Here is a 57,671-nt window from a genome sequence, read left to right as displayed (position 1 = left end):
CCTTATGGTGCTACGGTTGAAGATCTGCGCACCTTGACGCGGGCGCACATGAATGTCTGCTTGTACCGCGAGTACGGTGTCGAGCTTTGCCGTATGCTGGAAAAGCAATATAACATGCCCTATACCACGATCACACCGATCGGTCTGCGTCAAACCGCCAAATTTTTGCAGGCAATCGGCCAGCAGGCCCAGATCGATGTAAAGCCCTATATCGCCAAACAGATTTCACCGGCAGGACCGCTTTCACGTTTTGTCAAATCAGTGGACTCCTTGTCCGCCCTGTATGGCAAGCGGGCCGTTGTTTTTGGTGATTACAGCCATGCTGTTGGGGTTACACACATGCTCTGTGAGATCGGCATTACTGTGCTCTGGGCCGGTACCTATATGAAAGGCCTGGAAGCCGAATTCAAAGAAGCCGTAGCCGGACTGACGGAAGAAGCTTTTGTCGAAGATGATTTCCAAAAGCTCAGTCATAAAATCCGTGATACCGCACCGGATGTGGTTTTTGGTACGCAAATGGAACGGCACAGTTCCAAGCGGTTTCAATTGCCTTGTGTGGTGATCAGCGCACCGGCCCATATTTTAAACTTCCCGATTTTCCCGGAACCGATTGTCGCTTATCAGGGGATGGCTCAAATCCTCGAAACGATCAACCGGACGATCCGCTTAGGACTGGAAGAGCATCTGGTCAAGATGTTTGGTGAAGAAGAGCCAATGGGTGAAGCTACAGCGCCTGCCGCCCAAGCAGCGGCCGAAGTAGCCGCCACAACGACGACGGATCAACCGGCGCCGCTTTCGCCCGGAGGCATGCCTTGGGAAGCGGAAGCCGTCGAAGTATTAAAGCAAATTCCCTTTTTCGTGCGGAGCAAAGTGCAGAAGAACACCGAAACCTTTGCCAGTGAGCGCGGTCATTCCGTCATCACGGCAGAAGTTCTTTATGCCGCCAAAACACACTTTAGTAAATCCTAGCTGCAGGCTGCACCGGCGATGTAAAAGCAAGCCGGTGCAGTACGATAACAGGAGGTAATTCCATGCCGACCTATCCGTTTACGGCCATTATCGGACAAGAAGAAATGAAGCTGGCTCTGATCCTCAACGTCATCGACCCGCGCATCGGCGGTGTGATGATCATGGGCGATCGGGGAACCGGTAAATCGACAACTGTCCGGGCACTGGCTGAGTTGTTACCTGAAGTACCTACCGTGGCCGACTGCCCTTTTGGCTGCCATCCTCAAAAAGTGGCTGATATGTGTTCCTCTTGCCGTGAGCGGACGGCGGAAGGGGAAGACCTCCCTGTCGTCTATCGCTCGACCAAAGTAGTCGATCTTCCCTTAGGTGCAACGGAAGACCGCGTTTGCGGAACCATTGATATTCAAAAGGCCCTCGCTGAAGGCGTCAAAGCCTTTGAAGTGGGCCTTTTGGCGCAAGCCAACCGTGGTTTTCTCTATGTCGATGAAGTTAACTTGCTCGATGATCACCTCGTTGATGTGCTCTTAGACAGCGCGGCATCCGGTGTGAACGTCGTAGAGCGGGAAGGGATCAGCGTGCGCCACCCAGCCCGCTTTGTGCTCGTCGGCTCCGGTAACCCCGAAGAAGGCGAACTGCGGCCCCAACTTCTCGACCGTTTTGGCTTACATGCGCAGATCCGAACCCTCCGCGATGCCAAACGGCGCGTGGCGATCATCCGTAGCCGCAGCGATTTTGACCAAGATCCCGATACCTTTACGGAGAAGTTCCTCGGTGCCCAAAAAGAACTGCAAGACAAGATTGTCAGCGCCCAAGAGCGTTTAAATGATGTGACGATCAGTGATGATATGCTCGTGAAAATTGCGCAGCTTTGCATCGATCTGGAGATCGACGGCCACCGCGGTGAACTGGTGCTGGCTCGTGCGGCCAAAGCACTGACCGCCTTTGAAGGCCGTACCGATGTGACCGATGCCGATGTGTACCGCATCGCCGTGCTGGCGCTGCGCCATCGTTTGCGCAAAGACCCCTTGGCGACGATGGATAACGGCCGTCGTGTCGCCGATAAAGCGAAGGAAATCTTCGGAAGTGAGATGGCAGGCGCATGAGAGCCCTGAACTTACCGTTCGCAGCGATTACCGGGCAAGATCCAGTCAAGCTGGCCTTGACGCTGGTCGCCGTTGACCCCCAGCTCAAGGGCGTAGCCATTGCCGGTGGCCGCGGAACAGGAAAAACAGTGCTTGCACGGGCATTGCGTGAGTTATTGCCTGCGATCGAACAACTGCAAGGGTGTTCTTGTCACTGTGATCCGAAGCGGGAAGATACCTGGTGTACATCGTGCCGGCAGCGTACGGAAAGTGAGCGTACGGCCCAAACCGTGCCGGCGCCCTTTGTCGATCTGCCGCTGGGCACAACGGAAGATCGCTTGCTCGGCGCCATCGATGTGGAAAAAGCGCTAGGCGACGGTTCACGGGCATGGCAACCGGGCCTCATCGGCGAAGCCAACCGTGGCGTGCTTTATATTGACCAGTTGAACCTGCTGGAAGACGGTCTCGTCAATACGATGTTTGATGCCATGTCAGGAACGTGCCGCTTGGAGCGTGAAGGCGTCTCGGTGGTGTACCCCTCGGATTTTCTGCTGGTTGGTACCTACGACCCGGAAGAAGGTCCGCTACGGGGACACTTGGCTGACCGCATTGCCATCCATGTGCAGGCCGTGCCGATCAATGATTTGGATGCACGGGTACAGATCATGCGCCGTCAGGAACTGTTTACGGATCAACCGGACGCGCTCCATGAACTGTTTGCCGATGAAAAAGCTGAATTGATCCGACGGGTGCAGCGAGCACGGCAGCGGTTGCCGCAGGTGGCCATTACGGAAGAACAGATCCTCTATCTGTCCGGGCAAGCGCTACGCCGGGCCGTGCCGGGCCATCGCGCTGATTTATTTGCGGTTCGCTTGGCGCTGGCTCATGCCGCGCTCAACGATCGCGCAGCCGTCGAGCCGCTCGATCTGGCCGTCGCCGTCGATCTGGTGATCAAACCTCGGCAACTGGTCGATATTCCTGATGAGGAAGAAGCGGCACCACCACCGCCGCCGCCGCCTCCACCTCCACCACCGCCGCCGGAATCGAATCAAGAGCAAAAGCCGGATCCCCCGGAGGCGCAACAGCAAGAAGAAACCTTTGAACTGCCGGAAGAATTTTTCTTTGAGGCAGAGCAAGTGGCCATAGATGATGAATTGATGGCCATGCAAGCCAAAGCGCAGGCGCAAGCCCGCGGCGGCAGCCATGGCAAACAAAAAAGCATGGAGCGCGGCCGCTATACGCGGGCCTTGTTCCCGCCCGCCGGCAAGATCGGCAAGATCGCCGTCGATGCCACGTTACGGGCCGCAGCGCCCTATCAGAAGCACCGTCGCTTGTCGGGAAAATACGGCGATCGCCAGGTCATCGTGATCCATGAGGATTTGCGTGTGAAGCAGTTTGTGCGCAAGTCCGGTGTGTTGATCATCTTTGCCGTTGATGCCAGCGGCAGTATGGCCTTTAACCGCATGAAAAGCGCCAAAGGTGCTGTGTCGGCGTTGTTAAACGAAGCCTATGTCAATCGCGATAAAGTGGCTTTGTCGGTTTTCCGTGGGCAAGCCGCGGAGAACATTGTGCCGCCGACGCGCAGTGTCGAATTGGCACAGAAACGATTTGATCAAGTGCCCGTCGGTGGTGCTTCACCGCTGGCTAGTGCCTTGGCCAGTTCCATCGAGCTTGGTGTGCGTAACCAAGCCAATGATGTATCGCAAGTCGTGATCACCTTGATCACCGACGGACGCGGCAATGTGCCCCTTACCCCCAACGAAGGCCAGCCGAAGACGCGGGAACAGTTAAACGAAGAAATTTTGTCGCTGGCGCGCCTTGTCTTATTGAACGGCTTTTCTCTGCTGGTGATTGACACATCCAATCGCTTTACTTCCACGGGCTTTGCGAAGGAGATTGCGGCAGCAGCCGGGGGCCAGTATTACTACTTACCGAAAATGTCGGCCGAGGCCTTGGCAGAGACCGTGCGTAGCGGTGTGCAAGCCCTCAGAAAGTAGGAGGGAAGAGCAAATGGCGAAGAGAACCATGCAATTCGTCCATGTCTATCTGGAACGTCAGATCTGTACTGCCTTTTCTCATGCCAGCGAAACGATCAACAAAGGCGAGTATCCGATACAGATTGAGACGACCGCTTTTTGTGTCCATGAGCTCAAAGAAAAAAATAAGATCGAAGAGTTTCGCCAGGCCGTAAGCAAGGCGGACCTTGTCTTTATTGCCCACGTCTTTTTAGACGATGTGGCCCGTACGATCGCGGAGATCATCCGCAACGAAGGAAAAATCGTCCCCCATGTGGTCATCCTCAACGCGATGCCGGAACTGATGAAGCTGAACCGCATGGGCGCCTTTAAAATGGGCGGCGACAGCGATCAGACCAGTGAATATATGAAGCTGCTCAAGCGCTTTAAGAAGTCCGACAGCGATGAAGAAACGGCAGCCACCAAAAAATCCGGACCACCTTTGAAAACGGATCAGATGATGATGCTGATCCGCACTGTGCCGAAACTGCTCAAATTCATCCCTGGCAAGATGCAGGATCTGCGTAGTTATCTGCTTTGCTATCTCTATTGGCTCAACGGATCGCCGAAAAACCTGTGCAACATGTTGCTCATGTTGATCAATCAGTATTACAGCCGAGAAGATGAAACCATTCTCTATGATGCGCCGGTGGAGTATGCCGAAGAAGGGATTTACCATCCGGAATCGGACGTATGGTTTACGTCGCGGGCTGATTATGAGAAATGGTACGCTCATCATGCACCGTCCAAACGGCGCATCGGCCTCATTGTACTGCGCACGTCTCTCCTGGCGGATAACCATGATCACTACGACGCGGTAATCCGCTCGCTGGAACGCAAAGGCCTCGGTGTTGTCCCCGGCATTGCCAAAGGATTGGATTATCGCCATGTGGTCGAACACATGTTCATGCACAAAGGCGAGGCCACCGTCGACGGCGTCATTACCTTGACGTCCTTCAGCTTGGTCGGCGGTCCTGCGTCCAACGACGCCGAAAGTGCCGTCAAGGTACTTTCCTCGCTGGGTGTACCTTATCTCTCGGCAGTGCCGCTGGAATTCCAGACGATCAAAGAGTGGAAAGAAGATATGTCCGGATTAAACCCGGTCCAGGTGGCGTTAAACGTAGCGATTCCGGAATTGGACGGTCTCGTTGCGCCCACGGTGTACAGCGGTTATGAAATCCACGGTGGTTCCAAGGCGATTCCCATTGAATCAGGCATTGAACTGTTGACGGAGCGGATGCGCCGCGTGGTGGAACTGCGCCACAAAAACAATGCCGATAAAAAACTGGGCATTGTGATTTTCTCCTTCCCGCCCGATAAAGGCAACATCGGCACCGCCGCCTATCTTGACGTGTTTCAGTCGCTCTATAACTTGCTGCACCGCTTAAAAGCGGAAGGTTATACGGTAGAGATTCCCGCATCGAAAGAAGCGCTGCTGGAATCGATCATTGAAGACAAAACATCCATGTTGCCGTCAGCAGCCCTCCATGTGGGCGGACGCTTGACGATGGAAGAGTATGAAGCGATCAACCCCTACTGGGAAGAGATCGCCCAGACCTGGGGGCAACCGCCTGGTGATTTGAACACCGATGGCCAGGATTTACATATCTATGGCAATCACTTCGGGAATATTTTCATTGGCGTACAGCCTTCCTTCGGCTATGAAAGCGATCCGATCAAACTGCTCTTTACCCGCTCAGCCTGTCCGCACCACGGTTTTGCCGCCTTTTATCGCTGGCTCGATCGCGTTTACGGCGCTGATGCACTCTTGCACTTTGGTACTCACGGCGCCTTAGAATTTATGCCGGGGCACCAAGTCGGTTTGACCGATGAATGCTGGCCTGACCGTTTGCTCGGTCCGGTGCCGAACTTCTACCTCTACAGCGTCAACAACCCTTCGGAAGCGACCATTGCCAAACGGCGCAGCGCCGCTACGACCGTCAGCTACCTGACGCCGCCGGCGGAAAATGCCGGGCTTTATAAAGAACTGCGCGATTTAAAAGATTTGATCAGCATGTGGGGCGAAAACCGTAGCAACGCGCGGGGCGAATCGATCCTGGAAACGATCGTCGAAAAAGTTCAGGCGCTGCATTTGGACAGTGATGTGCCGGTGCCCAAAGAACCCGGTCAAGATTTTATCGGTAAGCTCTATACGTACCTGACCGAACTGGAAAGCCGCTTGATCCCGACGGGCTTACACGTTCTCGGTGAAGCACCGCCGGCAGAGACCTTGGTCGATCACCTGACGGCCATTGGCGCTTTTGACCGTCCCGAGCAAGGTGTACGGGCCTTGTCGTCCCTGCTGGCCGAAGCGATGGGGCAGAAATTTGCCGACATCGAACGGCGCATGGAAATGGGCGAAGAAACGGCGATTCGCTTGATCGAACTGATTCGCGCCACGATCAAAGTGGGCGTGGAAAAGATGATCGCCGAATACATGGTTAAAGACGAACGGGGCGGTTTCCGTTTTCTCCGCTCCAAATCGGAAACCATCGCGGCCAAGGCGATGCAAGATCACTTGACCAGCGTCGGCAAGCAAGCGTCCTCCCTAGATATTACGGCAGCGGCCAAAACATTCTTCTATTTGCAGTCGGTCTTGCAAGATCTGGTGCAAGAAAAAGAAATCGACGGTCTTTGCCACGCTGTCGCCGGTAATTATGCTTACCCCGGACCGGGCGGTGACCCTGTCCGTAACCCCAAAACGTTGCCCACAGGCCGCAACATCCATGCCCTCGATCCGCAAGCCATCCCTACGTCGGTGGCCATCAAAGCCGGTCAACACGTAGCCGACATGATGTTGCGCAAACTGCATGAAGCCAACGGGGCCTATCCGGAGTCGATCGCTGTGGTCCTCTGGGGTACCGATAATATCAAGACCTATGGCGAAGGTATCGCCCAAGCGATGGCACTGATGGGCGCCATGGCTGTACCGGATGATCTGGGACGGATGACCCGCCTCAAGCTGATTCCCCTGGAAGAACTGGGCCGCCCACGGATTGACGTGGTCGTCACCGTATCGGGGATCTTCCGTGATATGTTCCAAAATCAGATGGAGTTGCTCGATGAAGCCGTCAAGCTGGCCGCCATGGCCGATGAGCCCGTCGAGATGAACTTTATCCGTAAGCACGCGCTGGCGCAAGCGAAGGAACTGAATATCTCGATTGAAAGCGCGGCCACACGGGTCTTTTCTAACGCGCCCGGTTCCTATGGCGGCAACGTCAACCAAATGGTCGAAAACAGCGCCTGGGAAGAAGCCGGTGAACTGGCCGACACCTTTATCAAGCGCAAAGGCTTTGCCTATGGGAAGCAAGTGCGCGGTGAAGTGGCCGATGAGATCTACCGTTCGGCTTTGTCCAACGTGGAGACGAGTTTCCAAAATGTCGATTCTTCCGAAGTGGGGATTGTCGACATTGACCACTATTATGAATATCTTGGCGGCGTGTCGGCCGCTGTCAAAAGCATCCGCGGTGAAAAACCAAGCGTGCTGGTGGCTGACACCACGACACCGAAGGTGCAGATCCGCAATCTCGACGAAATGGTACGCTTTGAAACACGGACGAAAACACTCAATCCCAAATGGTACGAAGGCATGCTCAAACACGGCTACGAAGGCGTCCGGGAGATTCAATCGCGTGTCGACAACACCTTTGGCTGGAGTGCCACGACGGAAGCCGTCGATAACTGGGTCTATGATGAAATTACCGAAGTGTACATCACTGACGAGGAAATGCGGCAACGTCTGCAAGAACTGAATGCCCATGCGCTGCGCGGCATCGTCAGCCGCTTGCTGGAAGCGAACAGCCGTGGTTTCTGGGATGCTGACGAACAAAAATTAGAACAACTGATGAAGATCTATCAAGACATTGAAGACAAAATCGAAGGTGTCAGTGTACCTGCCTAATTTTAGATTTGTGTTTTCACTATAAAGTTGATAATATAAGCTAAGGTGCCATGCAGTAATCAATATCAGTAAGGGGAGCATAATCCGTATATTCAGGATCGTGCTCCCCCTCGATTATTCTTGTGTTTTTCGACATTCAATGGTACAGCTCTGCCCCTGGGTTTTAACTGGGTGCGCATATTTTGCTCTGGCCTGAGGGCTGGAGTCGTCTGGAGAGAAGCAATTTGAAAAACGGAAATGCAGGAAAGAAAAAAGTCTTCATCGTAGGTTCCGGTGCGGGGGGCTTATCAACAGCCGTACATCTGGCTCATCAAGGTTGGGACGTTACGGTTTTCGAAAAAGAAGCAACCGCCGGCGGCCGTCTTAGTGCCATCGAAGAAAAAGGGTACACGATTGACATTGGACCGACCATTTTGATGATGGATGATGTTTTTCATCAATTTTTTCGGGATGTCGATCGGAAACTGGAAGACTATCTGGAATTAATTCGTGTCGATCCGCTCTATCGCCTCGTCTATCACGATGGCTCGGTGCTGGAACCCTGTAATGACTTAAAATCCAATTTGGATGAGATCCGTCGGATCAGCCCCGATGATGTCGACGGTTACCTCGCCTTTCTTGCCCAGATCAACAAACGCTATCAAGTGGCACGGGAAAAGTTTATCGAGAAGCCTCTTCACAAGCTTACCCATTTCATGAATTTCGATACGCTCTGGGGCATGTACCAACTCAAGACGCTCAATCACATGTACGACGATATTGCCCGCTTTGTCAAAGATGAGCGTTTGCGTATCGCCCTAACCTTCCAGGCGATTTATCTGGGCCTGTCTCCCTATCAAGCCCCGTCGATTTATACGCTCATCGCCTATGTGGAACATGCCTTGAGCGGTGTTTGGTATCCCAAAGGCGGCATGAATGCCATCAGCAAAGCGATGGTCAAACTCCTTGAAGAGTTTGGCGGAAAGCTGCTACGCAAGCAGGAAGTGACCCAGATCTTGATCGAAAACGGACGGGCTTGCGGCGTCCGACTCGCTTCCGGTGAAGAAATGCGGGCCGATGTTGTTGTATCCAATGTTGATTTTCCGACAACGATGAATAAAATGGTGCCGGAAGCGTACCGAGGTAAATACACACCGGCCAAACTTGCCCGTATGCACAATACCTGTAGCTGTTTTATGATGTACTTGGGTACGGACAAAAAGTTCGATTGCTTGCATACGCATACCATCTTCTTCACGAAGAGTTATCAAGAAACACTCCATCAGATTTATGAGCAAAATCGAATGCCCGATGATCCCGCCATCTACGTCTACGCACCGACGACGGTCGATGATTCGGTGGCGCCGCCGGGCAAGCACATCGTCTATGTACTGGTGCCGGTACCCAACATGACCGCCGATGTGGACTGGTCCAAGGAAGTGGGACCGTTCCGTGAACGCGTGCTGGACAAACTGGAGCGCTGTGGGTTGACTGATTTACGCCAGCATATCGAATTTGAGCGGATCTACACACCGCCGATTTTCGAGAAAAAGTTCAATACTTACCAAGGTGCCACCTTCGGTCTGGCGCCGACGTTGTTCCAATCAGCTTATTTCCGTCCGCATATTCAATCGGATCAAGTAAGCAACCTTTACTTTGTCGGCGCCAGCACCCACCCTGGTGGCGGGGTACCGGTGGTGATCGTCTCCGGTCGGATGGTGGCCCAGGAAATTATCAACGAGTGGGGTACGGCTTCCGTGAATATTGCGAAAGGTGCAACAGCACTCCACCAATCAACGGCTCATTAAGATGAACGATTTAAAGCGATGGCTTGGCCATCGCTTTTTTTTTCACAAATTTATCTAAAAAAATCGGAACAACCGGGTATTAAGTTGACAAGTTTTGCAGGATTCCTTCGCTATAATGGTAAAAGATACCATTGTGCTAAGTTGGTGGCGAAAGCGAGGGACCCATGTGTGGGATGAACCGAAAGTGTACCCCTTTCGCAGGGTGGCCAGTGAAGGTGCCGCGGAGGGAGATTGGGTTAGACCAGAAAAGATGCCCGAAGCAAAGGGCGTAACCTGGCCATGGCCGACAGGAAAATTACTATCGAAGATCAAGCGGACGAAGGAAAAAGCGGCAGGGCTACGGCTCGCACCGATCACGATGCGGGCATCGATGAATATCCCGGCGATCGTCGTCACCTTTTTGGTCGGCCGGGCCGTGATGTTGGATGGCTTTTTTGTGGGTGGACCGGCGATTGTCATGGCTACGGCTTGGAAGCGGCCACAGATGTTGATGCCGACGCTGCTGCTTGTTTTATTGGCGTGGGCTTCCCGCTTGATCATTCCGGATATGGCTAGTGTAACGATCCAAGATCCGCTGGGGCCGACGATGTTGTCGCGGGTGCTGGCGATTGGCCTTTTGGCGTGGGTGGGCCGCTATGGGCACCGCGCCGATTGGAAGGCCTGGCAAGTCGGTGCCGTGACGGCCGCTGTGATTGCTTTGGTCGAGGGGAGCGCAGCGCTGGGCACGGCGGAACAGTTGTACCGCTTCATTTTTATCGGTTTTGAAAGCCTCCTGGCTGGATGGTTTGCCGTTGCTTTTGCCTGGGGGGAACAAGCGTGGCGTCGGGAACCGGGTCGGTGGCAGGGTAACGAAACGCTGGGTATCGCCGCGATTTGCTTACTGGTATTGCTCGGTATCCCGAACATCAGCATGGGTGAGATTACGCTGCTAGGTATCGCACTGCGCACCGTGATTTTGCTGGCGGCGTGGACAGGCGGTATCTACGGCGGTGTGATCAGCGGCGTGCTTGCCGGTTTTGTGCCGGTACTCGCTTCCTTACAGCCGCCAATCACGGTGGCTTTGATGGCACTGTCAGGATTGCTGGGCGGTTTGTTGCGGGGATGGGCCAAGATCGGTGTATTAATTGGGTTTATCCTCGGTCATGTGATCTTATCAGCCTATATGTTCAATGAGATCGCTGTCAAACAAGCTTTGATGGAGACGGTCATCGCCGGAACGATGTTTTTCTTCTGGCCTGTGGCGATGCTGCGCAAGGTACGTGCCGGCGTAAGCAGCGATGTTCGTAGCGAAACGGCCTCAGCGGCAGCGCAAATCAAACAAGCCATCTTGCCGCGATTGAACGAAATGAGTTCCCTTTTCGGTCAACTGGCGCAGACCTTTGAAGAAGTGACGGAAGCCGGTGAAGGACCGGGCAAAGAGCAAGTAGAAGCGCTTTTACTGCGGGCCTTGCAAGAACGGGTTTGTGCACCCTGTAGCAGTTGCGGTCTTTGCTGGGACCGTGATCAGGCACGAACAGAAGCCTATCTGCGTACCATCCTCGATCAAGTGCACGAAGAAGGCGCCGGCGCCATTAAAAAGCTCACACCGGAATTAACCCGACGGTGTACACGCTTAGGCGAAATGGCGGCTACCATCCAGTGCTTGTTGGAGACGTTCGCCGTGGACCGATACTGGCGTATGCGTATGCAGGAAAGCCGCGGACTGGTCAGTGCGCAATTTCGTGGATTATCGGCATGGATGGGCTCGCTGGTCAAAGAGGGTGAACGGTGGTTTGCTCCCGGTAAGATCGAGGACCAATTGCAAAACGCCTTGGCCGAGCACGGTGTGACGATACAGTCCATGCGTAAGGCCGATCCCTGGCGTGTGGTCGTCACGGGAACCGGCTGTGGCGGGGCGCAGCACTGTGCCAGTCAGATTGCGCCGGTGGCGGCGGATGTACTTGGTTCTCCTTTGATGGTTGGCAAAAGAAGCTGTCAGTTAGGTAAGCCTTGCTCGTTTACGTTAGTTGCACAGAAACCTTGGAAACTGGAAGTGGGCATGGCGCAAGCGGGCCGCCATGGCAATATGGTTTGCGGTGATACGGTACGGCAATGGCAAATATCGAGTCATCAGCAAGTTGTCGCCTTGTCCGACGGTGCCGGCGTGGGCGTACGGGCAGCTCGTGAAAGTGCCGCGACCTTATCGTTGCTGGAACACTTTTCGCGATCGGGCATTCCGGTCGACGAAGCCGTCCGTGCCGTCAATGCCATGATCGCCATGGCTACCGATGATGAATCTTTTGCCACTGTGGATATGGCGGTGATCGATCAAGCGACGTTGGAAACAGAAGTATTCAAACTCGGAGCAACGCAAAGTTACCTACGGCGGGGGCGCCGGGTGCAGGCATTACGAATTTCTTCGTTGCCCTTGGGAATTATGAAATCGATTGAAGTCGAATCGATCGTGGTGTCGTTGATGCAAGGTGATCGGTTGGTGTTGATCAGTGACGGTATTCTCGATGGCAAAAAGGCCGACGATGATTGGGTGGCTTCCTTCTTGGCCCGTGTGCCGGCAGAAGAGCCGCAGGCACTGGCCGATTTAATCTTAGCAGAGAGCCGTGCCACATCGCGCAGTCAAGGCGGCGATGATGCCACCGTCGTCGTGATCGCCGTGATGGAAACGCCGTTGCTGGAAGATGATGATCAAGACGATTGAGTTGGCCGGGGATTGGGGAAAATATCAGGCGAAGCAGCAGGGGAAAGATGGTCATTTGTAGAACAAAAAGATTTTGACGAGAAACCGATGGCGATTAGCCGGAGGAATAAGGTGAAAGAATTGCTCCAACGTTTTCATGACGCGATTGTGAACCATCAACTGCTGCTACCGGGAGAGCGGGTACTGCTTGCCGTATCGGGCGGCGTCGATTCGGTATGTTTGTTTTTATTGTTTCATCAACTGGCGCAGCAAAGGATGCCTGTCGCCTTCGGGATCGCCCATTTTCATCATGGGCTGCGCGGTGCCAGCGCCGATGAAGATGCGGCTTTTGTAGCGAAACTGGCAGCCGATGCCGGTGTGCCCTGCTGGGTCGAACAAGCCGACGAGGGATGGTGGCACCGCGAACAAGGGACCAAAATGGAAGCGGCGCGCCGTTTGCGCTATGCCTTTCTGGAACGGGTGGCCGATGAGGGAGCCTTTGATCGCATTGCCCTGGGGCATCATGCCGATGATCAAGCGGAAACGGTGGTGTTTCATCTGCTGCGCGGCACAGGATTGCGCGGTTTGACGGGGATGCCGGTCCGGCGAGGACGGCTGATCCGCCCCCTGCTCGGCTTTCGGCGCCAGGAAATCGAAACCTTTGTGCGTGAGAACGGTGGTACCTGGCGGGAAGATGAAAGCAATGTCAGCGATGACTATACGCGCAACCATCTGCGGCATCACTTGCTTCCGATGATGAGTCAGTATAACCCCAATCTGGTAGCGACGCTCCAGCGTATGGCTGACGTGTTGCGTGAAGAAGACCGGTGCATGCAGGAACTAGCGGAAGAGACGCAGCGATCGCTCCTGCAGGGCGACAGCTTAGACTGTGCCGGCTTGCTCGCTTTACCGGTAGCGCTACAGCGGCGCGTGCTGCGCAGCTTCTTGGAACGTCAAGCGGCGCAAGTTGACCTTCCTTATGTGGACTATGTATTGACGACGGACTTACTGCAAAGGCTACAACGGCAGTGTGGACAAGCAGGAGCTGTGGGTTCGGTGGGGAGGGGCGCGCTGGTGCTCTCTCGTGGGAAATTAACGGTTGCATCGATATGGCCGCCGCGAGCCAATGATTTTGCCTATCCGGTGCCACTTCCTTTGGGCGATGAACCGATGCGCTTGGAAGTTCCGGAAGCCGGAGGCGCGCTGATTGTCGAACGCTTGCCGGCAGCCCATTGGCAGCTCCAAGCGCAACCGCAGGAGCGCTTTGTTTTTTTTCTCGCGCCGGAGGCAGTCCGCGATGGAACGTTACTGTTACGCAGTCGCCGTTCCGGTGATCGTATCGCCTTAGGCAGCGGTAGCGGTCGAAAAAAAATCAAGGATCTCCTGATTGATGCGAAAGTACCTCGGCAAGCCCGCGACCAAATCCCCGTGCTGCTCTTCGATGATGAAGTGATCTGGGTGATTGGGCAGCGCAAAGACGGGCGCTATCGTCCAACGGCGAACAGCACCAGCGTTCTTTGCCTGCGTTGGCAAGGTGGGGAATCGATGGCAAAAATATTTGATAGCGAGTAATTCTTATGCTACAATGGAAATCACGGATTTATCGTTCCCCAGTCATCGCTAACTTGTTCACAGCGAGACGGGTAAGTTCAGCGGGAGGAGGTTACACGTGAGCCGCATCGTCAAAAACCTTGCCATATACATCCTCATTGTCCTGTTGGCCCTTTCCGTATTACGGGTCACACAGCGGCCCGAGGTAGTACAGGAGAAAGTATCGTACACACAATTCTATCAAATGCTGGTCAGCGATCAGGTTAAAGAATTAACCATGGTCACTGAGCGGGATCGCACCGATATTACCGGTGTGAAAAAAGATGGCACAAAGTTTGTCACTATTGGCCCCGTTGATAACAAGCGCGTGACCGATCTGGTGCTTGACAAACAAATTCCCTTTACTCAAGAACCGGCACCGGAGCCGCCATGGTGGACTTCGTTGCTTTCATCGTTATTGCCGATCGTGGTCTTGGTGGCGTTGTTCTTCTTTATGATGCAACAAACCCAGGGCGGTGGTTCGCGGGTTATGCAATTTGGCAAAAGCCGTGCTAAGTTGCATACCGATGACAAGAAAAAAGTCACCTTTGCTGATGTAGCCGGTGCGGATGAAGTCAAGGAAGAATTAGAAGAAGTCGTTGATTTTCTGAAGCATCCCAAACGTTTTGTTGAGCTCGGTGCCAAGATCCCCAAAGGCGTATTGCTTTTCGGACCGCCGGGCACAGGGAAAACCCTCGTAGCGCGTGCCGTCGCCGGAGAGGCTGGCGTGCCCTTTTTCAGCATTTCCGGCTCCGACTTTGTGGAGATGTTTGTCGGTGTTGGCGCGTCCCGGGTGCGCGATCTCTTTGAGCAAGCCAAAAAGAACTCCCCCTGTATCGTGTTTATTGATGAAATAGATGCCGTCGGACGCCAGCGTGGTGCCGGTCTCGGCGGCGGTCATGATGAGCGCGAACAGACATTGAACCAACTGCTGGTGGAAATGGACGGCTTCTCCGCCAATGAAGGGATCATCATTATCGCGGCCACAAACCGCCCGGACATTCTCGATCCGGCGTTGCTTCGCCCCGGTCGCTTTGACCGTCAAATCGTCGTCGATCGTCCCGATATCCGCGGACGTAAAGAAATTCTCGGTGTGCATGTCAAAGGAAAACCGCTTGACGATTCGGTCAACCTGGATGTGCTTTCACGGCGGACACCGGGTTTTACCGGCGCCGATCTGGCGAACCTGGTGAACGAAGCGGCCCTGTTGGCCGCACGGCGCAGCCAAAAACGCGTGACCATGCGTGAAATGGAAGAATCCATTGAGCGGGTCATCGCTGGTCCGGAGAAAAAATCCCGTGTGATCAGTGAATTTGAGAAAAAACTGGTCAGTTATCATGAAGCCGGCCATGCGCTGGTGGGCGGGCTTTTGGAGAACACCGATCCGGTCCATAAAATCTCCATCATTCCCCGTGGTCGTGCCGGCGGTTACACCTTGCTGCTGCCGGAAGAAGATCGCCATTACATGACCAAGTCGCAGATCCTTGATCAAGTGACGATGCTTTTGGCCGGACGTGTCGCCGAAGCGCTGGTTCTCAAGGAAGTATCGACAGGTGCATCGAACGACTTAGAGCGGGCCACCGATCTGGTACGCAAGATGATTACCGAGTTCGGTATGTCCGATGAAGTCGGTCCATTGACCTTCGGTCACAAGCAAGAAGCGGTCTTCTTGGGCCGCGATCTGGCGCGCGATCGTAATTACTCCGAAGCCGTAGCCTTCTCGATTGACAAAGAAGCACGGCGGATCATCGATGAGTGCTACGCTAAAGCCAAGCATAAACTGGAAAGCAACATGGATAAACTGCATCAATTAGCCGAAATGTTGATGGAGAAAGAAACCATTGAAGCGTCGGAATTTGCTGCACTGATGCAAAAAGAAGCGTAAATTACTGGGGTCACTCCCCGGTTAGAATCAATAAGTAAGGGGCGCAAATGATAACCATGGAAAGAACGTTTTTGATGCTCAAACCGGACGCAATACAACGGGGACTCATCGGCGAAGTCATCGCTCGACTGGAGAAAAAAGGTTTTCAACTGGTCGCCATGAAATTTCTCCGTTTGACTCGTGAAATGGCCGAAAAGCATTATGAAGAGCATGTTGGCAAACCCTTCTTCCCGGGCCTTGTCGACTACATTACTTCGGCACCGGTTGTGGCCATGTGCTGGCAAGGTAAAGATATCGTCACCGTCTCGCGGGATCTGATGGGCGCCACCAATCCGGCCAAAGCCGCGCCGGGAACAATCCGCGGTACCTTTGCTGTGGACATCGGACGGAACATTATCCACGGTTCGGACTCGCCGGCATCGGCTGAGCGGGAACTGGCGATTTATTTTGCTCCCGAGGATTTTGTTTCCTGGGAACGCAACAACCAACCTTGGATTACCGAATAAGCATTGGGTAAAGAGGCGTCTCAATAGAGGCGCCTCTTTTTCGTGAATGAAGTCGAAGGCGATTGATTTAAAGATCAATGAATAAAAAATCTATGATGTGGCGTCAGCTTGTGGTAGACTTATATTGATTACGGTCTATTAGCTAAAGATAAGCAAACAATTATGCGGAGGGATTTCCGATGATCGACGCGATTCAAGCGCATCAAGGCCAGGTGAATGTTGTCCTCAGTGGCAGTTTAACGATTAATGATGCTGGTGATCTGCGTGAAAAATTATTGGCTCAGATTGAAAAAGGCAACGCCCGTTTTGTTATCGATGTAAGTTTGCTTAATTTTATTGACAGCGCCGGTTTAGGTGTCCTGGTAACGATTCATAAGCGAGCCCGTCAGATGCAAGGCGGCGTAACCATGAAGGGCTTGCAAGGTGTACCCAAAGAAGTTATGGAATTAACCCGCTTGATTAAAGTTTTTGACATGGCCTAAAACAAGTATCGGCTACTTGTTTTTAATCTGTCGATCTTCGTCAACGATTTTCGTCAAGATCATCATTACCGAGTATCGACAATCAGGTCTACATAGGCAAGGAGCGAAGGGATGAACCGCTACTACCGTATATGGCGAATAACCAGCATGTTTTTCAGTTTCATGGTACGGGTATGGTGGTATAAGAAACGCGAAGCCCGCCTGGGCCAGAAGGCAATGGAAGAACAATGGTCGGCGCTTTTTCACCGTATGGCCTTGCGCTTTTGCCAGACGTCTACGGAAATGGGCGGTCTGCTGATCAAAACAGGTCAGTTTTTTGCCACCCGTGTAGATATCTTGCCGAAAGCGATCACAGAGGAGTTAAATACCTTACAAGACGCTGTACCGGCGGCACCGTTCGAACATATTAAACAGACGATCGAAGCAGAATTTGGCAGGCCATTGCTCCAGGTATTTCCCCAGATCGAGGAACAGGCACTGGCGGCGGCATCGCTAGGACAGGTTCACCGAGCTTGGTTACCGTCGGGGGAAAAGGTCGCTGTCAAAGTTCTTCGGCCAAACATCAATGAGATCATCCAAGCGGATTTTGATGCGATTCATCTGACCATGTGGTTTGCCAAAAAACTGACCGACATTGAAAAGCAAATGGATCTCGATGCGATCTACCGGGAAATGCGGCAGACCTTTGGCGATGAATTGGATTATCGCTTAGAAGCCGGCTATGCGGATCGTTTTCGTGCGTTGATCGCCGGCAAACCAGGGCTGGCTGTACCGCTGATTTATCACGATTATTCCACAAGTCGGGTACTGACGATGGAATTTATCGAAGGACGACGCATCGATGATCTGGATTTTTTGGAAGAAAACCAGATCGACCGGCGCGAATTGGCCAAACGCTTGATGCAGGCGTACTTGGATCAGGTGATCGTTTTTGGTTTTTATCACGCCGATCCGCACCAGGGCAATCTTTATGTTCAGGCAGATGGCACACTGGTCTTTCTTGACTTTGGTATGGTCGGTGAATTAACATCCGGTACTAAGGAAAACATAAAAGACATGCTTTTTGCGCTGTTACAGCGCGACAGTGAACAATTGGTCAATACGTTGAACGCCTTGGGCTTTTTGCGGCCCAATGCCAACCGCAACTTGATTCGCCGGGCGATGGAGTTTTTCTTTCAGTTTCATTCACCGGAACAGCTGAAAGAACTGGAACAGACCAAAAACCTCGGTCCCTTAGCTGCTGATTTGCGTGAACTGGTCTATGATCAACCGATCCAGATTCCCGCTTATTTGATCTTTGTTGGGCGCGCCGTAGCGACAGTGACCGGTGTGGCGATTGCACTGGATCCACAGATCGATGCCAATGTAGCCGCACCGTATTTACAAAAGTTGCTCAGCAATGAAGATGGTACCATCGGCCAAGAAGTTTGGCGCCGGGCCAAGGATTACGGCAACACACTCATTGGTCTACCGGGCTTGATGTCGCGTACATTAAAAAAAGCCGATCTTGGGGAAATTTATGTTCGCGTCGACAACCTGGGCGATATTCAACGAGCACTGCAGTTTCAGCCGCAATTGGTTAATCGGGTTACCTTAGCGATCATGGTCGCGGCGATGGCGATTTGCACAACGATATTTTATACGCAGCATTTTTATTTTGAGGCCAACTGGACGGGCGGGCTGGGGATTTTCTTTACTTTGATGTTGATGTGGCAATCATCCCGGCGTCCCCATAATACTAACCAGCCCATTCATCGCAATGGACCCTTTTAGGACGGAAAGGAGGGAAAACAATGAGTGAATCCCGTACAGCAGACGCGGAAAATGCAGAGGGAAAAGAAAAAACGGGGTCGTGGGGTCCTTGGGAATTTTCTATCAAGGAAACTGAAGAAGGCTTCATGATCAACGTTAAAGGCGATGTCGAGCGCATGCGCGCACGGCGGGAAGCCATCGAGGCGTTCAAAGAATTTGAGCGCAAAGCCCGCAAAGCCGGTTTTGTGCATCCGCTCGTTCATTTTTTTGCAGCCAAACGTGATGAAAAGTAATTCATTATTTTCATTTGCACTTATTTTAAAGCACCGCAGTTGATGCGATGCTTTTTTTTTACAAAAGGGGGGCTATCGCGATGATTTTTGCTGTAACCGGTGGCACCGGTTTTATCGGACGCTCCTTGGTGAAACGGTTAGAGGCGTTGGGTCATGAGGTGCGCTTGGTGGTGCGCCGTGACCGGAGCGGCAGCAAGACGATCGTCTTACCCCAGAACGGCGGTGAACTTGATCCGGCAAGCTTTGCCGATATCGATGGTGTGATCAACTTAGCCGGTGAAAGTATCGGTCAAGGACGATGGACGCCGGAGCGCAAGGCGCAGTTGGTGGCCAGTCGTGTTGGTGTGACGGGGCAATTGGCTCGTGCACTAGCCAAAGCCCAAGAGCAGGGCGCTCGGATTCCGAAGGTTTGGATCAATGCCTCCGGGACGGGGTACTATGGCGTCCATCGGGACAAAGTGTTTACCGAAGCCGATGGTGTGGGCCAAGGCTTTTTGGCCGATCTGTGTTTGCGCTGGGAAGCGGGAGCCCGGCAAAACGAAAATTTGGGCCTACGGGTTGTGATTTTGCGCTTTGGTGTGGTCCTTGCCCCGGGTGGCGGCGCACTGGCGCAAATGGCAATTCCCTTTAAGATCGGTGTCGGTGGTTCGATCGGCAGCGGACGACAATGGATGTCTTGGATCCATCGCGACGATCTGATTACGATGATTGAACGGGCGATCAGCGATGAACAAATGGTTGGTGCTTATAATGCCTGCAGCCCCCAGCCGGTGACGATGGAGCAAATGATGAATGCCTTGGGCAAAGCGATCGGTACTCCTTCGTGGACGCGCTTGCCTGCTTTTGTCGCACGCATTGCCTTGGGTGAGATGGCCGATGAGATGCTGCTTGAGGGACAGCGCTGTGTGCCGGAACGCTACTTGGCTTTAGGCGGTCAATTTCGCTATCCTGACGTCGCGGAGGCGCTGCGCCAGATCTATCGCTGAGTTAACGTCGAAGGGTGCTACGCCAGATCGATCGTGGACGTCAAAGACCGCGTTGCACCAGATCGATCGTTAAGCGCTGCGCCTGATGACTGACCGCCCCCTGGCCGACCGTGCAGCAGGGAATTTCCCGTGATCGGCGAATACTGATTCCAGAAAACAAGTGGGAAAGTGAAAGGAGCTAAAAACGTTGAAAACGGATATTCAGATTGCCCAGGAAGCAACCTTATGGCCCGTTACGAAGATCGCGGAACAGTTGGCGATTCCCACGGAAGAGATCGAACTTTACGGTCAAAATAAGGCCAAGATCTCTCTGTCTGCCTTCAAGCGGTTACAGGATCGTCCCAACGGCAAGCTGATCTTGGTGACGGCCATTAACCCCACACCGGCCGGCGAAGGAAAAACGACCACAACGGTGGGCTTGGGCGATGCGATGAAGCAATTAGGGAAAAAGGTGGTCATTGCGCTGCGTGAGCCGTCCTTAGGTCCCAGCTTCGGTGTCAAAGGCGGCGCAGCCGGCGGCGGTTATGCCCAGGTTGTACCGATGGAAGACATCAATTTACATTTTACCGGTGATTTTCATGCGATCACATCGGCCCATAATTTGCTGGCGGCCATGCTGGACAACTCGCTGCAGCAAGGGAACCCGTTGAATATCGATCCCCGGCAAGTGGTGTTCCGGCGCGTCGTCGATTTAAATGACCGGGCACTGCGCAAGATCATCATGGGTCTCGGCGGCCGAACGGAAGGTGTCCCGCGGGAATCCGGTTTTGACATTACGGTCGCATCGGAACTGATGGCGATTCTATGCTTGGCGCAGAACCTGACCGATCTGAAGGAACGCTTTGCCAAGATCGTTGTTGCCTACACCTACGAAGGCAAACCGGTGACGGCGGCCGATCTGGAAGCCCACGGCGCCATGACCGTGTTGATGAAAGATGCGATCAAGCCGAACTTGGTGCAAACGTTGGAACATACGCCGGCCATCTTGCATGGCGGTCCCTTTGCCAACATCGCCCACGGCTGTAATTCGGTCATCGCGACGCGCATGGCCATGAAGTTAGGCGATTATTGCATCACCGAGGCCGGCTTCGGCGCCGATCTGGGTGCTGAAAAATTCTATAATCTGAAGTGCCGCTTGGCTGGATTGCAGCCCGATTGCACGGTGATTGTGGCCACCGTACGGGCACTGAAATCACACGGCGGAGTGGCTAAAGGCGAACTGAACCAAGAAAATCTGGCAGCACTGGAAAAGGGCTTTGGTAATCTGGAAAAACACATCGAGAACATGGCCAAGTTCGGTGTACCGGCTGTTGTTGCCATCAACGCTTTTCCGACGGACACGGAAGCGGAACTGGCTTGGGTCGAGGAGCGCTGCCGGGTCTTAGGTGTGCCGGTTGCCTTATCGGAAGTCTGGGCTAAAGGTGGCGCCGGCGGTCTTGATCTGGCCAAGAAAGTTGTGGAAACGATCGAAACAAAACCGGCGGCTTTTCAAGTGCTTTATCCGGATGAAGTGTCATTGCAGGAAAAAATCGCCACGGTGGTCCGGGAAGTGTATGGTGGCGTCGGAGTGAGCTACACGCCGGAAGCGCGCAAACAAATGGACCGCTTTGGCGAACTGGGGTATGGGCATTTACCGGTTTGTATGGCCAAGACGCAATATTCCCTGTCCGATAACCCAGCCCTGATCGGCCGTCCCGAAGGGTTTACGGTGCAAGTGCGCGAAGTGCGCTTGTCGGCCGGCGCCGGCTTCTTTGTGGCCATTACCGGGGCGATTATGACGATGCCGGGCTTGCCGAAACGTCCGGCTGCTTGTTCAATTGATATTGATGAGGACGGTAAAATCGTCGGTTTATTTTAAGGCAAAGTGCTGAGAATAGCACGTCCGGGTCTGGTGACGGGTCTGGGAACGGGGCTGGTAGACGGGGGATGGATGGCCTGGAGCGGGTGAACCGAATTCTTGAACATGCTTTTTTTCAACAATGTATGGAGCAAAACCAGCGCTGGGAGCAGGAGCGCCTCTATTGCCGGCATGATCTGGCCCATGTGCTGGATGTGGCACGCATCGCTTATGGAATGGTCTTGGAGTATGTTTGTGGACTACCGGCCAAAAAGCCGCCGCTGGAAAGCTATGAGGCATGGGTGGACGCACTGCAGGTGGGAACGGCCAAGGAGCCGAAGCCGGCGGCGGAGTTAAAGTATGTCAAAGAAATCGTCTATGCGGCAGCGCTGCTTCATGACATGGGGAAATGGCGCCAGTACGCTACCGGTGAGGATCATGCCCTTGTCGGTGGCCAACTGTGCCAAGGCGTTCTGGCGGATTGCGGTTTTACGAGCGCAGAAATCGCCGTGATTGCGGCGGCGATCGAAGAGCACCGGCATAAGGGAAAACGGTTGAGCACGCGGTTTTTGGGCCGCATTTTGGCGCTGGCTGATTTTTACTCGCGCCGTTGCTTTGATTGTCCGTCGATGGAAGGCTGTAAATGGGCCGATCGTAAAGCCGGGCAGTTAATTTATTGAGCGATAAGAAGGTGGAATCATGAGCCCGGTGCAAGTGATTGAAATATATGATCGAGATGGTGTGCGTAACGCCTTAGAGGCGATCGGTTGTGATCCGGCAGGGACGGCGGTGATGAACAACAAAGGGGTTCACCGGTTGCTCCGGTTAGGACCGTTGACGCCGCAAGCGGCCAATCTGCTTAAACAGGAGATGCTGGCCAAAGGTGGCGATTGTGCGCTCCATAAAAATACTTGTGCTTTTTCGGTGGAGTCTACCGATGCGTTGCTGATGGGCACACTGCGGCAGTTCGAGCGGGTCTGTCAAACGCTGCGCCGCCAGCCGTTTGGATTGGCGGAAGTGGGCCAGCGCATCGAGCAGGTGCTGCGCCAGTATGACCGGGCTTGTTCGCGAAGCAAGGCCGCCCAGGTGCTGGACTGTCGGGGCAAGTCGCTGGTGCTGGGCCGGCAAACGCGGATCATGGGGATCTTGAATTTGACGCCGGATAGTTTTTCCGATGGCGGATCCTATCCGACGGTGCGCGATGCACTTTTGCGCATGGAGGCCATGGTGGCCGAGGGCGCTGATGTGATCGATATCGGTGCGGAGTCCACGCGGCCCCATCATCGCCCCCTGTCGGCGGAAGAGGAAATGGAACGGCTGTTACCTTTTTTACGGGAACTGGTGGTCAATTGTCCTGTGCCGGTTTCCGTCGATACCTATAAAGCCAAAACGGCCAAGTGGGCCTTGGAAGCGGGCGCCCATATCATCAATGATATCTGGGGCTTGCAGTATGACGACGAAATGGCGGCCGTAGCGGCCCATTACGGCGCGCCGGTCGTGGTGATGCACAATCGCCGGGAACGGGAAGCGGGCGATGTGATGCGCGCGATCCTGGCCTTTTTTGATCATAGTGTGCAGCGTGCCATCGATGCCGGCTTGCCGGAAGAAGCGATCATCTTGGATCCCGGCGTCGGTTTTGGCAAGACCCATGAGGAAAACTTGGCGGTGCTCGATCGCTTGGGTGAACTGCGCGTCATGGGCAAGCCGGTGCTGCTGGGCGCTTCCCGGAAGTCCGTCATTGGCAATACGCTTGATTTGCCTGTCGAGCAGCGCTTAGAAGGAACGCTGGCCACAACGGCCCTGGCTGCGGCCCGGGGTGTCGATCTGGTCCGGGTCCATGATGTGCAAGCGAACCGGCGGGTGGCGACGATGATCGATGCGATCGTGCGCACCGGGGCGAAGGACGAGCCCATGGGCGTCGGCACGCAGGATGAGGCCATGAACGCCGGAGGGGGCGACCGATGAGCCGGCGCGTACCGGAGGGTGATCGGATCGGGCTTTATGGCCTGCGTTTTTACGGCTATCACGGTGCCTTGCCGGAAGAAGCCGTCTTAGGACAACCCTTTGATGTTGATGCCGAGTTATTTTTGGATCTGGCACCGGCGGGGCGGCAAGATGCAGTGACGGCTACCGTCCATTACGGTGAAGTTTATGCACGGATGCACGCGATGGTGGAAACAAAGCGCTATCAAACGATTGAAGCGCTGGCGGAAGCGCTGGCCGCAGCCGTGCTTGAAGATTTTCCGCTGGTCGAAGCGATTCGTTTGCGCGTGGAAAAACCGAAGGCGCCGGTCCCGGGAATTTTCCGGGCGATGGCGGTGGAGATTGTGCGCTATCGCCAACCGCAACCGGAGCCGACGGAGCAAACGGTGGCCATTGCCCTGGGCAGCAACCTCGGTGACCGGGTGGCGACGCTGGCCGAGGCGCTCACGTGCTTAGCGACCATGCCGGGGCTGACGCTTTTGGCCCATTCGTCGTGGTATGAAACGGCGCCGGTCGGCGCGGTCCCCCAAGGCGCTTTTCTCAATGGTGTGGCGTTGTTCCGGACAAGCTGGTCGCCCTGGCGGTTGTTGGTGACGTTGCAAGCGGTGGAGCAGCAGTTTGGGCGCCAGCGGGAAGTCAAGTGGGGGCCGCGTACGCTCGATCTGGATATTCTCTTCGTCGGTGATCAAGTGATCGACGCGCCGGGATTGCAGGTACCCCACCCGGAGATCGGTCGGCGCGCCTTTGTGCTGGTACCGTTGGCCGAAGTGGCTCCCGATTGGGTCTTTCCCGATGGGCGCACGACCAGGGAACTCCTGCAGGCGCTGGACGAGCACCGAGATCATTTCGACGTAGTCTTGCATATTGAGCGTAAGTCGATTAGAATAGATGCGTTGACCCATGGCGATGGGTCCGGTGAGTGCTGCTCGGTCAGCGCCATCGAGACCGCTGATCGCGAAGGTCATCATTGATCAATTGATACCCGGTATGGCTAAGCCAAACCGCTTGGATCCTGCGGGACCGAGACGGCGTCGGGGAAAGAATGGATGGATTTAACCTCCTTCTGCTTCGTCGCGTCCATCAAGGATGAAGAACAGAGGGAGGTTTTGTTATGCTTTTATTGACGTCGATCGAAGACATGGTGGCCTGGACCAGGGCAACGCGCCGGGAAGGGCTGTCGATCGGTTTGGTGCCCACGATGGGCTATTTGCACGAAGGACACTTGACGTTGATGCGCACGGCCAAAGCGGCTTGCGATCGGGTGGTCGTCAGTATTTTTGTTAATCCGATGCAGTTTGGTGTGGGTGAGGACTTTGAAGAATACCCACGGGATTTGTCGCGCGATCAAGCGCTGGCGGCTTCCGTCGGTGTCGATGTGATTTTTGCGCCAACGGTGCGCGGCATGTACCCTAACGGTTTTGCCAGTGCGGTCGAAGTACAGGGCCTGACCGACGGGCTTTGCGGCGCGGCCCGGCCCGGCCATTTTCGCGGGGTCACAACGGTGGTCTGTAAGCTTTTGAATATCGTCGCACCGGATAACGCTTATTTTGGGCAAAAGGACGCCCAGCAAGTGGCCGTGATTCGGCGGATGGTGCTGGATCTAAATATGCTCTTAACCGTCGTTACGGTGCCGATTGTGCGTGAAGCCGACGGGCTGGCTTTGTCGTCACGCAATGTCTACTTGTCGCCGGAGGACCGCCAAGCGGCATTGGTGCTGTTCCGGGCGCTGACGGCAGCGCAAGCGGCGGTGGAAGCCGGAGAGCGCGATGCGACGGTGCTACGCAGGCTGATGATCGAGCTCATCGCCCAGGAGCCGCGGGCAGAAGTGGATTATGTAGCGATCGTGGATAACTTGAACTTGCAGCCGCTGGAGAAGCTCGAAGGCGCCTGTTTGCTGGCGCTGGCGGTGCGTTTTGGCAAAACACGGTTGATTGATAACTTGGTCGTGGAGGTGTAGGTATGCTGCGTTTCATGCATAAGTCGAAAATTCACCGGGCAACGGTGACCGAAGCCAATTTGCAGTACGTTGGTTCGATTACCATTGATGCGGATTTGATGGCGGCGGCTGATATCTGGGAGAATGAGAAGGTACAAGTCGTCAACAATAACAATGGGGCGCGGCTGGAAACCTATGTAATTCCCGGTAAACCGGGTTCCGGCGTGATCTGTCTCAACGGAGCGGCGGCTCGCTTAGTTCAGCCCGGTGACAGTGTAATCATCATCTCCTATGCCATGATGGAAGAAGAAAAAGCGCGCACTTATCGCCCGCAGGTCGTTTTTGTTGATGATCAAAATCGCATCATTCAGCAGGTACAACAAGAAAAAGCCGGCACTTGCGGTCCGTCGACACATTAAAACGCCTTTTCTTGACAATGGGGAACGCACTGGATAGAATGACTGCAGATTGATCATAAGTAGAGAAAGTCCCGGCGAAAATCGTCGATGGGACGACGTAATAGAGAATCCGCCAAAGGATATATGGGGGCGGCATAAGGGGAAGGGGAGGCTTACGTGGGCGCACAAGGGACAGATGTCGAGACAATAGCGCGACTGACAGCAGAAATTAACCAGTTGAAGAAGGAACGTCGGGCGGTCCTGCTTGCGCACGTGTATCAGCGTCCGGAGGTTCAAGAAGTAGCCGATTTTACCGGTGATTCCTTACAACTGGCGCAGCAGGCTGCGAAGACCGATGCCGATGTGATCGTCTTTTGCGGTGTTCATTTTATGGCCGAATCGGCAGCGATTCTAGCACCGGAAAAAACAGTGCTGCTGCCGGATCAACATGCCGGGTGCCCCATGGCCGACATGGTGACGGCGGAAGCACTGGTACAAAAGAAAAAAGCAATGCCCGACGCGGTCGTGGTGGCCTATGTCAATACGTCTGCGGCCGTCAAAGCCGAATGCGACATTTGCTGCACCTCGTCCAATGCGCTCAAGGTGGTGGCTTCCTTGCCGGAGGATCGGCCGATTCTTTTCTTGCCGGATCGCAATCTCGGTGATTGGGTGATGAAGCGTACGGGACGAGCGATGACACTTTGGCCGGGCTACTGCAATACCCACGATCGTTTAACCGTAGCGGAAGTGCAAGCCGCGCGGGAAGCCCATCCGGAAGCCGAACTGCTTGTTCATCCGGAATGCCAACCGGAAGTGGTCGCCATGGCTGATTTTGTTGCATCGACAACCGGTTTGATCAATTATGCGGTACAATCGCCTAAGGATTCCTTTATCGTGGCCACCGAAGCCGGTGTGCTGCACCCGTTGACCACGCAAGCGCCGCATAAGCATTTTTATATGGCCAGTTCCAAATTGATCTGCCCGAATATGAAAATGACGACGCTGGAGAAGATCCTTTGGTCACTACAGGATATGGAGCCACGCATCACCGTGGATGCACCGATCCGGGAAAAAGCGTTGGCTTCGCTGGAGCGTATGCTGGCGCTGGCTTAAGGCTCTGCCGGGAAAAAGAAGTTGAAGTGGACAGGGCAACAGCAGCTGTCGGTGCTCTACCGGTAGCTGTTCTTGCATTTAAGGAGGCTTTTCCGTGCGTACGCGTTATTTGTTTCCCTTTACCCCGGCGGAACTGCCGGAATACCGGGCCGAGTTTCTGATCATCGGCAGCGGGATTGCCGGCTTGTATACGGCGCTGAAAGCGGCCAAGTTTGGCCATGTAACCCTTTTGACGAAGCGCCGTGTGGGTGATTCCAATACGGAGTATGCCCAAGGCGGGATTGCCGCGGCCATCGACAGCGCCGACTCGCCAAGTTTGCATCTGAAAGACACGCTGGAGGCCGGTGCCGGTCTCAATGAAGTGGACGCCGTGCAGGTGCTGGTCAATGAAGGGCCGAGCCGGGTGGAAGAATTAATCGAGTTGGGTACACAGTTTGATACGATTGAAGGGGAACTGGCGCTGACGCGGGAGGGAGCTCATTCGCGCCGGCGTATTTTGCATGCCAGCGGTGATGCGACAGGAGAAGAAATTCGGCGTGCTGTCTGGGAAGCCTGCGTGACTCATGACCGGATCCGTGTGTATGAAAATACGCAATTGGTCGATCTTTTGCGTAATCGCGACGGTGAGTGCTGCGGTGTGCTGGCTTGCCATGAGGAGCGGGGCCTCCACGTGTTCAAAGCGGCGGTGACGATTGTCTCGACCGGCGGTGCCGCGCAGCTTTATAAATACTCGACCAATCCCGATGTCACCACCGGTGACGGGATTGCAGCGGCATTCCGGGCGGGTGCGGAGGTCATGGATCTGGAGTTTGTCCAGTTTCATCCGACGGCCCTCACGAAAGAGGGAGCGCCGCCTTTTTTGATCTCCGAAGCGGTTCGTGGCGAAGGGGGGCTACTCCTCAACGGGCGAGGACAGCGCTTTATGCCTAAGTATCACAAGCTGGCCGAATTGGCGCCGCGCGATGTGGTGGCGCTGGCCATCTGGCAGGAGATGGACGATGCCGGCGCCGCTTCGGTCTTTCTGGATGTAAGCCATCTTAAGGGAGAATCCTTTGCAAAGCGGTTCCCGAATATCTATCGCAACTGTCAGGCTTATGGCATTGATGTGCCGAACGAACCGATTCCGGTGGCGCCGGCGGCCCACTATTTGATGGGCGGTGTGCGAACCGATATCTGGGGACGGACGAATATTCCCCGCTTGTTTGTTTGCGGGGAAGCGGCATGCAACGGTGTGCATGGCGCTAATCGCCTGGCGTCCAATTCGCTGCTGGAGGGGTTGGTCTTTGGTGCGCGGATTGTGGAATCGGGGCGGCCCTGGCTGGATGTGGCGATGGATGAAACGATCGATCATGGTCCGCTGGGGATGACATCGGTCTTTGCGGGGTTACCTTCCGGGGCGAATCCGGCCAGTGCCCAGAAGATTGCCGAAGCGATTCAACATATCATGTGGGAACGGGTCGGCTTGTGGCGTTCGGAAGAAGAGTTAGCGTCGGCTGCTTTTGATCTGGAACGTGTCGCGATCAAAGAGGCCGAGCAAGGCAGTTTGATCCGGGCGCTGGAAGCGGCAAACATGCTTTTATTGGGTAAGTTGACGGCCTGCTCGGCGCTTTTACGTACGGAAAGCCGAGGCGGCCATTACCGTGTGGATGTTCCCGCATCTCGGGATATCTGGCTGCGGCATATTATTCATGCGGTCTAAGGAACGGAGGAAAGCACCATGGAGATGAGCAAAGTCGAATGGTTTTATCCGCAGGTGCGGAAAATCGTTGCCCAGGCGCTGGCCGAAGACGTCGGTTCCGGCGACATTACGGCCATGAGCACGGTGCCGGCGGAAGCGACGACGCGCGGGATTATCCATGCCAAGGAAACGGGCATACTGGCGGGGATTGATGTGGCGGCGCTGGTTTTTGAACTGATGGATCGGCAACTGCGCTTTACGGCCCATAAAAAAGACGGTGAGCCCCTACGGCGCGGTGACGTCATCGCCGAGGTCACCGGCAGTGCCCGATCCGTATTGACGGCCGAGCGGGTGGCGCTGAACTTTTTACAGCACCTGTCGGGCATTGCGACCAAGACGGCCCGTTGTGCCGAAAAGCTGACCTACTATCCGGCGCATATCGTCGATACGCGCAAGACCATTCCGGGACTGCGGGTGCTGGAAAAGTACGCCGTTCGTGTGGGCGGCGGCCGCAATCACCGCTTTGGCCTTTATGATGCGGTGTTGATCAAAGATAACCATATCCGCTTGGCCGGCGGCATCGCCCAGGCCGTTTCCCAGGCACGGCATTATGCACCGCATACGGCCAAAATTGAAGTGGAAGTGGAAGATCTTCAGCAGGTGGCGCAAGCGTTGGAAGCCAATGCCGATATTATCATGCTCGATAATATGCCCCTGGAAATGATGCGGGAAGCGGTCCAGATCATTAACGGTGCTGCCCTGGTGGAAGCGTCGGGCGGTGTGACGGAAGAAAATCTCGTCGATATCGCCAAGACCGGCGTTGATTTTATCTCGATGGGTGCCCTGACGCACAGTGCCCGGGCACTCGATATCAGTTTGGACGTGGAAGTTATGAAGCGAGGAAGCAGTGATGGCGCGAACACAGATCCTGGCGGCCATTAAAAATGCCCCGAGTTATATATCCGGTGAGGAACTGAGCCGCCAACTGCAGATCAGCCGGTCGGCGGTATGGAAGCATGTGGTGGCACTGCGTCAAGAGGGTTATGAAATCGAAGCCCATACGCGCTTAGGCTACCGCTTGCGCAGTGCGTCGCCGCGCCTATTGGCGAGCGAAGTGCTGCCCCGATTGACGACGAAGCGCCTGGGGCAAAACTATCATTTTTTTGCCTCGCTGCCGTCAACGAACCGCACGGCCAAGGAACTGGCGCGCCAAGGCGCACCGGAAGGTACGCTGGTGGTGGCCGAGGAACAAACGGCAGGGCGCGGCCGGCTGGGCCGGGCCTGGGTATCACCGCGTAATTGCGGGATTTACCTGTCCCTGGTGCTACGGCCGGCAGTCCCCCTGGGGATGGCGGCGCAGGTGACGCTGTTGACATCGGTCAGTTACTGCCGGGCGATTGAGCAGGTTACGGGGCTGAAACCGATGATCAAATGGCCCAATGATGTACTCCTGTCCGGGAAAAAGATTTGCGGGATCTTGACGGAAGTTCATGCGGAGATGGAAGCCGTCAATTATCTGATTGTCGGCATCGGGATGAACGTCAATCATCAAGGGGCCGATTTTCCGGAAGAAGTTCGGCCAGTGGCGACGTCACTGGCGCTGGAAGCGGGCAAAACCGTGGACAGCACCCAATTGTTGCTGGCCTTTCTGGCCTGTCTGGAAGCCGACTATGACCGCTGGCTCAGCGATGGCTTTGGGAGCATCCGGGAGCAATGGCTGGCGCGAGCCGCCGGGTTAGGACGACCCGTGCAGATCGTCGCCGGTCAACGGCAATGGCAAGGGCGCCTGGCGTCGATCGACGAAGAAGGCGCGCTTTTAGTTACTGATACCGATGGTGCTACCCACCGGGTGTACAGCGGGGAAGTGAGCATTCGTCCGGAAGGGGGGACCGGTTATGATTTTGGCGATTGATGTAGGCAATACCACCACCCACCTGGGGATCTATCGCATGGATGGAGCGGCACCGGTACTGCTGCATCACTGGAGCATCTCAACTGACCGGGCGCGGACGTCCGATGAATATGCGATTTTACTGCGGAGTTTGTTTTTGGTCGACGGTATTGAGCCGAAGATGCTGCGTGGGGTGATCGCCGCTTGTGTGGTGCCGCCGATGATTCCGACGCTGGAGCGGATGTGCCGCTCCTTGCTGGCGATGGAGCCGCTTTTGGTACGGCCGGGGGTGCGTACGGGGATGCCGGTGCAGATCGAAAATCCCCATGAAGTCGGTGCCGATCGGATTGTCAATGCGGTGGCGGCCTATGCCCGCTATGGCGGCCCGCTGATCATCGTCGATTTTGGTACGGCCACCAGCTACTGTGTGATTTCTGCGCAGGGAGTCTATCTGGGCGGAGCGATTGCACCGGGCGTAACGGTCGCTACGGAAGCGCTTTTTGCCAAAGCGGCTAAACTGCCCCGCATTGAGATCGTCAAACCGGCCCGGGTGATCGGGAAAAATACGGTAGCGGCGATGCAGTCGGGCATTGTCTACGGTTTTGCCGGTCAGGTGGAAGGGATCGTGGAACGGCTCAAAGCGGAGATCGGTGAACCGACGCGGGTGATCGCTACGGGTGAAATGGCGCCTTTAATCGCGCCGCTGGCGCCGGTGATTGATCAGGTCGAACTGCTTTTGGCGCTGGAAGGATTAGCGATCATCTACCAGCGTGCGACAGCGATAAAGTGAGGGTATGACGGTGAATTTTGAGCAGGAAACTGTGGTGTCGCCGAGCCGGAACGAAGCCTGTTCATGGCCGGAGCCGGCGCCGCTGAAGATTGGGCCTTATCGGTGGGATGTGCCGCTGATCAGTGCGCCCATGGCCGGTGTGACCGATCGGGCGTTTCGGTCCGTTTTAAAAGATCACCGCTGTCCGCTCGTCGTGACGGAGATGCTTTCCGATAAGGCACTTACCTATGCCAACCAGCATACGTTGGATTTAATGGATATCGGCGGCGAGCCGCGGCCGATTGTGGTGCAGATCTTTGGCTCAGAACCGCCGGTGATGGCAGAAGCGGCGCGGATCGTGGAAGCGGCCGGCGCTTCGATCATCGACATCAATATGGGCTGTCCGGCGCCGAAGATTATCCGCAATGGGGAAGGTTCGGCCCTGCTCAAAGAGCCGGAGCGGGCCGTGGCGATTGCCGAAGCGGTCGTGAAAGCAGTGCAGGTGCCAGTGACCGTCAAGATGCGTACGGGCTGGTCGAGCCATCAGATCGTGGCACCGACGCTGGCACCGATGCTGGAAGCGGTCGGCGTACAAGCGCTGACGGTGCACGGCCGGACGCGGGAAATGTTCTATACCGGTACGGCCGATTGGGAACGGATTGCGCAGGTGGTTCAGGCTGTCCATATCCCGGTCATCGGCAACGGTGATGTGTGGGAACCGGTCGATGCGGCCCATCTCCTGGCGGCCACCGGCTGTGCTGGTGTGATGATCGGCCGCGGGGCACTAGGGAATCCCTGGATCTTCTCGCGGTTGATGCGTTGGGCTAACGAAGGGACACTGCCGCCGCCGCCAACGGCCGCAGAACGGATCGACCAGGCGCTGGAACACTTGCGGCGTAAGGTGGCCGATAAAGGCGAAGATCGCGCTGTGCGGGAAATGCGTGCCCACCTGGCTTGGTACTTAAAAGGCTTGCGTGGGGCGTCGCGCTTGCGGCTGGAAGTGAACCGGGTAACGCAAGTGGCCCAGGTGGAGCGGTTATTTCAGGAATATCTAGAACAGTAAAGGCCGGTCAAGGACCGGTTTTTTTTATTGATCAAAGGGATGGACGGTGAAGGGTGTGCAGTATATACGTCAAGGAACGACACAGTTTCAAAAAGCCAACTTGGCTTTATTTGCCGGGGGATTCGTCAACTTTGCCATCCTTTACTGTGTGCAACCGCTGCTGCCGGAATTTACGGAAGAGTTTCTGGTTTCGCCGACGACGGCATCGCTGGCGGTGTCACTGACGACAGCGGTCATGGCCGTTTTTATGCTGATCGTCGGTTCGCTTTCCGAAGCATGGGGCCGTAAGCCGGTGATGACAGCAACCTTGGTCACGTCTTCGCTGCTGATCATTGCGACCGCACTGGCGCCGACTTTTGAGGCGCTGCTGGTCTGGCGCATGCTTCTGGGCATGGTCTTGGCCGGGCTGCCGGCGATCGCCATGGCCTACTTGGGCGAAGAGATGGAACCAACCAGTTTGGGCCTGGCCATGGGGATGTACATCAGCGGCAACTCGATCGGCGGGATGGCCGGGCGGTTTATCGTTGGGTTGCTTACCGATCTGGGCTCTTGGCGCTGGGCACTGGCGTTAATCGGGGTACTTAGTTTGCTGGCGAGTTTGTACTTTTGGCGGACCTTGCCGGCGTCGCGCAATTTCCGGCCCCGACCGCTGGCGCTCGCGGCGCTGGGTCGTTCCATGGCGGAGCACCTGAAAGATCGCCAGATGGTGCGTCTGTTTGCGACAGGCTTTTTGCTGATGGGCAGCTTTGTTACGCTGTTTAATTATATTGGCTTTGTCTTGATCGCACCGCCCTATGAACTGCGACCGGCCTGGGTCGGCGGCATTTTTATCGTCTATACCGTGGGCACCGTGAGCTCGACCTGGATGGGACAACTCGCCGGGCGCTTCCGGCGGCGGGCCGTGTTGTGGTGGGGGTTGCTGATTGTCGGTGTCGGCGCCTTCGGGACGCTGGCGGCGCCACTGCTTTTCAAGATCATCGGGCTGGCTGTGTTTACCTTTGGCTTTTTTGGTGCCCATTCGATTGCCAGCAGTTGGGTGGGACTGCTGGCTCGTCATGACCGGGCACAAGCATCGGGGCTGTACTTGTTCTTCTATTATACCGGCGCCGGTGTGGCCGGAACGCTGGGCGGTTTGCTTTGGTCGTGGTACGGTTGGCCGGGCATTGTCTGGATGATTGTTGGTTTTATGGTGGTCGCGATGGTCTTGACACGGACACTGGCCAAGGAGAAGAAAACGGCGCTATCGTGATGGTTATATCCAAAAAAATCTAAAAGGATTGATTTCTGGAGAAGGCGTTACTCTTCATAATTAAATATTTTGCGTTAAAATGAAGAAGGAAAAGAGCGAAAAATGCCGAAAAGATTACGAGTAAAAGTAGGTCGATTTCTGTAAAAAATTATAAAATGCGAAAATAATGACGGGAAACCTGTTTTGTTGATGTCCAACATGGATGTGGTCTCAATTCGTTGCTGTTAGGAGGTGCTGGTAGATGGGCAAACTACGGGTAAGTCTCATCGCGTTGGCGATTGCGATCGTGGCCGCTTTGGCTATGCTTGTTAATGTGATCCCTGTACCGGCAGTGGCAGTGACGGATGGATTCCATATTACCTTCGGCGGTAGTAAAAAGCCGGTAACGACTGAAGGCGCTGATGTAACCATGCTCAGCTTTAAGGATTGGCCCCGTGGATTTGTGAAACGTACACGGGATTTTTCCGGTGGCGTCTATGATGGGCAAGCGATCTGGATGATTCCCAATGATGCCGATCAGGTCGTTAAAATGGATCGCATCAGCGGGGAGATGACGGGATATCGCCAGTGGCCGGCCGGGTTTACCAAGGGGTTGACGGCCTTTATCGGCGGGGTTTTTGACGGACAGCATATCTGGATGATTCCGGCCAATGCCGATCAGGTGATCAACATTGACAAAGACAGCGGCGTGATGACTGGATTCAACAATTGGCCCGCCGGATTCACCAAAGATGTCGGTGCCTTTGCCGGGGGCGTTTTTGACGGGCAATCGATCTGGATGATCCCTTATGGTACCGATCAGGTGGTGAAAATCGATAAAGATACCGGTATCATGACCGGATACAGTGCGTGGCCCGCCGGGTTTGAAAAAGGCGAGTATGGCTTTATTGGTGGGGCTTTTGACGGACAACATATTTGGATGATTCCGGCCAATGCCAATATGGTCGTCAAGATTGATAAAGACAGTGGGACGATGACCGGGTATAACCGTTGGCCGAGCGGATTAACGCCAGGGACGATTGCCTTTTCCGGTGGTGTTTTTGACGGTCAGTATATCTGGATGATTCCCTGTCGGGCCAATCAAGTCGTTAAAATTGATATCAACAGCGGTGCCATGATTGGTTACAAGGGCTGGCCCGACGGATTTGACAAGGAAATCAGTTCGTTTATGGGCGGCGTTTATGACGGGGAAAGCATCTGGATGATTCCGCTTAATGCCGACAGTGTGATCCAGATTGACAAAGACACCGGGATTATGAAGCGTCACGAACAATGGCCCAGCGGTTATAAACAAACCAGCATGGCCTTTTATGGCGGCGTCTTTGATGGACGGAATGTCTGGATGATCCCTGGTGATGCCAATGCCGTGATCAAGTTTGCATCGGACTATCGAAGTTATAAAGTGATCTATCATGGCAACGGCCATACCGGCGGCAGTGTGCCCTGGGACGATCGACGGTACGAGCCCGGTACTGATGTGGTTGTCCGTGGCAACAGCGGCGATCTGGAAAAAGAGGGCTACCGATTTGCCGGGTGGAACACAAACATGGATGGCACCGGAACGTCCTATCGGGCCGATGAAGAGATGCGGGTGGGTGTCGGCGATACGATGCTTTATGCCCAGTGGACAGAGGCACCGGGCGCTACCAGTCGTTCGTCCGTCGCTGCCGTGACAACGGCCCGTAGCGAAAATAAAGCGGCTTCCGTCGAGTCGGTGCGCAGCCCTGCTGGGAAAACCCGTAGCGTAAGTAGTCAAAAGAAAACAGCAACGGCTGTCGGCAATCCAACCAATCACGGTGGCAAACCGCAGAAACCGGTGGCCGCAACGGGCATGAAAACCGGCGTAACTAACCGTGCGATAAGCAACGGCACCCCTTTGCCCTTGGCTAGTTCAGCACCAAGCGCTTCTGCGGGGACCGCTACTGTTCGCGACGCTGCGCAAACCAAGACGTCTGATCGGGCCGAACTGCGTCTTCGCCATTCCTATACGGATACGGCTGCCGTGGAAGCGGCAGCGCCACCACCACCGCCACCGGCTCGTGAAAATCTTCCTGCCAGTGATCCGACGGCATGGAACAAGTTAAGTGCGGGCTCAAGCCATGAGCAAGTACTTCCCGGCGGTGGACGTTCTGCGGAACAACCAAAACAAAGCGCTTCGGATCAAAGAGCTTTGATGAATAGATCGGTACCTGTTGGTGCTGCGCTTCCGGGGACAACGGCAGCGAGAGCGCCGGAGATCGCTCCATAGACCGATAAGCCGCTTCAGCGCAGAAAAAATCACCGAAGCGAATGATGGGCCAATCGAACGGTATAGTCGATCAAACGATCGACGATGTTTATTAAGTGCACCCTTTTTTCGAAGGCCGGCTCAAGGTCCATGGATCGGCTGATCGGTGGTTGGTTTTTGCGGCTTTTTGAATAGCCTGTGATATGACCGCTCTTGATTTCCTACAGTATGGGAAGTCAAGGGCTATTCGTGTTTGTAGGATTGTTGGTCTAAGAAAATACAATAACTTACCAAAATATTGTCGATTACCATGACCGGTGTAGGGGAATTTTAACACTAGGCGTAACGTGGTTACCGATAAAGAAGCGCCTCCCGCAATTTTAGAAAGCACAAAAAAGGAGCGCTGTGATAATGACGGGCAATAACCAAGGTCCTAACCAAGAACAGGGAAAAGCAACCCCTACCGGCAGTTACTCGGCCCAGGATCTACGGCATGCTACCGATCCGATGATGCCAAGCGGCAAAACACCGGTTACCCACACATCGTCGTCGACGAATGATCCGGCCCACCATCATGACCAGCACGATCAAGTACCACGTTTTATGATTGACGAAACAGTAGCTCCGCCGGCCCACGCTGTCCATGAATGGCAGCGCGAGCATGTCGCCGGAAAGCACGATCAAGATAAAGCCGGGTACCCGCTGAATGTCATTCTTGATCCGGCCATGCGCGTCATGTACAAATCGGTCCACGACCAAGGTCTCAGCAACGTCTTTGATCGTTTCACCGAACAGGAGAAAATTCGCTGTAAGTTCTGTGTGGAAGGGCTCTCCTGTCAGCTTTGTGCCAACGGCCCTTGCCGGATATCTGATAAAGTGCAACGGGGTGTCTGCGGTGTGGACGCCGATGTGATGGTGGCCCGTAACTTTATGTACCGTCATGTCACCATCGGTACGGCTGCCAATGTGTATCATTGTCACCAAGTGGCCCGTACCTTAAAAGCCGCAGCCGAGCATCCGGAATCGGGCCTCAAAATCCGCGAACCGGAAAAGCTCCGCCACTGGGCATCCTTAGCGGGCCTCGATACCCATAAAGATACGAACGCCCTCGCCATCGACTTCGCCAACTGGGTTATCGCTGACATCTGCCGTCCCCACTACGAGCCATCGCAAACCACCGAAGCTTTTGCCCCGACAAAGCGCAAAGAATTATGGAAAAAGCTCGATCTTTTCCCCGGTGGCGCCAACGCCGAAGTGGCCATGGCGCAAACCATGTGCATGACTAATTTAAACGCCGATCCGGTGTACTTCCTTTTAAAGGCTGTTCGCCTCGGCATCGCCAACGAATATCAGGGCTTGTTGCTGCTCAATATCATCCAGGAGATCCTCATGGGCACCCAACAGCCGGTGATGAAAAAGCAAAACATGGGCCTCCTAGCGAAAGACAAAGTCAACATCATCACCAACGGTCATATGCCGCACCTGGCACACGTGTTGATTGAAGTCGCTTCGGAAGAAAAATGGCAAAACAAAGCCCGTGAAGCCGGTGCCGCAGGTTTGCAAGTGCTCGGTCACGTCTGTGAAGGCCAGCAGTTGATCAACTACAGCGGTGTGCACAATCAAACTGCCTATGCCGGTCAAGAGGGTGAATGGCTTTCAGAAGAATACCTCTTCGCGACTGGCGCTGTCGATCTTTGGACCTTTGATTACAACTGCACGGTGCCGACCTTACCGCTCTATGCCCGGCGCTACGGCACCACGATGGTTTCCGTCGATCCGGTAATCCGCATGCCCGGGACGGAAGTGTTGGAATTCCGTCCGGAAGCGATGCGCGAACAAGCGGAAAAAGCGCTGGACATGGCGATTGCATCGTTTCAAAAACGCAAAGCGGAAAACCGTGAGGTATTCATTCCGCCGTATGTTAGCGAAAAGTGTATGGTCGGCTTTTCTACCGAATCGGTGCGGGCTGCCCTCGGCGGTTCCTTCCGTCCGCTTATCGATCAAATCGCTCAGGGGAATATTCGCGGCATCGCCACTATCGTCGGTTGCACCACTGCCCGCTACGGTCAGGGTGGCAGCAACATTTATAAAATCACTGAAGGTTTGATCAAAAACAATGTGCTTGTGCTCTCCGGCGGCTGTACGTCGTCGGTCATGCAGTACACGGGCCTGACCGATCCGGCCGCCGCCGCGTATGCCGGTTCGGGGCTACGCAAGGTCTGCGAATCCTTGGGCATCCCACCGGTGCTGAACTTCGGCGCTTGTGTGGACATCGGTAAGATGACGCTGACGGCCAAGGAAATCGCTGATGAGATGAACGTCGATACGAACCAGCTGCCGCTGGTCATCGGTGCGCCTGAATATCTGGAGCAAAAAGCTGTTGCCGACGCCTGCACGGCGGTGGCGTTAGGATGGATGGTTCATGTGGCACCGGTACCATCGATCACCGGTAGTGAAGTGGTGGTTAAAACCTTAACGGAAACGACGGCCACGCTGGGCCTCGGTAAAGTGGTCGTCGAACTGGATGCGGAAAAAACTGTGCAGATTTATCTCGATGAAATTGAAGCGAAACGGCAAGCCTTGGGCTTACCGTCGGGGAATGTGCATTAATTCTGCAGGCACAACGGTAAAAAAGCGAAAGACCTTGGATCATCTGGTGATCCAAGGTCTTTTTGTTCTACAATATACTCCTTGCCCCGGCATACCTCACGGCCTATATGACCGAAGAAATCGTCAAACAAGCCGCTTTGAATCGATCTACACCGACTGCCTGCCCGGCGAGCACTTCGATCACATCATCGCTTTACCTGCCTTTGGTGCCAAAGCCGATGATATCAGCACCCCCATGCTGACCCGTGACAGTGACGGCATCGCCATGGAATACCTGCTCGGCCTGCACCCGCCGCTGAACTGGGTACTCTGGAACTTGCCGGCGGCGCCCTCCAGGTCAACGGTCAAAAAACGATCGCCACCGCCGAATTCCGCACCCGCGAAGACTGGCGCTTTGAACTGCTGCTCGCCGGTGACGATGAACACCTGCAAAAATTTCAGCAGTCCCAGCGCACCAAAGTTAAACTCAAAGAAGTGGCCGAAGTCTTTCGCGGAACTGGTGCGGCGCTACTCAGAGGAATGGTGCCAGTATCAAAAAACGATCAGTGAAGCAGAAACCCGCTGGACCGCTGTCAAAAACGATCTCTATGCCAAATTAACGTAGGAGGGAGGAGGAGATAAGAAAAGGAGGTGCGTTGCCTAAAGTCTGAACTTGTTAGGATTCCTTACAAGTTCAACGGGAAGGGAATCGGGATGTCAAAGTTACAATCTTGATAGGGTAAAATCACCTAGAAGTACTCAGTTGGAGACATGGCTTTCAGGGTAGTTTAAGTTGTCTTTGAAGCTCGACAATTCTTTCATAAGGAAGACCCGTAAGTTTCGCAATAGTTTCTAGAGGAAAACCTTCCTTTAATGCCGTGATGGCGGTTTTTTCAATACCTTGCATGATGCCTTGCTTAATCCCTTTTTCGATACCGATTTCTTCGTGTCTACGGTACAACTCTTGAAAAGCTTGCGACATATTCAGCACCTCCAGAATCTTGGATTTTTCCGGTTCAACAATATTTGAAAAGTTAGCAGCGTACATTGTACCGATCAGATAAGCACTATTATCAGTTTTTTCCCCGTCCAGCGCTTCCGTAACCGCCCAAGCCGCACGAGAACGATCACGCGGTTGCTCAAACATCATCGGTAAGAGCATGATCCGCAGCTTGTCTTGGGCATCCAACGGCCGGCGTTGCTGAATTTTTGTGAGGATTCCTTCCAACTCACGATGACCGTCAAAATGCCGGCTCAAGTGAATTACCTGCTGCTGTGTCAAGAGACTGCCTATATCCAGCGGTTCCGGCGTTTTTTGAACTCCTGCCGCATAAATGACCATGCGGCGAATCGCCTGCTTGCGTTCGGAAAATAGCTTTAAATCATAATAAGCATAGCGAATCTGGTCATCCACTGTTGGTTCACTTGACTCGAATTCCATGTGAAGCAACGTATTGTCTTCCAACGCCAATACAACATCCATATCCCGATCTTTGACTTCGATCAATGGTGCTTGTGTGCTGACAGCATCGATCACTTTCGGCAGGGTCACCCCGAAAAACGGGAGAATCTCCCCGCGAAATGTCATCGACAAAGAGCGAAGCGAAATGTCTTTATGCTGCTGGGGAATGCGAACATCACTGTCGATAAACCATCCCTCCTTAACAGTATCGCTTGCTTTGATTGTAGCATACGGAGCACTTAATTTCCATAAGATGTTATTTCGACCTTGGCTACCCCATCCCTGGACAACCATCACCACCACCCCGAATCATAACACCTATGGGAGGGTTTACCAATGGCAGTCAATTTAGAATTTGCAAACAAGGTGGAAGTGGTTATGGAGCAAACTAAATTAATGTGCCAGAACGAAAGTAAATAATCAAAAAAACTACCCATGTCCGCTGAACATGGGTAGTTTTTTTGCATTTTCAGGTCAAACGTCAGGCCAACAGTCAGTTCAACCGTTACGTCAACCACCTGGTCAATCGCCGGAAAGTAATCGGATAGGGGGCGATGCAGATCAAGATCAGGTCAACTCCTGCGAGATCCGGAAATCGGTGCGCAGTTGGTCCACGGGGCTCAAGTAGGGCTGATACCATTTTTTATTGGTCGCAATATCGGACAGTTGAAAATGCTCTTGCAGGCCCATTTCCAGGTGCCGGCTCAAGAGCATGCGCAGTTCCGGATTGGACACTTCCGTCAGCGTTTTGGCCAACATCGTAATGCCCATCTTGGAATCGGTCAGCAATTGATTGGCAATATCAAAATCCGTAACTTTCGGAGTATTTCCCATCAATTCATCGATGATGCCCATGTGGTTTCACCTCCCTGTTGGTTATTGCAGCATGCCGGTGGACTGGCAGAATTGTTGAATGTCGTTGATTTTACGCATCCGCGCATTCAAGCAGTTCGTGGTGGCCGTTTTCAGATCCGGATCTTGGATCATGGGAATGGTCGCCTTGAGTTTTTTGGCCGTCAGCACTTCACTGCGCAACAGTTCATGCAGTTCCAGCGTTTCATGAGGAGCTAAGGTTAGCATCATTTTTCACCTCCTTCCTTCATGAACGAATTCGGCTGTTGGCGAACCGTCGCCGGTCGCATCATTGAATCGGCAGATCGAGGAATCAGCAGATCGAGCAATGCTTTTGTTGGCCTTGATCGATCTGCTGAAAATTCGGTGCTTGCGGTTGGGATAAGCCAAAATATTTTTCCGGGCACTAACGCATCAGTAATAGTTTTCAATGATCGCGATCGGGTTATGCGCATGGGTGTTGCCAATGTTTTCAGCTTCATGCGGTGAAGAGCAACGGATGCCGGCGTGCTTGATCATCAGGGAGAAACCCATGGGGCATGCTAGCGTCAGGAGGTGATCACGATGAAAGACAAAAGGCAGCGGCCCGTGATTGCAGCAGGAAGCGAGGGGGAAGCGCTGGAGTCAACCATTGACGGAGCGCTGAGCGACACAGTGATTCCTTGGGAGCTTCAAAAAGGCTGGTATGATCTGGCGGCGCAGATTCGTAAAGGCGATGACGATTACGATGATAATGATGCATGGAATATGCCGACATCGGCGATGGAAGAGCGGAAGGGGCAATTTACCGAGACCATGAAGGCGTCCCTCGATAAAGAAGATGGCGTCATTGGCAACAACCGTTAATGAGGCCGTTAGGCCATAATGAAATCGAAAACCTGCGATTTCTCCTAAAAAGTGAGAATTCGCAGGTTTTTTTGTGGACAAACAGGCATGGGCAAGCACCAAGAGCGAAGGACGTACATACATTGCGAGCGGATAGAAAACCGAAGGGGAGATCAGTTTTGTTTGAACAAGTAAAGACATACTTGCATCAAAACGTATCGCTGGATCTCATCGATGGGCAGAAGCTGGCTGGCCAAATTGTTGAGGTTGACGATAACGTGTTTAGCCTGGAAACGGGGGAAGGCAAGCGCGTTGTTGCTTACAGTGATGTGGCCACCATTTGTGGTCATGCCAACTGTGTGATGAGCAAAGAGCACATGGAGTACATGGCGGCTCAGATGCAGGGCAATAGCGGTGACGATCAGGATTATGAGAGTTTGCAACGCCCCGGCTTGCCGCCGTATTTATGCCCGCAGTTTGTGTATAGCCCCTACGGGTGTCCGCAGTATCAATATGGTCCGCCCTATGGCTGCCCGCAATACCAGTACGGCCCGCCCTATGGCTGCCCACAGTACCAGTACGGCCCACCTTATGGTTGCCCGCAGTACCAATTCGGACCGCCACCCTGTCGTGAGCGTTTTGGTCCACCGCCGCCACCGTGCCGTGAACGATTTGGCCCGCCGCCACCCTGTCGTGAGCGTTTTGGCCCGCCGCCACCGTGCCGCGAACGATTTGGCCCGCCGCCGCCGCCGTGCCGTGAGCGTTTTGCCCCGCCGCCACCGTGCCGCGAACGCTTTAGCCCACCGCCACCGTGCCGTGAACGATTTGGCCCACCACCCTGTCGCCCACGATTTGTGCCTTAACTAATCATGGACGATCAAACGCTTCTCCGCCTCACACCGGAAGAATCTGAGGCATTGGCTGAAACTTTCGTAATGACGGAACCGTGCCCATCGGCAGAAGTTGCTGCTAAGGCGCACCGAGCCGACGAAGTTTCCGGCGTAGCCGAACCGGCCGGCGTTTCAGTGCGCCTCCCCATGGCCGCGATGGAATTAAATTTGACCTTCAACTGCAACCTTGCCTGTGACTACTGTTTTGTTCACAACAAAGACCCCCAAGAACGGATGAGCCTTGCGACGGCTACCCAAGCGATCGTTCTCTTAATGGACCATGCCGCCTATCCCCAGGTCACGATCACCTTGATCGGTGGGGAACCGCTGCTCGCATTTCCTTTGATTAAGCAAATCATTCCCTATGCGGAAGAAGCGGCACGAGCGCGCCATATTCAGATCAACTGGGGGATAACGACGAACGGAACGTTGCTGACGGAAGAAATCCTCCAATATTTTGCTGACCACCGCATGAATATGATGTTGAGCATCGACGGGGGACCGGAAACGCATGACCGCTACCGCCGGACGAAAAGCGGTGCCGGTACTTGGCATCGGCTTGCCGCGTTGATCCCGCTGATTCAACAGTATCGCTCATGGGTGGTGGCGCGCATGACCGTCAGCCCTGCTGCCATCGAGCAAATGGTTGATGATTTTCGGCAGATCGTTGATTTAGGGATCAATCAGGTGATCATTGCGCCGGCCCAGGGTGCAGCGCTCTGGTCATTGAAGGAAATTGAAGTGTATGGGCGCAATCTGTTGGCCATCATGGAAGAATATCATCGCCTTAAGCAGCTAGGCTATCCGATTTACATCGATGATTTTGAAAAAGAGTCCGGGCCTGATGAACGCTGGGGCTGTCACGCCGGCATCGCATCGCTGGCGGTTGCCCCGAACGGGGACCTATATCCCTGTTCGAAATTGCTGGGCCTGGCGGACGAAACCAAGCGGTGGAAGGTCGGCAATGTTCATACTTCGATTGATTATGGACGGTTGGAACCGTTGCAAGATACGGCCCAGTCGATGCCTGCGCACTGCCGACGGTGCACCCGAAAATGCTACGGCGGCTGCTACGCCGTCAATGCGGAGCAGACGGGGAATCATTTTTTGCCTTCTGAAGAAACGTGCCTCTTTTGGGTGGTGACCCGGGAAGTGCAGCGGCAGTCATCTACGATGCGCTATTCCTGTAGTTCTTGCGGGAACTGCCCGGCTATGTAGAATTTTTCTCGAACGGCACTGAAATCTTAAAAGGCACCGAATTCCAATCAACAGTCGAATCCACCGGATCACTCCGGTGGTTTTTTGGTTTTCTTTATCGTAGTAACGGTGGGATAAGCAAAGTTTTCATGCATTAATTTACCAGGTAAACGATTTTGGAGAGGAGTTTGCAGTGCTGTTGTCGAAAAAATCATTCTTCAACGTGACTGTTGAGCGAAAGGGAGAAGGACGATGGGGAAAATACTGGAGGATAAAATGGGGCAATCCCAGGACAGTGAGCTTCTTCCGGATTTTCATCTTGATGATTTCAATAGGGCATCGATCCAGAGTTACCGTGAGCGATTGGCCCTGCGCAATCCCGGTAACCCTTGGATTGAGCTGGAGACAAAAGAATTTTTATACCGCTTAGGTGCCTGGGGCAAGGTGCGTGGCAAAAGTGTTGAGGGCCCAACGTTAGCGGGCTTACTTATGTTTGGGAAATATCCATCAATTGTTGAGGCCGTTCCCGCTTATTTTTTGGATTATCGTGAAGCTGTAGCACCCCAACCGGGTGAACGATGGTCACAGCGCTTGGTATCCAATGATACCCGGACAACCAATCTGTACGAGTTTTTCTTCGCAGTCGTTCAAAAGTTGACGACCGGCATTAAGGAATCGTTGACCATCGACGGGATGGGACAGCAAGATGATGGGCTGATTCATCGGGCATTGCGGGAGGCGTTGGTCAATACGCTGGTTCACGCCGATTATTACGGGGAACAAGGCATTGTGATCCAGAAAGAGCAGATGACCTTTCGTTTTGCCAATCCCGGCAGGTTAGGCATTCCCCTGGCGCAAGCTGTGCGTGGTGGTACAAGCGAGCGCCGGAATCCCCGGCTCTATGATTTATTTCGCTGTATTGGTATCGGTGAGCGGCCCGGTTCCGGTGTCAAAAATATTTATTGGGTTTGGCAAGAGCAGCAATGGCGGGAGCCGGAACTGGTGGAGCAAGTGCACCCGGATCGGACGGTGTTGACGTTACATCAGGTTTCGCTGTTTCCGGAGCTACGTATGAATAGTAATCTGCATGTTTTACCGGTAGAGGGAACAACGTCCGCGGTCCTGTCGCTGGATCAAGAGCCGGAATTATGGCGGATTGCCAGTGGCATTCAAGAAGAAGAATGGGCGAATCAGCAGAAGCTGGAAGCAACCATCGTGGAGCTTTGTCAGCAGCGAGCGCTTTCCCTGCCCGAACTGGCGGTGCTCCTGGGACAAAGCCCGAAGGAGATGCGCCATGTGGCGCTGGCTAAGCTGCTGGAAGAAAAAAAGCTGCGGTTTTCTTTTGGTGGATCGGCAAGTCAGCCGCGGTTGGTTTACCGGGCGTTAGAAAAGGAGTAATTTGGGCAAGAAAGCCACTGGAATCATGTCCAGTGGCTTTCTTGTTGGGTGTAAAAGTATGGAAAATGGGGGAATGGCCAGCTTGCCGATACTAACTCTAGAACAACGAACATTCTTGATTGGCCGCAACGATATATTTATGGGTCTTATCGAGTCGTACAACATCCTTGTTCTGAAGAGCTTTTTCCAGCCAAAGCGATGCTTGACGTTCGATGACGTTGAGAGCAGTTGCCACCTCTTTTTTGGTGCGTGGTGTTTGCAAGACGGACTGCAGGGTGGGCCAGATTAGGTCAAAGGCATCAACATGACTTTGGCCGGAGACATTACATTGGCCGGAACCGGGGGGTGAATCGGCGCTGAGAGTCCTTGCGGTACTTGGGGTGCTTGGACTGTTTGGCTTGTTTGAATTGCCTAGGCTTTCAGCATCAGCCAAACCGTGGCTGCTTTTGTGTAACCATTTCGCCAGTCGTTCCTGACGCATACATACGACCGGGTCGGTGATAGGAATACCACCGAGGGACAGCAGTTGCAGATTGCCTTCCGGTGTTTCCTCGCCATCGCGGACAAACAGTGGCACCCATTGATGGGTTAGATTTTCGGTGGCCCCGCTCCAGGTTCCGCATTTTGATGTAGTGGAAACAACGACGGCATAATCGCTCAGCCCATAAATGTGCTTATTTCTGGCCGTAGCATTGAAGGTTTTATTGGCCGTCGTGGGCAGTACGGAAGAGAGGAGCAGCAACTTTCCCGTAAGCAACTGCTCTTGGATCGCTTTTTTGCTCACCGTTACCGCCAAGCCTTCAGGGACGATCGAGATGACAAAGCCGCCGTTTTGCAGGGACGCATTTTGGGCAATTGTTTCGAGCCCGCTTGCCCCGCCGGTAACGACAATGAGATCTTCTTTGCTGCAACGCCGTCCCAGCAGTTCGGCAAAATGGGCGCTTTTTTCATCGACTTTTCCAGAGCCGACAACGGCCACCGATGTGGCGGAAGAAAAAAGCAGATTGCGGTTGCCGGAACCAAAAAGAACGAGAGGACTTTTCGGGCCAAGGCGTTTTTTGAGTTTGGCCGGATAGTCTTTTTCGGCGAGGGTCGTTATCCATATCCCTGAACTCGAGAGCATTTCCAACTCGACCAATAGCTTGCTTTGGCGAGACAGCAGAAATTCGATACGAGCGCTTTCGGCAGCGTCCATGCCGAGCGTTGTCATCCAATCGGCCGGTGTAAGTTTCAAGAACGCCTGGGGGTGAAGTTGACTGTTGCGTAGGCGTTGCGACAGTTTGTCCCATTCGGGCGGGGTAAGGGGTTTTTGATTTTTGGCTTGGCGATTCGGTAATGCCAGACTCGTACAAAGAAGCAGGAGCGCTACACTGTCAACCGACAATCGCTCTTTCATGAATGAACATCTCCTCAATATGCCAAGGCGAAGTGTTAAGGACGTCATCGTAGCAAGAACGGTGAGCGAGTAGCAGAAAAAACATCAGCAAGAATCATCAACCGCAGCCATGACCGGCTGTAGCAAATTGACCGTTCAAGTGTGTGAAAAAGCCACTGGCATTGCAGTGGCTTTTTTTATATCTGGGAAACTTTTTCTTACCCCCGGTACGCGTTTGCTTATCCCCGGGAAACTGGCTTAATAAAGTTCCGCTTCCGTAACCCGTTCCAACGTGACTTTGGGTACCTCACGGTAAATCCGCGAAAAGGCTTCAAAATCCATCGGTTTCGGCAGCACACCGTCTTCTTGGGGCAGCCGGGCAACGATATCTTGGAAGAGTTTATCGTAGGGGGCTTGATCGCTGATCAATTCAAAAGCAGCGTTCAATTTGGCTACTTCGGGATTGTTGGGGATTCGGGCCAAGACATTGATACCGACGCGCTCGCAGAACTGCTCGGCATAGCCGGTGCCATCGTCTTTGTTGATGATCATGCCCATGATTCGCGATTTGCCGCCCAGCTTGGCAAAAGAGGAAACGGCCGTACAGATATTGTTGGCTACGTAGAGCGACTGGTGATCGTTGCCGGCCACCAAGATGATCGACTTGGCGATCGATTTGCTGATCGGCACACCAAAGCCGCCGCAAACGACGTCGCCGAGGAAGTCGAGAAAAACATAATCAAAGCGCCATTTGTAGAGCCCCATGCGTTCCAGAATCTCAAAGCCCAGGGAAATCCCTCGGCCGCCGCAACCGATGGCCACTTCGGGACCGCCGATTTCCAGCGCGTGGACGCCGCGGCTTTTGAAGATGATATCTTCCACACGCGGTGCCGGATCGACATCATCCGATTCTGCTTGCAGTTGCGCCCAGTAATCAAGCATGGTAGGCAGGTTGACGCCGTTAAACAGAATGACTGTCGAGTCGTGTTTCGGGTCACAGCCGATTTGCAGGACTCGTTTGTTCATCCGGGCAGCACTGTTTGAGAGGTTCGAGATCACAAAGCTTTTGCCGCTGCCGCCTTTGCCATAGACGGCATAGAAGTTCTTTTCAGACATTCCAACAACTCCTGTACGTTAATCATCGGCGACCCGATGGGATTGGTTATTTTAGGAACGAGGAACCAGGCCTTGGCTCGGCGATAAAGTTACTTGCCTAATTCGCTTAACTGCCGCTTTAAGCCGAGCAAGACAAGGCCGTTGGTGATCGTCAGTCCTGCTTCGGAGATGCCGTGAAGCCAGTCCACTTTGCCCAAGGTCGGTGCGCCGAGCACTTGAGTGGCGTAGAATCCGGTGCCGGCCGTAAAAAAGATAAAGCCAATCAAGGCATGAAAGCCACGGTAGGTGGTGAAGTTGATCACTTCCGGGTGGGTCTTTCGTACTTTATGCATGACATAAAGAAAGTAGATATACGGAAAAATCGAAAGGGTCATCAAGGCTTCTGAAAGACTAGACATGGGTTTGGGTGCCCCCTTTCGCTTCGTTGACACCGGTAGCAGGCAGGGAGCGAATCAAGAAGAAGGCCCAGATGCCAAAGGCGCAGCTGCCCATCAGCGTCAGGTAGCTTTGGGCATCACTCAACCATTGCAGCGTGTCTAAGGTGAGGTGATACCAGATGGCAAAAAAGCCGCTAATCAAGTAGGGCACCATGGCCCAGGGCATAAGCATGAGCATGCGGTTGTTCAGCTTTTGGCCCACACGGTAGAACAAAACCATGGCCAAGCCCCATTCCACGATACTGCCGATATGGACGATCCAGGTGGGAAGGGAAAGTAGTCCTAGCACAGGCTTCACTCCTGCCGTTAGCGCTTAAAGCGCGCAAAGATCACGTCGATGTCGTCGGGGGTAACGGTGTCGCGGTACTGTTCTTTAACCAGTTTTTCGCTTTCCACTTTGAGCATTTTGGAGGCGCTGACGCGGACGAAGAAGGGGATCTTTTTCAGCACCACGTCCATGTGCTTAAGCGCTTCATCGCTCCAACGCACTTCGCGGGCGACGGCTTGGCCCAACAACTGTTGTTCCCATTCGACGCGGGCTTTGTCGCGCTCGCTGCGGCGTTTCGCTTTGTCACTGCTGTACTCAATGTGGATGTGGCTGTAGAGGATGTCAAACAGTTCATTGCTGACGATTTGGATAAGGTACACGGCGCCGGCAAAGCCCATGTACGGTGTGCCGGTGGAACGGCAGACGATCGGCATGGGATGGGCGCAGGGGATAAAGCGGGTGGAAAGACTGTTTTCAGTGATGTAGATCTTTTCGTTGATACAGCCGAAAAAGAGCGTCGGCGGTGTTTCCAAGAGGGAGGCTTTGATATCCATGGCGTTTTTGGTGCGCCAGCGGTCGGTTTTGACGCCGCTCATGTCGCACGTAAAGCCGAGTTCATCTTTGAAAAATGCGGTCAGGCCTTCGGCGTAGGTTTTATGGGCATAGACGCCAAAGGAACTGGTGCGGAAAATGTCTTGGTGGGGCGAGCGCCAGACATCCCAGAAGCCTTGCAAGGTTGTGGCTTTTTCCTGCGCGATAAAAGCGCGGGCGGACTCTTCCAGGCCGAGGGCTTGGCTCAGTTCGAGCAGGAATTTTTCAGTGGCGCGGAGACCGATGGGCGCTTGAAAAGCCGGTTTGCCCATGGCGTTGGCCAGTTTTTGGCCGTATTCCTGGTACATGAGGACGTTGGCGTCGGCGTCGTCGAGACGGACCATGTCGCCGATGTGGCAGTCAAAAGGAAAAGCCACGTTGACTTCGGCGCCGATGCCGGTGATCAGCCGTTTGATTTCGGCAAAGTCGGCATAGGAATTGAAGTTGCCAAAGGTGGGGCCGATGATGTTGACCAGCGGCTTGTCGGTTGCTTTTTTGGGCTGCGCCGGGAAGGTGGGGCGCACTTTTTGATAGAGGTAGTGCAGCACTTCGTCACGGGCCGTATAGTCGTCGGTGTCCAGGGAGCGGGTAGCCATGTACCAGATCCGCTTGCCGTTGATTTCGGCTTCGAGCATGGACGCTTCGCTGGAGATGATCTCGCTTTCCTGGCAGGACAGGATAAACAGTTGATCGTAACGGTCGATCAGTTCGCCGCAGAGCTTTTGCAGCTTATGGAGCGTGCCGTCGAGGGCCACGTCGCTTTCGATGATGTGGGTAGCATGGACATTTTGTAAGTACGGGATGGAGTCGGTATAGTTAAGGGCCGAGTCTACCGGCACGTAGTGACAGCCGATGGGGCCGTCGATGATGATACAGTGGTTGCCTTTCATGGGGGCGAGGACGGCCAACGCGCCCCAGTAGCCATTGGCCATATCGACATCGCGCATCATTTGCATGGTCGGACTAATCTCCTTTATCGGTGTTCGCTTATGGTTAGCCTTTGGCGCCCGGGCAACAGGCGCAAAGGTGCTCGTCCACTTCAGCGACGGGCAGGGAACGAGGCATATCAAAATCTTGGAAGAAGGAACGGATGTTATGGACGGCCGGACGGGTTGCGATCAAACGGTGCATCAGTTCCAGCACGTTTTCCGCGCCATGGGCGAGGTACATGGGGCGGGAGGCGATCAGGTTGGTGAAATACACCGAAACCATGCCCAACTCTTTGCCCATACCGGCGACGTCGGTAGCAGCCAGCGATACGTCCGGTTGATGCTTTTTAATCGCCACAAAATCGTCAGCGGCCGATTTGCGGAATTTGATCTCTTGGACACCGTGCTCTTTCAGCCAGGTGATATCAGGCTCGCAAAGGGGCGATTTGCCGATGGACGTGGACACATAGGTCACCTTAGCTCCGGCTTCGATCAGGAGGCGGGCGATAGAGAATTCAAAGCCTTCATACCCGGCCACGACGATTTTGACGCCTTTGAGATTGAGAGGACCGTCGAGGATCTTTTGCACGGCATCCCGTTCTTCCCGGGCGACTTTTTCGGCCAGCTGGGCATCGACGTCGGTTTTTTCGGCGAGCGCTTTGATCCAGTTGTAGGTGCCTTCGGCGCCGACGGGGGCGCTGGTGACGTGGTTGATGCCCACTTCTTCGAATTGACGCATGGAGCGGGTGTAGAAGGGATGGAGGCAAGCCATGGTTGAGACGTTGAGGGCTTTGCGGAAATCGTTGATGTCTTTGCTGGGTACGTGGGCGCGATATTTGAGGCCGAGTTTTTCGGCGAGATGTTCAATGGCGATGGAGTCGGAAGGGAACACTTCGCCGATGGAGGCGATGCTTTTCGGCTCCCGCAGCTTGTGATCACCGTTTTGCTTGAGTTTTTTGAAGATGCCTTCCAGGGTGACGTCTTTGGCTTCGGCGTGACTGCGGGTGCCGAAACCGGTGATACGCAGCGGAATGATCTCGGGCATCTGGCGAGCCATTTCGTCGACGTCGATACCGACGGTGGTGGCGACGCAAAGGTTGATGACGGGAACGAATTCCGGTTTTTCTTCTTCGATGAGCTGTTTCAAGGCCGCCATCAAGTTATGTTGGAGGTTTTTGTCGGTAAAATCGATGGAATTCAGCAGGGGAGCGTAGATCGATTTGCGGGCGGCATAAAAGTGGGCCAGAAAGTTCAGGCCGTAATAGCAACCGTGGTTGCCAAGCAGTACCGGTAAAAAGCCTTCGAGGCGGGTTAGCACGCGCAGGCCGCCGAAGGCGGGACAGGGGCTTTGGGTGGCAACTTTGATCGACTTGATCGGTTCCATGGTCTATCTCCTTTGCTGAGCAAGATGTGAAATCAACAGAGGCGACGTGTCCCAAGAAGGGCGCGACGCGTGAACGCACAAGTGTCTATGATAACTATAAACGAACAGTCTGAAAATGCAAGAATAATGTCCCGATTACCGCCTTTTGACTCTGTGCGGGGTGGGACGAGGAGTGATCATTTTTTTCTTGTTTTGGTTTACACTAGTAAGCAGGAAGGATTGAGAGTTGGAATGCTGTAAAGTAAATGGGGTTAGATGATGCCGTATATTATTCATCGAAACCGGCGAATCTTTTTTGAGGAACGCGGTGACGGTGCACCGCTGCTGTTGATCCACGGGGTGGCGGTCAGTCACAAGATGTGGGCGCCGCAACTGGCGGTGTTGGCGCGATCATACCGGGTGATTGCGCCGGATTTGCGTGGAGCCGGGAAGTCCTCAGGGTTGTCCTGGCAAAGCCGGGTGGCCGATCTGGTGGCCGATTTGATTGCGCTGCTCGATAGGCTGGCGATTGAGCAAGTGGCCGTCTGCGGGTTGTCTTTTGGCGGCGTTGTGGCGCAGGAATTGGTCCTGCGTTACCCGGAGCGGTGTGCCATGCTGGTCTTAGTCGATACGTTTAGTGAACTCCGGCCGGGTATAAGCCAGGAGGGGGCCTTGTGGCTGGCCACATGGCTGGGGGTACCGCTGTTTCTGATGCCCAAGCGCTGGATGTTGGCGCGGATGAAGGAGAGCTACGGGAAATGGCCTGTGGCTTGCCGTTGTTTGACTGCCGAGATTCCGAAAATTCGCGGCATGGAAGCGGTCAAGATGCGCTGGATGATGCGTGGATTGCGATTAACGCCCCGGTTGGCCGCGATTCACTGTCCTTGTTTAGGCATCGTCGGCGGCAATACGGCGCTGGGGATCGCGTTGATGCGACGGGTGATCGAAGCGATTCCCGGCGCTAAGCTGCGCGTTGTTCCCCATGCCTTTGATCCGACGTCGCTGTGCCAGCCGGCGATCTTTAATCGGTTAGTCGATGAATTTTTAGCGCCCTGGCAGGAACGCTGGGCTGCTCGTTCAAGTGAAAGGTTTCTCAGGAAAATATCGGCGCGCGCAAGGAATCGGCAGAGTATATGTCGAAGTAGGTGGGAACCATCTTTTATTACGTTAGGAGTGGGGCAGCGAAACGCGAAGGATGGTGCGGAGAGGTGAGGATATGCGCAGATCGGTGGATGTGGAAGAAATCGCGCAAGACATCCTGAATGAGATCGGGGAACGTTATCTGGAAGAGATTGAAGCTGCGATTGCACTCATGGATGATGGTAATAATGGGGAAATGAACGCGGTGTTGCTCTACGGTATTGTGTCGAGTTTGAAATGTCATACGGAGCGCTTTGCGATTCGATTGGTGCAAAAAGTGGTTGATGAACTGGAGCGAACCAAGGGAATATAAGAAGGCCTGTCGGGCTGGGTGATGACCGAAACTGATTTTTCGGTCATCGCCGGGAGCCGGCAGGCCTTTGGCTTTTTTCTGGATTCTTCGTGTTCTGGGTCTTCGTGAAAGGGTCAGTATGGCGATGTCGTCATGTTCGAAGATCAATAGTCGGTGCGGTTCATCTGGTCAGCAAAGGCTTGGATGCGCTCTAAGGAGATGGTGGAATGGTCAGTGGTGACGTTCGTTACGGAGCTTAATTTCAAGCGCTCCCACAATCCGAGTTGGCTGCGAATGATGCGGCCGCCGAAGTTGTCGACAGCGACGCTTTTTTTCAGCAGCGGTTCGGGAAAGGCTTTATAGAGCTGTTCGAGCGAACGCGGACCTTCCTGGAGTCCGCAAACATAAAGGCCGACCCGTTTGCGCATCATGTCTTGAAAGTTAGAAAGCATAAAATCTTTGATTTCACGGGATTGGATGACGTCACCGCCGTAGATCGGAAAGCCCAGGATGACCCGTTGGAAGGGCACGGTGATGGCTTTGGCGCGATCGGCTGCGATATCGATCAACTCGGCAGGACCGTTGAGTTTCTCGGCCAGCAAGCGAGCACATTCGGCGGTGGCGCCATGCCGGGTCATGTAGGCGATGATGGTATTCATGAAAGCAAACCCCCGTGTGAATAGTTACCGTAACAATAGCATTGATGGGGGGCGGTTGGCAAGTGTTCGACGGCTGCAGTGCCGTTGTAGCGAGTGGTACGCTGGGTATTTTTTGTGAGTTGATGCGTATGTATCGTAGTAATATCAAGCAGGAGAAGGTGTGAACGCTTGGCTGCTGTGGTACTGGTTACGCATCCATGGAATGAGCATGAATTGCAAAGTGCTTTTCCCTGGTCGCGCTTTGTCCATCCGGGCCTGCTGACCCGTGTGCTCCCCTTTTTTGCTCCCTTTGAGATGGCCCATGTGCATGTGGGCATGAACGGTGATCACTGGCTCCAGGGGCGGGTGATCACTTGTCCAAGTACGTTGCTTCCCTGGCAATCGCCGTCGATCCAAACGATGGCGGCGCAGATCCATCAAGCGTGCTTGTGGGCGGTGCAACAGGGTGTCCGGGTGATTGGCCTGGGCGGAATGCTCCGGCATCTCTGCCAGCACTGGTCGGGGCTGCCTGGCGCGGAGTGGAGCATGGCGCAACGCTATTCGGTGCCGGTGGTGACGGGAAGTGCCTATACGGTCAGTACGACGCTGGCAACACTGCGCAAGTGGCTGCGGTTTTATGGAAAGCGTCCGTCGTCCTGTTCGGTGGTGCTGGTGGCCGGAGCGGCCGGTTCCTTTGCCGTAGGGGCCTTGGATGCGATTTTGATTCGTATGCTGGCGCGGGAGATGCGGGAATTGACGCTGGTCATGCCGGGTCAACAGCGTCATCGGGGATTGGAGCGATTAGGGTATCGCATTTTGCTGGAAAGTGGTGTCGCCGTCAGTTGTTCCGGGCAAGTGGAGGCGGCAGTGCGTAAGGCCGATGTGATTGTGCTGGCCGGGGCGTCCGATGGCTGGGAACAACCAGGCATGAACGGGTGGGCCGGCGGGGAAGGGCGGTTCGGCCATGATGATTGGCTGGGCGGGGTAGCGCCGGACGCGATCATATGCCATTTTGCCGATCATGCGCCGATTTCCCGGTACATTCACGCACGGCGTCCGGAATTGCTGTTGATTCATGGCCAGCGCGTCAGTATGCCGGCGAGTATGACCTATCAAGGGCGCAGTTTTGCCCAGCCGGGCTGGGTGGACGCAGCTTTGATCGAAGCGATTTTGCTGGCGAAAGAACATCGCCATGAATGTTTTTCGTTGGGTGGGGAATTATCTATGGAGCAAGTGAGCGCGATGCAAGTCCTTGCACAAAAACACGATTTTCAGGCGGAAGCTGGAAAGTTGGGCGGACGAATGGATGTGGCGTAGCAGTAGACAGGAGTAGAAATTAATGTTGACAATTATTTGTAGCATCGATATAATACGAGGAAGATTTTTTGCATGAAAGCACTGCCTGGACACGTTCCGATGTGTCTGGACGCAGTGCTTATTGCGTATGGATGTCTCACTTTACTGATGGGGTAAAAGTGAGGTTGAAGTTAGGGTTGTATTTGTCATTGCATAAGTAATCGTAGCATCTCATATCTTCCTAACATTAAAAAATAAAGTGGGGGAGCACACATGGGAGAAAAAGCTGTTATACTGACGGCAGATGGCTTGCAAAAGCTCGAGGATGAACTGGATGAGTTGAAGTCACATCGCCGTGGACAGGTTGCTGAGCGTATCAAACAAGCGATTGATTATGGTGATATCAGTGAAAACTCGGAGTATGAAGATGCCAAAAATGAGCAGGCTTTTGTGGAAGGCCGGATCATTCAGCTAGAAAAGATGATTCGTAATGCTCAGGTGATCGAAGCCAGCAATGTTCAGACGGATGTTGTGGCCATTGGATCCCGGGTATTGCTCAAGGACATGGATGATGACGAGGAAATTGAATACATGATCGTTGGTTCAGCCGAAGCAGACCCGGGTAAGCATCGCATCTCAAACGCTTTGCCGGTCGGCAAAGCGTTGCTGGGGCAGCGCAAAGGGGCCGTAGTGGAGATTCAAGTGCCGGCGGGCAAGATCCAGTACAAAGTTCTCGACATCAATAAGTAGTAAGTAGTGCACAAATGACCCCCATGGCCAGGCGTCCCCTGGCCTTTTTGACGATTTCGAGGAGGACAAGCGTACAATGGATACGGAAAAAAACGAAGTAAAAGCAGAATCGAAAAATGATTTGATGCGTGTTCGCTTGGAAAAACTGGCGGAACTGCGCAGCGCCGGTGTCGACCCCTTTGGGTCGCGCTTTGAGACAAGTCATCATGCTGCGGACATTCGTGATCAATTCGAGGCCATGGAAAATCAAACGGTGCGCATTGCCGGACGGATGATGGCCAAGCGCCATCAAGGCAAAGCGGGCTTTGCTAATGTGCAGGACTTGTCAGGGTCGATACAAATTTACGTGCGCCGCGATGCCGTCGGCGATGCTGCTTTTGATTTGTTTGTCAAAGCCGACATTGGCGATATCTATGGTGTCGAAGGTCATGTATTTCGCACCCAAAAAGGCGAAATCTCGGTGTGGGTAAAGTCCTTTGTGCTTTTGACAAAGTCGCTCCATCCGCTGCCGGAAAAATGGCATGGCCTGAAGGATGTGGAGTTGCGCTATCGCCAGCGCTATGTCGATCTGATCGTCAATCCCGACGTCAAGCGGACCTTTGTCTTGCGGAGCAAGATCATTCGTGCCGTTCGCCGTTATCTCGATGAGCAGCGGTTTTTGGAAGTGGAAACACCGGTGCTGCATTCGATTGCCGGAGGTGCTACGGCCCGTCCTTTCATTACGCATCACAACGCGCTGGACATGGAGCTTTATATGCGGATCGCCTTGGAACTGCATCTGAAGCGTTTGATCGTGGGCGGGTTGGAACGGGTCTATGAGATTGGGCGGATCTTCCGTAATGAAGGCATTTCGACGCGCCATAATCCCGAATTCACCATGGTTGAGATCTATCAAGCCTTTGGTGACTTTAATGATATGATGGAGCTCACGGAAAATATGGTGGCCTACGTGGCGCAAGAAGTGCTGGGCACGACGAAGGTTCCTTATCAAGGGGAAATCATCGATTTGACGCCACCCTGGAAACGCCTCAACATGCTCGATGCGATCAAGCAATTTGCCGGTGTTGACTTTACGGTGCTGGAGACGGCGGAAGCGGCGCTGGCAGCGGCACGGGCGGCCGGTGTTTTTGTTGCCGATGGTGCTTCCCGAGGGGATATCATCAATGAGGTCTTTGAAGAAAAAGTAGAACCGCATTTGATACAACCGCACTTCATTACGGGCCATCCTGTGGAGATTTCGCCATTGGCCAAACGCAACAGTGACGATCCGCGGTACACCGATCGCTTCGAAGTGTTTATCACCAGTCGTGAATTAGGCAATGCCTTCTCGGAGTTGAATGATCCCATCGATCAACGGGAGCGCTTTGAAAAGCAACTGGCCCTGCGTGCGGCCGGTGATGACGAAGCGCATATGATGGATGAAGATTTCTTGACTGCCCTCGAATATGGCATGCCGCCTACCGGTGGCTTAGGTATCGGGATCGATCGATTGGTTATGCTGCTGACTGATTCCCCGTCGATTCGTGATGTGATTTTGTTTCCCACGATGCGTCACCGCGAAGATTAGAGGCTTGGCGGGATTAGCGCCTTGCGGGAAGAGTAGCGCTTCGGTGGTTATTAGCGTCCTGCGAGATGGTGCGCATCTTGCGGGACGTTATTTATTTTTTGCGATTTATAAAAAAAGGTGTTGACGTCTCCTGGACGTTATGATACTATACTTCTTGCCGGTGCGCGGTGATTCGAGAGAAAGCAACAAGCATCGACAAACTTGGTCCTTGAAAATCAAACAGTTGAAAAAGCGTGATAACCTTTTTAATGAAATTCCAGTTAGTAAGTAAACGAGCTTGACTCGAACACTTCATAATTTTATGGAGAGTTTGATCCTGGCTCAGGACGAACGCTGGCGGCATGCCTAACACATGCAAGTCGAACGGAACATCAAAGCTTCGGTGGCGATGTTTAGTGGCGGACGGGTGAGTAACGCGTGGATCATCTACCTCGGTGTGGGGAATAACAGCCCGAAAGGGCTGCTAATACCGCATAATATCCTTCGGGATCAAAGGCTTTGGCCGCATCGAGATGAGTCTGCGTCCGATTAGCTAGTTGGTGGGGTAAGAGCCTACCAAGGCGACGATCGGTAGCCGGCCTGAGAGGGCGAACGGCCACACTGGGACTGAGACACGGCCCAGACTCCTAC

At 54.1% G+C, this 57,671-nt stretch carries 48 protein-coding genes and 1 rRNA gene (1 of these 49 running past the window's edge); 39 read left to right on the top strand and 10 right to left on the bottom strand.

Annotation, left to right across the window (positions count from 1 at the left end; all coding sequences use genetic code 11):
* From bchB to EDD73_RS01820, 29 genes are all read left to right on the top strand, one after another.
* A protein-coding gene (bchB, locus tag EDD73_RS01960; RefSeq protein ID WP_131918017.1) for a ferredoxin:protochlorophyllide reductase (ATP-dependent) subunit B crosses the window boundary here: on the top strand, positions 1-969 show its 3' portion. Its footprint begins 576 nt before the window's first position; only the last 969 of its 1,545 coding nucleotides appear in the window; its start codon lies beyond the left edge, outside the window; it ends in the stop codon at positions 967-969.
* Between the two features lie 62 nt (positions 970-1,031).
* Complete coding sequence (gene bchI, locus EDD73_RS01955; protein ID WP_131918016.1) at positions 1,032-2,072, top strand: magnesium chelatase ATPase subunit I; 1,041 nt, start codon at positions 1,032-1,034, stop codon at positions 2,070-2,072.
* Positions 2,069-4,048, top strand: coding sequence for a magnesium chelatase ATPase subunit D (gene bchD, locus EDD73_RS01950; RefSeq protein WP_131918015.1), 1,980 nt, complete (start codon positions 2,069-2,071; stop codon positions 4,046-4,048). The genes bchI and bchD overlap by 4 nt, the downstream gene beginning before the upstream one ends.
* A gap of 13 nt (positions 4,049-4,061) precedes the next feature.
* Positions 4,062-7,967 carry a magnesium chelatase subunit H gene (gene bchH / locus EDD73_RS01945; protein WP_131918014.1) on the top strand — a complete coding sequence of 1,302 codons (3,906 nt, stop codon included), beginning with the start codon at positions 4,062-4,064 and terminating at the stop codon, positions 7,965-7,967.
* Positions 7,968-8,191: 224 nt separating this feature from the next.
* On the top strand, positions 8,192-9,754 hold the full coding sequence (locus EDD73_RS01940; protein ID WP_165876264.1) for a phytoene desaturase family protein: 1,563 nt from the start codon (positions 8,192-8,194) through the stop codon (positions 9,752-9,754).
* Positions 9,755-9,869: 115 nt separating this feature from the next.
* The gene (locus tag EDD73_RS01935; protein ID WP_131918012.1) at positions 9,870-12,449 is read left to right on the top strand and encodes a SpoIIE family protein phosphatase; all 2,580 of its coding nucleotides are present in this window, start codon (positions 9,870-9,872) and stop codon (positions 12,447-12,449) included.
* Positions 12,450-12,560: 111 nt separating this feature from the next.
* Complete coding sequence (gene tilS, locus EDD73_RS01930; RefSeq protein WP_165876262.1) at positions 12,561-14,000, top strand: tRNA lysidine(34) synthetase TilS; 1,440 nt, start codon at positions 12,561-12,563, stop codon at positions 13,998-14,000.
* Positions 14,001-14,097: 97 nt separating this feature from the next.
* The gene (gene ftsH, locus EDD73_RS01925) at positions 14,098-15,903 is read left to right on the top strand and encodes an ATP-dependent zinc metalloprotease FtsH (protein ID WP_131918010.1); all 1,806 of its coding nucleotides are present in this window, start codon (positions 14,098-14,100) and stop codon (positions 15,901-15,903) included.
* Between the two features lie 56 nt (positions 15,904-15,959).
* A complete protein-coding gene (gene ndk / locus EDD73_RS01920; RefSeq protein WP_131918009.1) occupies positions 15,960-16,409 on the top strand; it encodes a nucleoside-diphosphate kinase in 450 nt (149 codons plus the stop codon).
* 179 nt (positions 16,410-16,588) lie between these two features.
* A complete protein-coding gene (locus tag EDD73_RS01915) occupies positions 16,589-16,891 on the top strand; it encodes an STAS domain-containing protein (protein ID WP_131918008.1) in 303 nt (100 codons plus the stop codon).
* 111 nt (positions 16,892-17,002) lie between these two features.
* Complete coding sequence (locus tag EDD73_RS01910; RefSeq protein ID WP_131918007.1) at positions 17,003-18,664, top strand: ABC1 kinase family protein; 1,662 nt, start codon at positions 17,003-17,005, stop codon at positions 18,662-18,664.
* Between the two features lie 20 nt (positions 18,665-18,684).
* Positions 18,685-18,936 carry a hypothetical protein gene (locus EDD73_RS01905; protein ID WP_131918006.1) on the top strand — a complete coding sequence of 84 codons (252 nt, stop codon included), beginning with the start codon at positions 18,685-18,687 and terminating at the stop codon, positions 18,934-18,936.
* Positions 18,937-19,016: 80 nt separating this feature from the next.
* The gene (locus tag EDD73_RS01900; RefSeq protein WP_165876261.1) at positions 19,017-19,922 is read left to right on the top strand and encodes a TIGR01777 family oxidoreductase; all 906 of its coding nucleotides are present in this window, start codon (positions 19,017-19,019) and stop codon (positions 19,920-19,922) included.
* Positions 19,923-20,109: 187 nt separating this feature from the next.
* Entirely contained in the window at positions 20,110-21,780 is a 1,671-nt protein-coding gene (locus EDD73_RS01895) for a formate--tetrahydrofolate ligase (RefSeq protein WP_131918004.1), read from the top strand.
* A gap of 86 nt (positions 21,781-21,866) precedes the next feature.
* The gene (locus EDD73_RS01890) at positions 21,867-22,439 is read left to right on the top strand and encodes an HD domain-containing protein (protein ID WP_165876260.1); all 573 of its coding nucleotides are present in this window, start codon (positions 21,867-21,869) and stop codon (positions 22,437-22,439) included.
* 19 nt (positions 22,440-22,458) lie between these two features.
* Positions 22,459-23,724, top strand: coding sequence for a dihydropteroate synthase (gene folP / locus EDD73_RS01885; protein WP_131918002.1), 1,266 nt, complete (start codon positions 22,459-22,461; stop codon positions 23,722-23,724).
* On the top strand, positions 23,721-24,713 hold the full coding sequence (gene folK, locus EDD73_RS01880; RefSeq protein ID WP_131918001.1) for a 2-amino-4-hydroxy-6-hydroxymethyldihydropteridine diphosphokinase: 993 nt from the start codon (positions 23,721-23,723) through the stop codon (positions 24,711-24,713). Before folP ends, folK begins: the two co-directional genes overlap by 4 nt.
* Before the next feature lie 140 nt (positions 24,714-24,853).
* Positions 24,854-25,699, top strand: coding sequence for a pantoate--beta-alanine ligase (gene panC, locus EDD73_RS01875; RefSeq protein ID WP_131918000.1), 846 nt, complete (start codon positions 24,854-24,856; stop codon positions 25,697-25,699).
* Positions 25,700-25,701: 2 nt separating this feature from the next.
* Positions 25,702-26,097, top strand: a complete 396-nt coding sequence (gene panD / locus EDD73_RS01870) for an aspartate 1-decarboxylase (RefSeq protein WP_131917999.1) — start codon at positions 25,702-25,704, stop codon at positions 26,095-26,097.
* A gap of 156 nt (positions 26,098-26,253) precedes the next feature.
* The gene (gene nadA / locus EDD73_RS01865; protein WP_131917998.1) at positions 26,254-27,189 is read left to right on the top strand and encodes a quinolinate synthase NadA; all 936 of its coding nucleotides are present in this window, start codon (positions 26,254-26,256) and stop codon (positions 27,187-27,189) included.
* A 94-nt stretch (positions 27,190-27,283) separates the two neighbouring features.
* On the top strand, positions 27,284-28,888 hold the full coding sequence (nadB, locus tag EDD73_RS01860; protein WP_131917997.1) for an L-aspartate oxidase: 1,605 nt from the start codon (positions 27,284-27,286) through the stop codon (positions 28,886-28,888).
* 18 nt (positions 28,889-28,906) lie between these two features.
* Positions 28,907-29,809, top strand: a complete 903-nt coding sequence (gene nadC, locus EDD73_RS01855) for a carboxylating nicotinate-nucleotide diphosphorylase (protein ID WP_131917996.1) — start codon at positions 28,907-28,909, stop codon at positions 29,807-29,809.
* Entirely contained in the window at positions 29,778-30,779 is a 1,002-nt protein-coding gene (locus tag EDD73_RS01850) for a biotin--[acetyl-CoA-carboxylase] ligase (RefSeq protein WP_131917995.1), read from the top strand. Before nadC ends, EDD73_RS01850 begins: the two co-directional genes overlap by 32 nt.
* Positions 30,763-31,548 (top strand): type III pantothenate kinase, encoded by a 786-nt coding sequence (locus EDD73_RS01845; RefSeq protein WP_131917994.1) that lies wholly within the window; start codon positions 30,763-30,765, stop codon positions 31,546-31,548. The genes EDD73_RS01850 and EDD73_RS01845 overlap by 17 nt, the downstream gene beginning before the upstream one ends.
* A 10-nt stretch (positions 31,549-31,558) precedes the next feature.
* The gene (gene dusB / locus EDD73_RS01840) at positions 31,559-32,590 is read left to right on the top strand and encodes a tRNA dihydrouridine synthase DusB (protein ID WP_243116760.1); all 1,032 of its coding nucleotides are present in this window, start codon (positions 31,559-31,561) and stop codon (positions 32,588-32,590) included.
* 55 nt (positions 32,591-32,645) lie between these two features.
* Complete coding sequence (locus EDD73_RS01835) at positions 32,646-33,839, top strand: MFS transporter (RefSeq protein WP_131917992.1); 1,194 nt, start codon at positions 32,646-32,648, stop codon at positions 33,837-33,839.
* 241 nt (positions 33,840-34,080) lie between these two features.
* Complete coding sequence (locus EDD73_RS01830) at positions 34,081-36,087, top strand: InlB B-repeat-containing protein (protein ID WP_131917991.1); 2,007 nt, start codon at positions 34,081-34,083, stop codon at positions 36,085-36,087.
* Between the two features lie 486 nt (positions 36,088-36,573).
* Entirely contained in the window at positions 36,574-38,676 is a 2,103-nt protein-coding gene (gene cooS / locus EDD73_RS01825; protein ID WP_131918127.1) for an anaerobic carbon-monoxide dehydrogenase catalytic subunit, read from the top strand.
* Entirely contained in the window at positions 38,621-39,280 is a 660-nt protein-coding gene (locus EDD73_RS01820; protein WP_131917990.1) for a hypothetical protein, read from the top strand. The genes cooS and EDD73_RS01820 overlap by 56 nt, the downstream gene beginning before the upstream one ends.
* 153 nt (positions 39,281-39,433) lie before the next feature.
* On the opposite strand, the gene EDD73_RS01815 is transcribed toward EDD73_RS01820, so the two are convergent.
* From EDD73_RS01815 to EDD73_RS01805, 3 genes are all read right to left on the bottom strand, one after another.
* Complete coding sequence (locus EDD73_RS01815) at positions 39,434-40,411, bottom strand: hypothetical protein (RefSeq protein WP_131917989.1); 978 nt, start codon at positions 40,409-40,411, stop codon at positions 39,434-39,436.
* A 273-nt stretch (positions 40,412-40,684) separates the two neighbouring features.
* On the bottom strand, positions 40,685-40,972 hold the full coding sequence (locus tag EDD73_RS01810; RefSeq protein ID WP_131917988.1) for a spore coat protein: 288 nt from the start codon (positions 40,970-40,972) through the stop codon (positions 40,685-40,687).
* Between the two features lie 21 nt (positions 40,973-40,993).
* Complete coding sequence (locus tag EDD73_RS01805; RefSeq protein ID WP_165876259.1) at positions 40,994-41,197, bottom strand: hypothetical protein; 204 nt, start codon at positions 41,195-41,197, stop codon at positions 40,994-40,996.
* A 336-nt stretch (positions 41,198-41,533) separates the two neighbouring features.
* Between EDD73_RS01805 and EDD73_RS01800 the strand changes: the two genes are divergently transcribed.
* The 4 genes from EDD73_RS01800 to EDD73_RS01785 all read left to right on the top strand — a co-directional run bounded on the left by EDD73_RS01800 (position 41,534) and on the right by EDD73_RS01785 (position 45,279).
* Positions 41,534-41,815, top strand: coding sequence for a hypothetical protein (locus tag EDD73_RS01800; RefSeq protein WP_131917986.1), 282 nt, complete (start codon positions 41,534-41,536; stop codon positions 41,813-41,815).
* A gap of 158 nt (positions 41,816-41,973) precedes the next feature.
* A complete protein-coding gene (locus tag EDD73_RS01795) occupies positions 41,974-42,657 on the top strand; it encodes an LSm family protein (protein ID WP_131917985.1) in 684 nt (227 codons plus the stop codon).
* Positions 42,658-42,711: 54 nt separating this feature from the next.
* The gene (locus EDD73_RS01790; RefSeq protein WP_165876258.1) at positions 42,712-43,902 is read left to right on the top strand and encodes a radical SAM/SPASM domain-containing protein; all 1,191 of its coding nucleotides are present in this window, start codon (positions 42,712-42,714) and stop codon (positions 43,900-43,902) included.
* A gap of 231 nt (positions 43,903-44,133) precedes the next feature.
* Positions 44,134-45,279 (top strand): ATP-binding protein, encoded by a 1,146-nt coding sequence (locus EDD73_RS01785; protein WP_131917983.1) that lies wholly within the window; start codon positions 44,134-44,136, stop codon positions 45,277-45,279.
* A gap of 97 nt (positions 45,280-45,376) precedes the next feature.
* On the opposite strand, the gene EDD73_RS01780 is transcribed toward EDD73_RS01785, so the two are convergent.
* From EDD73_RS01780 to EDD73_RS01755, 6 genes are all read right to left on the bottom strand, one after another.
* Positions 45,377-46,675 carry a DNA-processing protein DprA gene (locus EDD73_RS01780; protein WP_165876257.1) on the bottom strand — a complete coding sequence of 433 codons (1,299 nt, stop codon included), beginning with the start codon at positions 46,673-46,675 and terminating at the stop codon, positions 45,377-45,379.
* 237 nt (positions 46,676-46,912) lie between these two features.
* Entirely contained in the window at positions 46,913-47,770 is an 858-nt protein-coding gene (locus EDD73_RS01775) for a chlorophyllide a reductase iron protein subunit X (protein ID WP_131917981.1), read from the bottom strand.
* 89 nt (positions 47,771-47,859) lie between these two features.
* Entirely contained in the window at positions 47,860-48,168 is a 309-nt protein-coding gene (locus EDD73_RS01770) for a DUF3593 domain-containing protein (protein ID WP_131917980.1), read from the bottom strand.
* Positions 48,161-48,496, bottom strand: coding sequence for a DUF2499 domain-containing protein (locus tag EDD73_RS01765; RefSeq protein WP_165876256.1), 336 nt, complete (start codon positions 48,494-48,496; stop codon positions 48,161-48,163). Before EDD73_RS01765 ends, EDD73_RS01770 begins: the two co-directional genes overlap by 8 nt.
* A gap of 17 nt (positions 48,497-48,513) precedes the next feature.
* Positions 48,514-50,022, bottom strand: a complete 1,509-nt coding sequence (locus EDD73_RS01760) for a nitrogenase component 1 (RefSeq protein WP_131917978.1) — start codon at positions 50,020-50,022, stop codon at positions 48,514-48,516.
* Positions 50,023-50,059: 37 nt separating this feature from the next.
* A complete protein-coding gene (locus tag EDD73_RS01755; RefSeq protein ID WP_131917977.1) occupies positions 50,060-51,379 on the bottom strand; it encodes a nitrogenase component 1 in 1,320 nt (439 codons plus the stop codon).
* Between the two features lie 258 nt (positions 51,380-51,637).
* On the opposite strand from EDD73_RS01755, the gene EDD73_RS01750 reads away from it, so the two are divergent.
* Together EDD73_RS01750 and EDD73_RS01745 are read left to right on the top strand one after the other, a co-directional pair.
* On the top strand, positions 51,638-52,570 hold the full coding sequence (locus tag EDD73_RS01750) for an alpha/beta fold hydrolase (RefSeq protein ID WP_165876255.1): 933 nt from the start codon (positions 51,638-51,640) through the stop codon (positions 52,568-52,570).
* A 4-nt stretch (positions 52,571-52,574) separates the two neighbouring features.
* A complete protein-coding gene (locus EDD73_RS01745; protein ID WP_131917975.1) occupies positions 52,575-52,811 on the top strand; it encodes a hypothetical protein in 237 nt (78 codons plus the stop codon).
* A gap of 143 nt (positions 52,812-52,954) precedes the next feature.
* Here EDD73_RS01745 and EDD73_RS01740 read toward each other — a convergent pair whose 3' ends face one another.
* A complete protein-coding gene (locus EDD73_RS01740; protein ID WP_131917974.1) occupies positions 52,955-53,449 on the bottom strand; it encodes a flavodoxin domain-containing protein in 495 nt (164 codons plus the stop codon).
* A 168-nt stretch (positions 53,450-53,617) separates the two neighbouring features.
* Here EDD73_RS01740 and EDD73_RS01735 point away from each other — a divergent pair, with 168 nt between their 5' ends.
* The 4 genes from EDD73_RS01735 to EDD73_RS01720 form a co-directional block, all read left to right on the top strand.
* Positions 53,618-54,745, top strand: coding sequence for a hypothetical protein (locus tag EDD73_RS01735; protein WP_131917973.1), 1,128 nt, complete (start codon positions 53,618-53,620; stop codon positions 54,743-54,745).
* A 252-nt stretch (positions 54,746-54,997) separates the two neighbouring features.
* Complete coding sequence (greA, locus tag EDD73_RS01730; protein ID WP_131917972.1) at positions 54,998-55,474, top strand: transcription elongation factor GreA; 477 nt, start codon at positions 54,998-55,000, stop codon at positions 55,472-55,474.
* A gap of 76 nt (positions 55,475-55,550) precedes the next feature.
* A complete protein-coding gene (gene lysS / locus EDD73_RS01725; RefSeq protein ID WP_131917971.1) occupies positions 55,551-57,041 on the top strand; it encodes a lysine--tRNA ligase in 1,491 nt (496 codons plus the stop codon).
* A 298-nt stretch (positions 57,042-57,339) separates the two neighbouring features.
* Positions 57,340-57,671: ribosomal RNA gene (locus tag EDD73_RS01720) — 16S ribosomal RNA — on the top strand; the annotation flags it as partial.

Origin of the sequence: Heliophilum fasciatum, assembly GCF_004341395.1 — a bacterium.
GTDB lineage: Bacteria > Bacillota > Desulfitobacteriia > Heliobacteriales > Heliobacteriaceae > Heliophilum > Heliophilum fasciatum.
This window is presented reverse-complemented; position numbering and strand designations above follow the sequence as displayed.

What these genes read in the sequence shown, in the direction of transcription:
- ndk (WP_131918009.1), top strand. Translation starts at nt 15,960, where the DNA reads ATGGAAAGAACGTTTTTGATGCTCAAACCGGACGCAATACAACGGGGA.
- EDD73_RS01800 (WP_131917986.1), top strand. Translation starts at nt 41,534, where the DNA reads ATGAAAGACAAAAGGCAGCGGCCCGTGATTGCAGCAGGAAGCGAGGGG.
- folP (WP_131918002.1), top strand. Translation starts at nt 22,459, where the DNA reads ATGAGCCCGGTGCAAGTGATTGAAATATATGATCGAGATGGTGTGCGT.
- panC (WP_131918000.1), top strand. Translation starts at nt 24,854, where the DNA reads ATGCTTTTATTGACGTCGATCGAAGACATGGTGGCCTGGACCAGGGCA.
- EDD73_RS01910 (WP_131918007.1), top strand. Translation starts at nt 17,003, where the DNA reads ATGAACCGCTACTACCGTATATGGCGAATAACCAGCATGTTTTTCAGT.
- EDD73_RS01740 (WP_131917974.1), bottom strand. Translation starts at nt 53,449, where the DNA reads ATGAATACCATCATCGCCTACATGACCCGGCATGGCGCCACCGCCGAA.
- EDD73_RS01775 (WP_131917981.1), bottom strand. Translation starts at nt 47,770, where the DNA reads ATGTCTGAAAAGAACTTCTATGCCGTCTATGGCAAAGGCGGCAGCGGC.
- EDD73_RS01805 (WP_165876259.1), bottom strand. Translation starts at nt 41,197, where the DNA reads ATGCTAACCTTAGCTCCTCATGAAACGCTGGAACTGCATGAACTGTTG.
- EDD73_RS01760 (WP_131917978.1), bottom strand. Translation starts at nt 50,022, where the DNA reads ATGCAAATGATGCGCGATGTCGATATGGCCAATGGCTACTGGGGCGCG.
- EDD73_RS01750 (WP_165876255.1), top strand. Translation starts at nt 51,638, where the DNA reads ATGCCGTATATTATTCATCGAAACCGGCGAATCTTTTTTGAGGAACGC.
- EDD73_RS01845 (WP_131917994.1), top strand. Translation starts at nt 30,763, where the DNA reads ATGATTTTGGCGATTGATGTAGGCAATACCACCACCCACCTGGGGATC.
- EDD73_RS01745 (WP_131917975.1), top strand. Translation starts at nt 52,575, where the DNA reads ATGCGCAGATCGGTGGATGTGGAAGAAATCGCGCAAGACATCCTGAAT.
- bchH (WP_131918014.1), top strand. Translation starts at nt 4,062, where the DNA reads ATGGCGAAGAGAACCATGCAATTCGTCCATGTCTATCTGGAACGTCAG.
- EDD73_RS01755 (WP_131917977.1), bottom strand. Translation starts at nt 51,379, where the DNA reads ATGGAACCGATCAAGTCGATCAAAGTTGCCACCCAAAGCCCCTGTCCC.
- EDD73_RS01820 (WP_131917990.1), top strand. Translation starts at nt 38,621, where the DNA reads ATGAAATTGAAGCGAAACGGCAAGCCTTGGGCTTACCGTCGGGGAATG.
- EDD73_RS01850 (WP_131917995.1), top strand. Translation starts at nt 29,778, where the DNA reads ATGGCGCGAACACAGATCCTGGCGGCCATTAAAAATGCCCCGAGTTAT.
- bchD (WP_131918015.1), top strand. Translation starts at nt 2,069, where the DNA reads ATGAGAGCCCTGAACTTACCGTTCGCAGCGATTACCGGGCAAGATCCA.
- nadC (WP_131917996.1), top strand. Translation starts at nt 28,907, where the DNA reads ATGGAGATGAGCAAAGTCGAATGGTTTTATCCGCAGGTGCGGAAAATC.
- panD (WP_131917999.1), top strand. Translation starts at nt 25,702, where the DNA reads ATGCTGCGTTTCATGCATAAGTCGAAAATTCACCGGGCAACGGTGACC.
- EDD73_RS01830 (WP_131917991.1), top strand. Translation starts at nt 34,081, where the DNA reads ATGGGCAAACTACGGGTAAGTCTCATCGCGTTGGCGATTGCGATCGTG.
- EDD73_RS01785 (WP_131917983.1), top strand. Translation starts at nt 44,134, where the DNA reads ATGGGGAAAATACTGGAGGATAAAATGGGGCAATCCCAGGACAGTGAG.
- EDD73_RS01935 (WP_131918012.1), top strand. Translation starts at nt 9,870, where the DNA reads ATGGTAAAAGATACCATTGTGCTAAGTTGGTGGCGAAAGCGAGGGACC.
- folK (WP_131918001.1), top strand. Translation starts at nt 23,721, where the DNA reads ATGAGCCGGCGCGTACCGGAGGGTGATCGGATCGGGCTTTATGGCCTG.
- lysS (WP_131917971.1), top strand. Translation starts at nt 55,551, where the DNA reads ATGGATACGGAAAAAAACGAAGTAAAAGCAGAATCGAAAAATGATTTG.
- cooS (WP_131918127.1), top strand. Translation starts at nt 36,574, where the DNA reads ATGATGCCAAGCGGCAAAACACCGGTTACCCACACATCGTCGTCGACG.
- greA (WP_131917972.1), top strand. Translation starts at nt 54,998, where the DNA reads ATGGGAGAAAAAGCTGTTATACTGACGGCAGATGGCTTGCAAAAGCTC.
- EDD73_RS01815 (WP_131917989.1), bottom strand. Translation starts at nt 40,411, where the DNA reads ATGGTTGTCCAGGGATGGGGTAGCCAAGGTCGAAATAACATCTTATGG.
- EDD73_RS01810 (WP_131917988.1), bottom strand. Translation starts at nt 40,972, where the DNA reads ATGGGCATCATCGATGAATTGATGGGAAATACTCCGAAAGTTACGGAT.
- bchI (WP_131918016.1), top strand. Translation starts at nt 1,032, where the DNA reads ATGCCGACCTATCCGTTTACGGCCATTATCGGACAAGAAGAAATGAAG.
- EDD73_RS01915 (WP_131918008.1), top strand. Translation starts at nt 16,589, where the DNA reads ATGATCGACGCGATTCAAGCGCATCAAGGCCAGGTGAATGTTGTCCTC.
- EDD73_RS01900 (WP_165876261.1), top strand. Translation starts at nt 19,017, where the DNA reads ATGATTTTTGCTGTAACCGGTGGCACCGGTTTTATCGGACGCTCCTTG.
- EDD73_RS01780 (WP_165876257.1), bottom strand. Translation starts at nt 46,675, where the DNA reads ATGAAAGAGCGATTGTCGGTTGACAGTGTAGCGCTCCTGCTTCTTTGT.
- EDD73_RS01905 (WP_131918006.1), top strand. Translation starts at nt 18,685, where the DNA reads ATGAGTGAATCCCGTACAGCAGACGCGGAAAATGCAGAGGGAAAAGAA.
- EDD73_RS01770 (WP_131917980.1), bottom strand. Translation starts at nt 48,168, where the DNA reads ATGTCTAGTCTTTCAGAAGCCTTGATGACCCTTTCGATTTTTCCGTAT.